Origin of the sequence: Peribacillus butanolivorans (assembly GCF_001273755.1) — a bacterium.
Classification (GTDB): Bacteria; Bacillota; Bacilli; order Bacillales; family DSM-1321; genus Peribacillus; species Peribacillus butanolivorans.
Map to the genome: position 1 here is coordinate 2,097,761 of NZ_LGYA01000001.1, position 57,671 is coordinate 2,155,431.

General features: G+C 38.5%; 51 protein-coding genes (1 of these 51 cut by a window edge). 41 read left to right on the forward strand and 10 right to left on the reverse strand.

Going from position 1 to position 57,671, the window contains the following annotated elements; genetic code table 11:
• Positions 1-480 precede the first annotated feature (480 nt).
• Genes AKG34_RS09815 through AKG34_RS09840 form a run of 6 tightly spaced genes read left to right on the forward strand, consistent with a single transcriptional unit; the run spans position 481 to position 6,550 of the window.
• Positions 481-1,584 (forward strand): amidohydrolase/deacetylase family metallohydrolase, encoded by a 1,104-nt coding sequence (locus AKG34_RS09815; protein WP_053345914.1) that lies wholly within the window; start codon positions 481-483, stop codon positions 1,582-1,584.
• On the forward strand, positions 1,562-2,671 hold the full coding sequence (locus tag AKG34_RS09820) for a DgaE family pyridoxal phosphate-dependent ammonia lyase (RefSeq protein ID WP_053345915.1): 1,110 nt from the start codon (positions 1,562-1,564) through the stop codon (positions 2,669-2,671). Before AKG34_RS09815 ends, AKG34_RS09820 begins: the two co-directional genes overlap by 23 nt.
• Positions 2,668-3,423: a 2-dehydro-3-deoxy-phosphogluconate aldolase gene (gene dagF / locus AKG34_RS09825; RefSeq protein WP_053345916.1), complete on the forward strand. Its 756-nt coding sequence runs from the start codon at positions 2,668-2,670 to the stop codon at positions 3,421-3,423. The genes AKG34_RS09820 and dagF overlap by 4 nt, the downstream gene beginning before the upstream one ends.
• The gene (locus tag AKG34_RS09830) at positions 3,416-4,429 is read left to right on the forward strand and encodes a sugar kinase (protein ID WP_053345917.1); all 1,014 of its coding nucleotides are present in this window, start codon (positions 3,416-3,418) and stop codon (positions 4,427-4,429) included. The genes dagF and AKG34_RS09830 overlap by 8 nt, the downstream gene beginning before the upstream one ends.
• A gap of 16 nt (positions 4,430-4,445) precedes the next feature.
• The gene (locus AKG34_RS09835; protein ID WP_053345918.1) at positions 4,446-5,168 is read left to right on the forward strand and encodes a GntR family transcriptional regulator; all 723 of its coding nucleotides are present in this window, start codon (positions 4,446-4,448) and stop codon (positions 5,166-5,168) included.
• A gap of 56 nt (positions 5,169-5,224) precedes the next feature.
• Positions 5,225-6,550, forward strand: coding sequence for a GntT/GntP/DsdX family permease (locus AKG34_RS09840; protein WP_053345919.1), 1,326 nt, complete (start codon positions 5,225-5,227; stop codon positions 6,548-6,550).
• 221 nt (positions 6,551-6,771) lie between these two features.
• Here AKG34_RS09840 and yppF read toward each other — a convergent pair whose 3' ends face one another.
• Together yppF and AKG34_RS09845 are read right to left on the reverse strand one after the other, a co-directional pair.
• The gene (yppF, locus tag AKG34_RS26790) at positions 6,772-6,954 is read right to left on the reverse strand and encodes a YppF family protein (protein WP_083450737.1); all 183 of its coding nucleotides are present in this window, start codon (positions 6,952-6,954) and stop codon (positions 6,772-6,774) included.
• Between the two features lie 586 nt (positions 6,955-7,540).
• Positions 7,541-8,830 (reverse strand): MFS transporter, encoded by a 1,290-nt coding sequence (locus AKG34_RS09845; protein WP_053345920.1) that lies wholly within the window; start codon positions 8,828-8,830, stop codon positions 7,541-7,543.
• A gap of 1,093 nt (positions 8,831-9,923) precedes the next feature.
• Here AKG34_RS09845 and AKG34_RS09850 point away from each other — a divergent pair.
• From AKG34_RS09850 to AKG34_RS09915, 15 genes are all read left to right on the forward strand, one after another.
• Positions 9,924-10,730, forward strand: a complete 807-nt coding sequence (locus AKG34_RS09850; RefSeq protein WP_053345921.1) for an alpha/beta fold hydrolase — start codon at positions 9,924-9,926, stop codon at positions 10,728-10,730.
• 313 nt (positions 10,731-11,043) lie between these two features.
• Positions 11,044-11,853 carry an IclR family transcriptional regulator gene (locus tag AKG34_RS09855; protein WP_053345922.1) on the forward strand — a complete coding sequence of 270 codons (810 nt, stop codon included), beginning with the start codon at positions 11,044-11,046 and terminating at the stop codon, positions 11,851-11,853.
• Positions 11,854-12,167: 314 nt separating this feature from the next.
• On the forward strand, positions 12,168-12,701 hold the full coding sequence (locus AKG34_RS09860) for a cupin domain-containing protein (protein ID WP_053345923.1): 534 nt from the start codon (positions 12,168-12,170) through the stop codon (positions 12,699-12,701).
• Between the two features lie 29 nt (positions 12,702-12,730).
• Positions 12,731-13,765, forward strand: a complete 1,035-nt coding sequence (locus AKG34_RS09865) for a VOC family protein (protein ID WP_236694908.1) — start codon at positions 12,731-12,733, stop codon at positions 13,763-13,765.
• Positions 13,766-13,920: 155 nt separating this feature from the next.
• Positions 13,921-14,712: an SDR family oxidoreductase gene (locus AKG34_RS09870; RefSeq protein WP_053345925.1), complete on the forward strand. Its 792-nt coding sequence runs from the start codon at positions 13,921-13,923 to the stop codon at positions 14,710-14,712.
• Between the two features lie 31 nt (positions 14,713-14,743).
• Positions 14,744-16,432, forward strand: coding sequence for a thiamine pyrophosphate-binding protein (locus AKG34_RS09875; RefSeq protein ID WP_053345926.1), 1,689 nt, complete (start codon positions 14,744-14,746; stop codon positions 16,430-16,432).
• A gap of 13 nt (positions 16,433-16,445) precedes the next feature.
• The gene (locus AKG34_RS09880; RefSeq protein ID WP_053345927.1) at positions 16,446-17,891 is read left to right on the forward strand and encodes an aldehyde dehydrogenase family protein; all 1,446 of its coding nucleotides are present in this window, start codon (positions 16,446-16,448) and stop codon (positions 17,889-17,891) included.
• Positions 17,892-17,907: 16 nt separating this feature from the next.
• Positions 17,908-18,693, forward strand: coding sequence for an aspartate dehydrogenase (gene nadX, locus AKG34_RS09885; protein ID WP_053345928.1), 786 nt, complete (start codon positions 17,908-17,910; stop codon positions 18,691-18,693).
• A gap of 46 nt (positions 18,694-18,739) precedes the next feature.
• Positions 18,740-20,041, forward strand: coding sequence for an aromatic ring-hydroxylating oxygenase subunit alpha (locus AKG34_RS09890; RefSeq protein WP_053345929.1), 1,302 nt, complete (start codon positions 18,740-18,742; stop codon positions 20,039-20,041).
• Positions 20,042-20,062: 21 nt separating this feature from the next.
• Positions 20,063-20,572: an aromatic-ring-hydroxylating dioxygenase subunit beta gene (locus AKG34_RS09895; protein WP_053345930.1), complete on the forward strand. Its 510-nt coding sequence runs from the start codon at positions 20,063-20,065 to the stop codon at positions 20,570-20,572.
• A gap of 41 nt (positions 20,573-20,613) precedes the next feature.
• Entirely contained in the window at positions 20,614-21,402 is a 789-nt protein-coding gene (locus tag AKG34_RS09900) for an SDR family NAD(P)-dependent oxidoreductase (protein WP_236694909.1), read from the forward strand.
• Between the two features lie 15 nt (positions 21,403-21,417).
• Positions 21,418-22,050, forward strand: coding sequence for a VOC family protein (locus tag AKG34_RS09905; RefSeq protein ID WP_236694910.1), 633 nt, complete (start codon positions 21,418-21,420; stop codon positions 22,048-22,050).
• Positions 22,051-22,101: 51 nt separating this feature from the next.
• Positions 22,102-22,377 (forward strand): VOC family protein, encoded by a 276-nt coding sequence (locus tag AKG34_RS28730; protein WP_236694911.1) that lies wholly within the window; start codon positions 22,102-22,104, stop codon positions 22,375-22,377.
• Positions 22,378-22,614: 237 nt separating this feature from the next.
• Positions 22,615-22,884: a ferredoxin gene (locus AKG34_RS09910; protein WP_053345931.1), complete on the forward strand. Its 270-nt coding sequence runs from the start codon at positions 22,615-22,617 to the stop codon at positions 22,882-22,884.
• A gap of 269 nt (positions 22,885-23,153) precedes the next feature.
• The gene (locus AKG34_RS09915) at positions 23,154-24,146 is read left to right on the forward strand and encodes an NAD(P)/FAD-dependent oxidoreductase (protein WP_053345932.1); all 993 of its coding nucleotides are present in this window, start codon (positions 23,154-23,156) and stop codon (positions 24,144-24,146) included.
• A 41-nt stretch (positions 24,147-24,187) separates the two neighbouring features.
• Here the strand turns inward: AKG34_RS09915 and AKG34_RS09920 are convergent, their stop codons facing one another.
• Together AKG34_RS09920 and AKG34_RS09925 are read right to left on the reverse strand one after the other, a co-directional pair.
• A complete protein-coding gene (locus tag AKG34_RS09920) occupies positions 24,188-24,607 on the reverse strand; it encodes a GntR family transcriptional regulator (protein WP_053345933.1) in 420 nt (139 codons plus the stop codon).
• Positions 24,608-25,180: 573 nt separating this feature from the next.
• Positions 25,181-25,957, reverse strand: coding sequence for a 3-hydroxybutyrate dehydrogenase (locus AKG34_RS09925; RefSeq protein WP_053345934.1), 777 nt, complete (start codon positions 25,955-25,957; stop codon positions 25,181-25,183).
• A gap of 263 nt (positions 25,958-26,220) precedes the next feature.
• Here AKG34_RS09925 and AKG34_RS09930 point away from each other — a divergent pair, with 263 nt between their 5' ends.
• The 6 genes from AKG34_RS09930 to AKG34_RS09955 all read left to right on the forward strand — a co-directional run bounded on the left by AKG34_RS09930 (position 26,221) and on the right by AKG34_RS09955 (position 33,464).
• The gene (locus AKG34_RS09930; protein ID WP_053345935.1) at positions 26,221-27,168 is read left to right on the forward strand and encodes a 3-hydroxyacyl-CoA dehydrogenase family protein; all 948 of its coding nucleotides are present in this window, start codon (positions 26,221-26,223) and stop codon (positions 27,166-27,168) included.
• Complete coding sequence (locus AKG34_RS09935) at positions 27,165-28,340, forward strand: acetyl-CoA C-acetyltransferase (protein WP_053345936.1); 1,176 nt, start codon at positions 27,165-27,167, stop codon at positions 28,338-28,340. Before AKG34_RS09930 ends, AKG34_RS09935 begins: the two co-directional genes overlap by 4 nt.
• Positions 28,341-28,406: 66 nt before the next feature.
• A complete protein-coding gene (locus AKG34_RS09940) occupies positions 28,407-30,077 on the forward strand; it encodes a sigma-54 interaction domain-containing protein (protein WP_053345937.1) in 1,671 nt (556 codons plus the stop codon).
• Positions 30,078-30,686: 609 nt separating this feature from the next.
• Positions 30,687-32,072 (forward strand): GntP family permease, encoded by a 1,386-nt coding sequence (locus AKG34_RS09945; protein ID WP_053345938.1) that lies wholly within the window; start codon positions 30,687-30,689, stop codon positions 32,070-32,072.
• 31 nt (positions 32,073-32,103) lie between these two features.
• Positions 32,104-32,799 carry a CoA transferase subunit A gene (locus AKG34_RS09950; protein ID WP_053345939.1) on the forward strand — a complete coding sequence of 232 codons (696 nt, stop codon included), beginning with the start codon at positions 32,104-32,106 and terminating at the stop codon, positions 32,797-32,799.
• A 17-nt stretch (positions 32,800-32,816) separates the two neighbouring features.
• Complete coding sequence (locus AKG34_RS09955) at positions 32,817-33,464, forward strand: 3-oxoacid CoA-transferase subunit B (RefSeq protein ID WP_053345940.1); 648 nt, start codon at positions 32,817-32,819, stop codon at positions 33,462-33,464.
• A gap of 317 nt (positions 33,465-33,781) precedes the next feature.
• Here AKG34_RS09955 and AKG34_RS09960 read toward each other — a convergent pair whose 3' ends face one another.
• From AKG34_RS09960 to AKG34_RS09975, 4 genes are all read right to left on the reverse strand, one after another.
• On the reverse strand, positions 33,782-34,867 hold the full coding sequence (locus AKG34_RS09960; RefSeq protein WP_053345941.1) for a Ger(x)C family spore germination protein: 1,086 nt from the start codon (positions 34,865-34,867) through the stop codon (positions 33,782-33,784).
• Positions 34,864-35,955, reverse strand: coding sequence for a GerAB/ArcD/ProY family transporter (locus tag AKG34_RS09965; protein ID WP_053345942.1), 1,092 nt, complete (start codon positions 35,953-35,955; stop codon positions 34,864-34,866). Before AKG34_RS09965 ends, AKG34_RS09960 begins: the two co-directional genes overlap by 4 nt.
• Before the next feature lie 19 nt (positions 35,956-35,974).
• Positions 35,975-37,495 carry a spore germination protein gene (locus AKG34_RS09970; RefSeq protein ID WP_053345943.1) on the reverse strand — a complete coding sequence of 507 codons (1,521 nt, stop codon included), beginning with the start codon at positions 37,493-37,495 and terminating at the stop codon, positions 35,975-35,977.
• A gap of 738 nt (positions 37,496-38,233) precedes the next feature.
• Positions 38,234-39,844: an alkaline phosphatase family protein gene (locus tag AKG34_RS09975; RefSeq protein WP_236694914.1), complete on the reverse strand. Its 1,611-nt coding sequence runs from the start codon at positions 39,842-39,844 to the stop codon at positions 38,234-38,236.
• Positions 39,845-40,258: 414 nt separating this feature from the next.
• Between AKG34_RS09975 and AKG34_RS09980 the strand changes: the two genes are divergently transcribed.
• From AKG34_RS09980 to AKG34_RS09990, 3 genes are read left to right on the forward strand one after another with little or no spacing between them, the layout of a single operon-like run.
• Entirely contained in the window at positions 40,259-41,689 is a 1,431-nt protein-coding gene (locus AKG34_RS09980) for a spore germination protein (protein ID WP_053345944.1), read from the forward strand.
• Complete coding sequence (locus AKG34_RS09985) at positions 41,686-42,780, forward strand: GerAB/ArcD/ProY family transporter (protein WP_053345945.1); 1,095 nt, start codon at positions 41,686-41,688, stop codon at positions 42,778-42,780. The genes AKG34_RS09980 and AKG34_RS09985 overlap by 4 nt, the downstream gene beginning before the upstream one ends.
• Positions 42,777-43,889 carry a Ger(x)C family spore germination protein gene (locus AKG34_RS09990; RefSeq protein ID WP_053345946.1) on the forward strand — a complete coding sequence of 371 codons (1,113 nt, stop codon included), beginning with the start codon at positions 42,777-42,779 and terminating at the stop codon, positions 43,887-43,889. The genes AKG34_RS09985 and AKG34_RS09990 overlap by 4 nt, the downstream gene beginning before the upstream one ends.
• A gap of 316 nt (positions 43,890-44,205) precedes the next feature.
• Here the strand turns inward: AKG34_RS09990 and AKG34_RS28735 are convergent, their stop codons facing one another.
• Positions 44,206-44,379, reverse strand: a complete 174-nt coding sequence (locus tag AKG34_RS28735; RefSeq protein WP_236694917.1) for an FAD-dependent oxidoreductase — start codon at positions 44,377-44,379, stop codon at positions 44,206-44,208.
• 718 nt (positions 44,380-45,097) lie between these two features.
• On the opposite strand from AKG34_RS28735, the gene AKG34_RS09995 reads away from it, so the two are divergent.
• From AKG34_RS09995 to AKG34_RS10010, 4 genes are all read left to right on the forward strand, one after another.
• Positions 45,098-45,604 (forward strand): acyl-CoA thioesterase, encoded by a 507-nt coding sequence (locus tag AKG34_RS09995; RefSeq protein ID WP_053345947.1) that lies wholly within the window; start codon positions 45,098-45,100, stop codon positions 45,602-45,604.
• A 549-nt stretch (positions 45,605-46,153) separates the two neighbouring features.
• Complete coding sequence (locus tag AKG34_RS10000) at positions 46,154-47,515, forward strand: cytochrome ubiquinol oxidase subunit I (protein WP_053345948.1); 1,362 nt, start codon at positions 46,154-46,156, stop codon at positions 47,513-47,515.
• 15 nt (positions 47,516-47,530) lie between these two features.
• A complete protein-coding gene (locus tag AKG34_RS10005; RefSeq protein ID WP_053345949.1) occupies positions 47,531-48,577 on the forward strand; it encodes a cytochrome d ubiquinol oxidase subunit II in 1,047 nt (348 codons plus the stop codon).
• Positions 48,578-48,605: 28 nt separating this feature from the next.
• Positions 48,606-49,367, forward strand: coding sequence for a YybI family spore inner coat protein (locus AKG34_RS10010; protein ID WP_053345950.1), 762 nt, complete (start codon positions 48,606-48,608; stop codon positions 49,365-49,367).
• A gap of 265 nt (positions 49,368-49,632) precedes the next feature.
• Here the strand turns inward: AKG34_RS10010 and AKG34_RS10015 are convergent, their stop codons facing one another.
• Positions 49,633-50,991 carry an IS1182 family transposase gene (locus AKG34_RS10015; RefSeq protein ID WP_053345951.1) on the reverse strand — a complete coding sequence of 453 codons (1,359 nt, stop codon included), beginning with the start codon at positions 50,989-50,991 and terminating at the stop codon, positions 49,633-49,635.
• 457 nt (positions 50,992-51,448) lie between these two features.
• On the opposite strand from AKG34_RS10015, the gene AKG34_RS10020 reads away from it, so the two are divergent.
• The 7 genes from AKG34_RS10020 to AKG34_RS10050 form a co-directional block, all read left to right on the forward strand.
• Positions 51,449-52,060: a TetR/AcrR family transcriptional regulator gene (locus tag AKG34_RS10020; protein WP_053345952.1), complete on the forward strand. Its 612-nt coding sequence runs from the start codon at positions 51,449-51,451 to the stop codon at positions 52,058-52,060.
• A gap of 63 nt (positions 52,061-52,123) precedes the next feature.
• Complete coding sequence (locus AKG34_RS10025) at positions 52,124-53,266, forward strand: acyl-CoA dehydrogenase family protein (RefSeq protein WP_053345953.1); 1,143 nt, start codon at positions 52,124-52,126, stop codon at positions 53,264-53,266.
• Between the two features lie 113 nt (positions 53,267-53,379).
• Entirely contained in the window at positions 53,380-55,026 is a 1,647-nt protein-coding gene (locus AKG34_RS10030) for an AMP-binding protein (protein WP_236694918.1), read from the forward strand.
• A 12-nt stretch (positions 55,027-55,038) separates the two neighbouring features.
• Positions 55,039-56,388 (forward strand): acetyl-CoA carboxylase biotin carboxylase subunit, encoded by a 1,350-nt coding sequence (locus AKG34_RS10035; protein WP_053345954.1) that lies wholly within the window; start codon positions 55,039-55,041, stop codon positions 56,386-56,388.
• A 71-nt stretch (positions 56,389-56,459) separates the two neighbouring features.
• Positions 56,460-56,672, forward strand: a complete 213-nt coding sequence (locus AKG34_RS10040; RefSeq protein ID WP_053345955.1) for an acetyl-CoA carboxylase biotin carboxyl carrier protein subunit — start codon at positions 56,460-56,462, stop codon at positions 56,670-56,672.
• A 17-nt stretch (positions 56,673-56,689) separates the two neighbouring features.
• Complete coding sequence (locus tag AKG34_RS10045; RefSeq protein ID WP_053345956.1) at positions 56,690-57,589, forward strand: hydroxymethylglutaryl-CoA lyase; 900 nt, start codon at positions 56,690-56,692, stop codon at positions 57,587-57,589.
• Positions 57,590-57,608: 19 nt separating this feature from the next.
• Positions 57,609-57,671 carry the 5' portion of an enoyl-CoA hydratase gene (locus tag AKG34_RS10050; protein ID WP_053345957.1) on the forward strand. It continues 720 nt past the right edge of the window, so 63 of the gene's 783 nt are visible here — the first part of the coding sequence; it begins with the start codon at positions 57,609-57,611; its stop codon lies off the right edge, out of view.

Genomic DNA, 57,671 nt, shown 5'->3' on the forward strand with positions numbered 1-57,671 from the left:
TTATTGGCGCATAGCGCATAGTCCTATTCTAGACAAAACCCTTAATAATGTTTATTGGCTCCATCATGGGTTAGTAAATCTATATGAACGATATACAAAACTACGTCAGACTTAAACTGAACCGCCGTATACCGAACGGTATGTACGGTGGTGTGAGAGATCGGAGGCTAGGCGCCTCCTCCTACTCGATTTCCTTAATAGCTAATTATTATTAATAATGTCCCCTTATAGCTAGGGACCTATGTTTAAGAGAAAAAATTTTTTTTAAGTATTATCAGGCAGCAACTTACGCATAATTAGAACTTGAAAATGACTCCAAAAAAATATAAATCTAAACATTATAACGTTATATTGATTAATCCAAAAAAATGTGATAATCTATTTTTGTTAAGTGAAATAAATAACTGCTTATAAGAGTTGTAAACGTATACAAAATCGCTATTTAACAATCTATAGGGCGTACCGAAAAGGATGAGTGAAATGACAGGTAGGTTCGTACTACAAAATGTAAAAATGGTAGAGGGAAATGCTGCAGATATCATATTGGAAAATAGAAAAATTGTAGAAATTGTTCCGCCCGGAACTGGAATCGGCGAAAAAGTAATGGACTACAAACACAAAGTATTTGTTTCCAGCGGCTGGATTGATATGCATGTACATGCCTTTCCCGAATTCGATCCGTATGGAGACGATGTTGACGAGATTGGTTATAAAACAGGTGTAACAACGATTATAGATGCTGGCAGTACTGGAGCAGACCGCTTACCAGACTTGGTTAGTAGTTGTAAAAATTCCAAAACGAATGTATTCGCCTTCCTAAATATTTCACGAATCGGATTGAAGCGAATCGATGAGTTATCAGATATATCTTGGCTAAACGAAGAAGAATTAAAAAAGGCCATTGCTGAAAATAGAGACTTTATCATAGGTCTTAAAGCAAGAATTAGTAAAAGTGTAGTTGGTACAAATGGTGTTGAACCATTAAAAATTGCTAGAAAATTTTCTGCAGATACTGATTTACCTCTTATGGTCCATATCGGTTCAGGACCACCTAATATAAACGAGGTCCTTGATTTACTTGAGGAAAAAGACATTATTACACATTACTTAAATGGGAAAGCCAATAATTTATTTGATGATAAAGGAAAGCCTCTACCTGAGTTCAGTCAGGCTATTGAACGGGGTGTTCATTTGGATGTTGGTCACGGAACTGCAAGTTTTTCTTTCCCAACAGCAGAAACTGCGAAAAAGTGTGGTGTCCACTTCAATACAATTAGTACGGATATATACCGGAGAAATCGATTGAATGGCCCTGTTTTTAGTATGGCAAATGTTCTTTCTAAATTTTTGTATTTGGGATATCCGCTAAAAGAGGTAATTGATGCGGTTACTATTAATGCAGCAGAGTGGTTAAAGAAACCAGAGCTGGGAAGGATTTCTGAGGGAGATATCGCGAACCTCACATTATTCTCAATTGAGAATGAATCGACCCCTTTACTGGATTCCGAGGGCGAAAAGCGAGTGGCAGAACAAAGAGTTGATGTAAAAGGAGTGGTTATAAATGGAGAATTCATTGAATGCTAAATATGGTTTGAAAAGAGTTATTAATGCAAGTGGAAGAATGAGCATATTAGGTGTTTCTGCACCTACAGATACCGTAATGGATGCCATGAAAACTGGTGGTCAAAATTACGTTGAAATCTCAGATTTGGTTGATAAGGCAGGACAACATATTGCGCAATTGCTTCAATCTGAAGCAGCGGTTGTCGTAAACTCAGCATCAAGCGGAATGGCCCTTTCAGTAGCCGCTATCGTAACGGAAGGAAACAGAAGGAAAAGCGAAAGACTTCATCAAGAACCTATTCAAAAGAATGAAGTCATAATGCTGAAAGGCCATAACGTTCAGTATGGGGCGCCGGTAGAAACCATGATTTACCTGGGTGGAGGAAAATTGGTTGAAGTAGGGTATGCAAATGAAGGGAAGGCAGAGCATATTGCGGATGCCATTAATGAAAATACAGCGGCCATTTTATTCGTAAAATCACATCATGCTGTTCAAAAAAATATGATTTCAGTTGAAGAAGCCTGGAAAGTGGCCAAAGCGAATAACGTACCACTAATCGTTGATGCTGCGGCGGAAGAAGATTTGAAAAAATATGTAAAGGTTTCGGATTTAGCCATTTATAGCGGATCTAAAGCGATTGAGGGTCCGACATCAGGTATCGTTGCTGGGAAGAAAAAATATATCGAATGGTTAAAGGTTCAATTACACTGTATCGGACGGAGTATGAAGGTCGGTAAGGAAACAACATTTGGATTGCTTCAGGCATTGGATGAGTATTTTATCAAAACAGACAATAGTGAAAAAGAAAAAGCTAGTTTACAAGTTCTCACATCACTTGAATCAATTGACGGTGTAAAAGTAGTGATTGTACAGGATGAAGCTGGACGAGCAATCTATAGAGCACGCATTCATATTAATCCTGTGATTACGGATACAACAGCGAAGGAAGTTAATGATAAGCTGAGAAATGGAGTTATTGCTATTTATACCCGTGATTACGGAGTTCGCCAGGGCTTTTTCGATATTGATCCACGACCATTGCAAGGTGATGATATATTCGTCATTGAAGCTCAATTAAAAGCCATCTTAGGAGGAAACAAAGAATGACTAACATAAACAAACGTTTTCTAAATAATCGTGTAGCTTTAAATGTTCTCGCTAATAGTGTAGAAAATGCAGTAGAAGTTTTTGAAGCTGCCGAAGGGCATGTATTAGTTGGGGTACTTTCGAAAGATTATCCTACTGTAGAGGCTAGTGTTACAGCTATGAAGGAATACGGGGTTGCTATTGATGAAGCTGTTTCGATTGGATTAGGTGCTGGAGATAATAAGCAGGCAGCCGTTGTTGCTGAAATTGCTAAATACTACCCTGGTAGTCATATTAATCAAGTCTTCCCTGCTGTAGCTGCGACAAGGGCCAATTTAGGAGAGAAAGATAGTTGGATAAATTCCCTGGTTTCCCCAACAGGTAAAGTAGGTTACGTTAATATCTCTACAGGCCCTGTAAGTGCTGAAGCTAGTGATCTTGCGATTGTACCTATCAAAGCTGCGATTGCTTTAGTCCGTGATATGGGAGGAAATGCATTGAAATACTTCCCGATGAAAGGGCTAAAGCATGAGGAAGAGTATCGTGCGGTTGCAAAAGCTTGTGGTGAAGAAGGGTTTGCTTTAGAACCAACTGGTGGTATTGATTTAAATAATTTTGAGACTATATTAGAAATCGCATTAGAAGCAAAAGTGTCTAAAGTTATTCCTCATATCTATTCTTCTATTATTAATAAAGAGACTGGAAAAACAAATGAGGAGGATGTACGGAAATTATTAGCCATAACAAAAAAATTGGTTGATAGACATGCGTAAGCAGATTGTAGCTTTCGGTGAAGTAATGATGCGTTTGCAGGTGCCAGGATATGAATTACTGACACAGGCTAACACCTTACAATACTCTTTTTCAGGCACAGGAGTTAACGTTGCTTCTGCGATGACAAAGCTTGGGCATGATGGATACCTTGTTACAAAACTACCTGATAATCCTCTAGGAGATGCAGCGATTTCTTCCTTGCAACGCTTAGGAATTAGCCGGAATTTCATTACTAGAGGCGGCAAATACTTGGGAATGTACTTTTTGGAAAATGGCTTTGGACAACGAACGAGCCGTGTCACCTACTCCAATCGTCTGGAAAGCAGCTTTAATACAGCGTCATTGTCTGATTATGATATTGAAGTGATTGCAGAAAATACAGATATCATCCACTTTTGTGGGATTACCCTTGCAATGGCGGATAATGTGCGTGAAAGTATGAAAGTGCTTGCTAGAAAAGTAAAAGAAAAAGGCGGAATAGTTTGTTTCGATTGTAATTACCGCCCCTCCTTATGGGAGGGTGGTTACAATAAAGCAAAATCTCATTATGAAGAAATGCTTGCGTTGTCTGATATTGTCATGATGAATGAAAAAGATGCCATATATATTTTAGGGATGGAGGCAGCGAGTACCTCAAGAGAAGAACAGCTTAGAGAGCTAATTCCTAAAGTTGCTAAAACCTTCAATATTCACTCGATAGCTGGCACTCATCGTTCGATTAATAGTGACAATACCCATTCTTTACGCGGGTACATGTATAAAGATCAAACGTTTTACTTTTCTGAAAACAACTCTTTTTCAGTATATGATAGAATTGGTGCAGGTGATGCTTATACCAGCGGGATCTTACATGGGGAATTGGCAGGCTTTTCACCTGAGAAAACAGTCCGGTTTGCAGCAGCAGCGGGAATGTTGGCATGCACGATTGTCGGGGATACCCCAATGTCAACGGAAAATGAGATACTGTCAGCTATGGCAGGGGAAATGGAAGATATAAAAAGATAAGGGTAGGAGATAAGGAATGAATGTGAATAGAAAAAAAGGACCATTGTATTTACAAATAAAAGAAATATTGAAGGATCGTATTTTACATGGTGTTTATGCTATCAACACAAACATTCCCTCCGAGCCTCAATTAGAAGAAGAATTTAATGTGAGTAAAATTACTATACGCAACGCAATTAAAGAACTTGTTCAAGAAGGTTATGTTGAAAAGAAAAGCGGTAAAGGAACAAAGGTAATCGCGAATGCTTCGATTGTGAGGCTTTCCAAAGGAAAACGCTTCACAGAGTTATTAGTTGAGGAAGGTCACTACATTATAAAAAAAGTGCTAAGCGTAAGGAAGATTGAATTATCTTCAGAGTCAGGCCTCTATCCTTTATTTGGAGAAAATTGCATTCAGATTGAGCGAATATACTTATTGGACAATGAACCGTATATTTACTTTACACATTATATTTTATTGGACATAAACGAAGAAGATTTAAAAGAAATTCAGATAAATTCATTGTATGGTTTTTTGGAAGATCAAAACATTAAACTTGAAACATTTAGAGACGAGTTTGCCGTTGCTATTCCTCCTAATCACATTTGTGAAACACTGAAAATGGAAAAAGATAGAGCAGTACTAAAGAGGATCCGGATTTCTAGTGATGGAGACGGTAATGTAATGGAATATAGTGAAGGGTATTACAATACGGCTAAACAGAACTATATTGTGACCTATAACGAGCCGATACAATAATTCTGTTTATTGTATGGGTTTGATTGTAAGCGATTTCTTAGGGATGGGGAGAATATATGGATCTATATTTATTAGGAATCACGCTGATAGCAATCGTAATTGTTATTTTGGGAGTATCATGGTGGAAATGGCATGCATTCATAAGCTTAACTGTAGCCAGTTTATTTTTAGCAGTTTTTTCAGGGTTGCCTATGGACAAGATTGTAGGTGCTTATGAAACGGGTGTCGGTGCTGTCCTCGGTCATCTTATTGGTATCTTGGCATTGGGTACAATCTTAGGAAAGATGATGTCGGACTCAGGAGCTGGTATGCAGGTAGCAGACTTCTTCATTAATAAATTCGGTGTGAAGAATCTACCATGGGCTATGCTTCTCTCTGGGTTCATTATCGGTATTCCGGTATTTTTTGAAGTTGGTTTAGTAATATTGCTACCTTTAGTCATTTCCATTCGTAAATCAACCAAAGTGAACATCTTATTAATTGGTATTCCAGTATTAGCTGGTTTATCGATTGTCCATGGTTTGGTACCCCCGCATCCGGGAGCCATGACGGCTATAGGCATTTATAATGCAAACATGGGACACGTATTACTTTATTCATTAATCATAGCATTCCCAACAGCTATAATTGCTGGTCCTTTATTCGCAAAATGGATTCATAAACGGGTTATTCCTGTGGGAGAACCGGAATTAATCCGAGTAGAAACAAAGTCAAGTGGTTTACCTGGGACTGGAGTTTCGTTCTTTATCATCCTTTTACCTGTATTATTAATGGTATTAACAGTAGTGGCACCGTATTTACCACTACCGGGTTATATTGAAAAATTCTTATTGTTTATCGGGAGCCCGGTCATAGCCTTATTAATTTCTTGTTTTGCAGCCTACTATTTCTTAGGATACCGACAAGGGATGGACAAATCGTTAATTAAAAAACTAACAGAAGAATGTTTATTGCCATTAGCTTCCATAATACTTATTATCGGTGCAGGTGGCGGATTCAAACAAATTTTAATTGATAGTGGAGTAGGGACTGCAATTGCTTCCATGTCTGAAGTAATATCATTATCACCAATTGTCTTAGCGTTCTTGGTGGCGGGATTAATTCGGATTGCCACTGGATCTGCAACAGTCGCTTTGACAACTGCAGCCGGAATTGTTTCTCCAGTTGTTGCCAATATGACGGGTGTTAACTTAGAATTACTTGTTATTGCCACAGGGGCTGGATCACTTATGTTTTCTCATGTTAATGACGCAGGTTTCTGGTTAGTAAAAGAATATCTTGGATTAACCGTAAAAGAAACGTTCAAAACATGGACAGTAATGGAAACCATTCTTTCTTTTGTAGCATTTGGTCTGGTTTTAATATTAGATATATTTATTTAAAGCCTATTAAAACTTAACCTCCGTGAAACGTCTAGTACAAGGACATATCACGGAGGTTTTTTGATGAAAATTTCGGATCTTTTATTGCTACTTTGCGAATTCGATTAATCCATGTTATAAGCTAAGGGCATTATAAATAACTGAAAACGTTTCTCGACTGGAAGTCTTAGCATTAGAAGTGGAAGTTACCTTTAGTTCAATTATTGATTTAGTGGAAAGGTTCATACAGAGTTAGTTTGTTTTGCCCCCCGAAAGTATAAATCCTGACAGAGACTTCTATATTGAAAAATTGACAACTTACCGCTCACATATTCATGCTGAATATAATCTAATAATTCATTTGCATGGCTAGGTTTTTGACGTTTTTCCTGAATATAATGGAGTATTAAAACTTCAATTGTCACACACTCACCTTACATTTCTTGATTAGTATTTTTTCATTAACAATATAACATGGGTAATTAAGGAATTATCATTTTTTGAATATTTTAACTATCGACATTTTTATACAAAAATATTCCCCATAAAATTATGGATTAAGAAGATATAGAGTTACTCTAAGTAGGGTAAGCAGTCTTTATTAAAAGATGATGATTTCGATTACTTTTTTCTTTTTGGAAGTGAAGTAGAGAAAGCAAACGGCTTATATTAACGAATTTTTTTTCCTTTACTTGGGCCATATTAACATCTTCCAACAGCAGCCTGGCAAGCGGTTTAGATGCAATGTCGGTTCAAACTCTGAGATTGTACTTTGAAGAGAAGTGCAAAAATTTGATTTGCTTTTCTAAAGCGTACTATCAACCTAACAATGAAAGCTGCCAAGGTACAAGAGTATGAAAACTCAAAGTACTAGGGCAGCTTCATGAAATAACAGAATAGGGATATTGGCGCAATTGCACATATTCCTGCTCAAGATAATAATATCCTTGATATATCAGGGTTTAGAAAATCTATGAAAGAGGTCGGAGACTAGGAGCCTCCGACCTCTTTTTATACCTGAATTTTTTGTGCAGACAAGGGTGTTAAATGAAGTTCAGCTGCTTCCTTCTTGATTGAGAATATATAAGCACCTAAACCTAAAATAGCTGCAAAAATCAGCATCGCAATTGATGTACTGAAGTCCCCGCCTGATAAGTCACGAAGCCAACCCATGATATAGCTTGAAAAGCCACCCATAATATTTGTAAATCCTAGCAGACCAGCTGCCCGGCCTGCTGTTTCGGGTGTTGAGTATTTTACCATGAGCATATTACTTAGATGGAACACACCGCCTTGGCATCCCATTGCCAGTCCCATACAAATCCCCGCTATAATTGGATTTGGGATGAAAACTGCTACTGTCAAAAAGACAGCAGTCATTGAAAATAAAATCGAGGCCATTAAACTTGGACGCCTCGTCTTGTCGGCCAGAAAACCGCAGGCTAGGACAAATCCTAAAGCAAATAACCAGGAGAGGGAAGTAATGCTTGACATCCCTTCTTTTTCGAATCCTTTAGCTTCGATAAGATAGGTAGGGAGCCAAATACTAATTCCGAAGAAAAGAAAAGAACATACAAGCATGCCAAACCAGACAATCCAGAAACGATAATCCTGAGTGAAACTCTTATTCAAAGAGGAGTCTCCTTCCTTTTCTTCATCATCGGATTGACGGATGAAAGCCAGTTCTTCTTTACTAATTCGCGGGTGCTCTTCTGGTGTATTTCTTGTCATAAATATAAACATTGGGATATTAATAAATAAGTTGAAGGCCGCAAGCATAAAGAAAGCAGCTTGCCAGTGGAGATAGGAAATAACAAGCACCAATACAATGGCTCCAATCGCCGGTCCTAAATAGTTTCCAGTAAGCCATGATGCCTGTGCACGTCCTAATTCGCGTTTGTTAAACCAGCTAGAAATGAATTTACCTGATACAGGAATCATCATCCCTTCGCCAAAACCAAGAATAACGCGGCTTACTAAAAACATTTCATATGAATTAGCGAGGCCTGACACAATCATGGTAAGTGTCCATACGAATAAACCGGCGATGGCTGTTTTTCGGGCACCTAATTTGTCAATGATGAAGCCCCAAAAAAGATTTGAAACTCCATAAGCAATGGTGAATACAAAAGAAAGAAGACCGATCTTTGCATTTTTGTCATCGCCTGTCATACCGAGTGCATTCAAGAATTCTGGATCTGTTTGAATGATGGAAATGCCAACCTTATCAATTTGTCCGAAAAACCAAAAGAAAAAAATTGGAACGGCAATATATAACCATCTTTTTTGCCCATTTAACATAATACCATCTCCTTGTCGATTTTTAAGCATGCTTAAAACACTTACCATCGAGTATAAGTGAATTACGGTTGCCCTAATCAAAGTAATTTTGTATATGTACTAGTTTTGATTTGCTCTTTAATGAGCTGTATCCCGCCTTTCTTCACAATACTGACTGATCGATATGCACTGGTGATGTTTTGCTAGGAAAACAAAGTTTTACTTTCTTAACGATAAAATAAATAGAATTGATTGTCAATTTAATATTTTAATAATTTTATATTTTTTGAATAAATAAACTTTTGTGATTTTAACATTTTTATAAAGATGCTTTTTTTATTTGAAAAAGTAAAAAGTCACGTGATTTGTAAACGGTTTATTTCCATGGGCACAATAAGTCTTTCTAATTTGTACTTGAAAGGATTGCAATTCTTGGACCGTGAGAATATAGGTAAGAAAACATCTATTGATGTAGGGGAAGAGTGCTTTCTTAGTCAACATGCAGAGGGAAACCTTCTGTTAAGGAAGAAGGTTGAAATCTTAAAAAGACCATAACAATTTAAGGGAAATCACTGAGGAAGATTTTAAGGGATTTATCGAAGTACATAAGAATTAACATCCTGAATGGAAGAAGTTACTTGCCCTGATATTAAGACTGCCAAACAAAAAAACTAGTATTGTCCATTTTTTTGGGTGATACAACAGAGACTAATTAGAAATGTGTACATGACTTTTTTGCGTCCAAAAAGGTTACTTAAACTTAAATCGAAAAATTCTGATTTATTCATATTGAATTTAAATTAAGAAAAATCTATAATTCATATATTAATAATGTTTTGTATATGAAATATTTATTGCTGGAAATGATTAGTTAAATAGTAGAAAATGTTACTAGATAATACTAAATCAACATTTTACCTTCAGTGTATTAAATTTATATTTTTAGTAAAGTTTGTATAGTTGACTGTAACTATGGGAATAAGATGTTCTTCCCTCATTTACGACAATAAAACTGGGCCCCCCCAATTAGTTTTATATACGGAAATATGTTTTAATTAAAAATATACATTTAAATCTATTTATAGTGAAAGTGAAAAGATTGTGAGGTTAAAGGATGCCAATTAGTCAATTAGAAGAATACTCGATTCATTATCGGGAATCTGGAGAAGGAAAAGCGCTTGTTATTCTACATGGGTTGGGAAATAACTCTCAATCTTGGGGACATCAACTCAGTCAGATGAAGGAAGAATTTAGAGTAATTGCTTGGGACGCACCTGGGTATGGTGAAAGTTCCGATCCAAAAGAAGAATTTCAAGAATTTTCCCAGTTTGCAGATGTATTGAAAGAATTCCTGGAGAGTCTAGGGCTACACTCAGTTTACCTACTCGGGCATTCAATGGGATCGGCAATTGCAATCGATTTTACGAACCGTTTTCCAGAAATGGTAGAGGCGCTGATTATATCAGATGCTACACGTGGAGCAGCCGGAGTAAGTCCGGAAGAAAATAAAAGAAAGCTTCAGAGTAGATTACACTCTATAAATACGTTAAAGCCTTGTGAGCTTGCGAAAAAAAGGGTGAAAGCGTTAGTGTCGCCAAATGCACCAGTTGAGGTAGTGAAAGAAGCAGAACGAATTATGTCGCAAGTGCGACCGCCTGGATACCGGTCTGTTTCCTACTCTTTATCTAATTTAAACCAAATGGAGATACTTTCTTCTATATCTGTTCCGACACTTGTTATGTGTGGAGAGCTGGATCAGGTCACACCGGTAAGTGAATCAAAGATTTTTCATGAATTGATTCCGAAATCCGAGTTTGCCATCGTTCCGAATACAGGTCATTTATGCTATCAAGAAGATCCAGAAGTGTTCAATAATTATGTCACTGAGTTTTTACAGAAACAACCGGTAGGTCAGAAATAGATGCTTACAAAAACAAAAAAGGAATTAAATAAAACAAGAAAATTTTCTAGGAAAACTGCAGAGAACGGTGGACATTTTACTGCATGTTCTTTCTAAGTTTCAGGTGATCTGTGATAAAGCTATGTTGAAGTCGGGAATTACATTTTTCTACTTTTTCTTAATCGATGAATGGTTGCATGAAGATAGATTTCTAGTTTGTCTCTATCTTTTTTTATTTCAGTGTAGAAAAGATTAAAATAGTTGAAGGTATCTCCTCTGCATAGTTTTTTGCGACACCGAAATGTATTGAATTTACAACGGGAGGAATACTTGAATGGCAAGCGAAGAGAAAGAGAAGTATAGTGCTAATTCATTAGTAAGAGGATTGGAAATCATTAAGCTTTTTAATGAATCACAGCCGAGTTTATCGCTTTCAGAAATAGCGAAACAACTGGGAGTAAGCAGAACGGTTCCATATCGTTTATTATTTACACTACAAAATATTGGGTACCTGTCTCAGGATGAACATACAAAACGTTATAGTTTAACGCCAAAAGTGCTTGAATTGGGTTTTAGTTATTTAAACAGCTTGAAATTCCAGGAAATTGTCCAACCCTATATGGAGACGCTGCGTGATGAAATCGGAGCATCTTGTCATTTGTCCATCTTGGATGGTCAGGAAGTGGTATATGTAGGTAGTGCCCCAATCAGAGGTGTATCAGCTGTCAATGTGAACATTGGTTTGCGACTACCAGCACACGCATTAGCCAATGGGAAATTACTGCTGGCTTATCAGCCAAAAGAAATTTTGATGCAAATGTTCCAAATCACTAACCTCACTCCTTATACAGACAAAACCCTTACAGCGCCGGGGGAATTCCAGAAGCAGTTGGAAACTATTCGGCAAAAAGGATATTCGATGACAAGCGGGGAGTTTCACCCTGGTATCCGTTCTGTAGCGGCGCCGATATTTGACCGGACTGGAAAAGTATTGGCTGCTTTGAATGTCGTGGCAACAGAATCTGCTTATCAGGAAGATTTTATCGATAAAATTGCCTTGCCGAAATTACTGGAAGTTTCTCAACAGCTATCCGTTTATATGGGATACAGTGGAGGAAATATGTTTCATCAAAAGGACGTCTAAAAAGCTGGATTTTTAATCTGAAAAATGAATAACCTTTTTCAAAAGTGTGGGTACTCAGTCTTTATGGGTATTCGCACTTTTTTGTCGTTTTAAAAAAGATATGAATTTTAGAGATCCAGCCTCCTGTTGAATAAGGCGCTTGAACATTTGTTCAACAAAGAGTTGTTTTGATTATAAGTAAAGTTTTAAATATTCTAAAAACTCATCTTGACAATGAAGGGTTTTCATTTTAGAATTAATTCATAGATAAAACAATGTTTTGCTTATGAAACAATATGAGATTTAGAAACAACAAATAAGGGAGGATTTTTAAAATGACAAATGAAACTTTTTCGGTGAAAGAATTTGAAAAAAAATATGTTGCACGCTTGGAAGACCGTACACTCGATTGGAACGTCTTAAAGTTCCAAGAGGAAATTGATCCAGCTTATAGACGTGCTCAAATGAGATATATTGGACGAGGTGCCACAGCGAATAATGATACAAATGTAATTGCAGGGGAACATTTTACACTAAGTACAATGGTGCTTCCACCGGGATGTGTCGGGCCGTTACATCTCCACGATGATGTTGAAGAAGTATTTTTCATTCTTGAGGGAGAAGTTACAGCCTTGATTCAAGAAGACAGCTACAGCGAAGTACATGAGATTAAATTGAGTGCAAGAGACTGCATAAGCAGCCCTCCGGGAGTGTATCGGGGAATTAGAAATGATGGGAAAGAAGAGGCGCGCATGCTGGTTATGCTTGGAGCGGTGAAGCCTAATTTGCCAACATATCCAGAAGGTAGCGAGCTTGAAGAATTACGAAAACAACGGTCAAAAGAAAGAGAAGCCATTATTAAAGACTGATCAACTAAAAGAAGAGGGGCACCTACATTATGAATAATAATGAGGCGCCCCTTTCGATTAGATTGTTAAAGGTGCGCAAGACAATCTATCAAAAAAGCAATCTATTTAATGGGAGGCATAAAAAGATGCTTGGAATTACTCATTTACGGCATATTAGTTTGATTACTCCGAACTTTGAAGAACAGGCTAAGTTTTATGAGAAGGTTTGGGGCTTGGATAGAGTGGATGTTCCAGAAGAAGAGAATACAGTATATTTTCGCGGGGCTGGGCCAGAACATCATATTTTAAGCCTTTACAAAGGAGCAAAGCGTGGTTTGCACCACATCTCATTTGGAATGGTCGATAAAAACGCAGTGGATCGTGCAGCTGAAATATTACAATCAAAAGGCGTGCGTATCATCGAGAAACCTGGGTATTTGGATGAAGCAGGTGCTGGTTATGGACTTCGGTTTATTGATCCTGAAAACCGTGTTATTGAGCTTTCAGCATGGGTGGAAGTTCAAACGTCAATTTGGAACAAGAAAAATGTAGATCCTGTGAAATTGAATCATGTTGTCATGAATACAAAAAACTTAGATATGATTGTAGAGTTTTATACAAATGTACTTGGTTTTAAAGTTACTGATTGGAGCGAGCACCAAATGTCTTTCTTAAGGTGCAACCGGAAACACCACTCCATAGCATTCAACCAAGATGAACATGCTTCAGTCAATCATATTGCTTATGAGGTTGATTCTGTCGATGAACTAATGCGTGGTATAAGTAACGTTCGAAAAGCAGGACTGTCAGAACTTTGGGGACCTGGACGTCATGGGCCAGGAGACAATATTTTCTGTTATTTCCAGGACCCAGGCGGTTTTGTTATGGAGTATACATGCTATCTCGAAACGATTGAAGATGAATCTGAGTGGAGAGCACGTGTATGGAAACGAGTACCTCACTTAATGGATCAATGGGGTATTGCAGGACCCCCGAAGCCTGAAGCCCGCAAAGCAATGGGGGGGGAACCGGATCTAGGCTGGGTGGATTCTAAAGTTGATGTTTCGTTAATGGGGGGGATTTGAGATCAAAGATAGAGTGGAAAAAGATATAATTCGCGGAATTCTTTACCTCCCATTGTCATCGGGCAAGACGTTATAGTTTCACTTGAGATGTAACATCTTGTTCTTTTTTAGCCCTATATCGTGTAAGAAAAACCTGTTATAAAAGGAGTGACGAGATGGATTTAGGCTTGAAAGGGAAAGTTGCTGTTATTATGGGAGGAACGTCTGGTGTTGGATTAAAAACAGCAGAAATGTTTCTAGGTGAAGGTGCAAAAGTAGCTATCTGCGGAAGAAGCAAAGATCGTATGGAAAATGCCCAAAGTCACTTGCTGTCATTTGGGGACAAAGAAGATATTTTTGCATCAACTTGTGATGTTACCTCTAAATCGGATGTGGATTCATTTATTAATGGCACTGCAGAAAAGTTTGGCGGGATCGATATATTGGTGAATGCAGCTGGACAAAGCGTGATGGGTTACTTTTTTGATATTACAGATGAACAGTGGCATGAACAAATTCAATTAAAGTTTTTTGCTATCATATATGCCGTTCGTGCTGCGCATCCACATCTAGTTAAAAGGGGTGGCGGGCGGATTATCAATATTAATGCAACGCTTGCAAAAGAACCTGAGCGTCACATGGTAGCGACGGCAGCAGCACGGGCGGGTCTTTTAAATTTAAGCAAGACGCTATCTCAGGAACTAGCCTTTGACAATATTTTGGTGAACTCAGTTAGTCTCGGATTGATACGGACTGATCAATGGGAGCGCAGAAGATTGAAAAACGCACCTGATATGGATCCGGAGGAATATTATGGCGATCTTGCGAAAAAACGGAATATTCCACTTGGCCGTGTAGGTGAGGCGGAAGAAGTCGCTAGTGTTATTGTATTTCTTGCTTCAGATAAAGCTAGTTATGTAGCTGGATCGACGATTGAAACTGCTGGAGCAATCGGTAAAGCGCTTTAATAATATTACTTAAAAAAGGTAGGATAACAATATGAAAAAACAAGAAGAAATAGAGTTTACGACCGCTGATTCCATCGTAAAAGAGCTAGTGCAAGCTGGCGTAGAAGCTGCTTTCGGGATTGTCAGTATTCATAATATGCCTATCTATGATGCGATTCTTAGAGAAGGAAGCATTAAACTCATCTGTTCACGTGGAGAGAGCGGTGCAGTCAATATGGCCGATGGTTATGCACGTGCGACTGGAAAACTAGGTGTAGTAATTACTAGTACAGGTACAGGAGCAGGAAATGCAGCAGGTTCATTAGTAGAAGCTTGGGCTGCAGGTGTTCCCCTTCTTCATCTTACCGGCGAAGTCGCTTCAACATATCTTGGTACAGGTAGAGGATACATACATGAATGTAAAGACCAGCTCTCGATGATGAGCGGTGCTTGTAAAAATGCTGTAAGGCTTAGAAATCCGGCACAATCGGCTGCAGTGGTAAGAAAGGCGATTCAAGAAGCGTTAACTGCGCCAACTGGACCAATTACATTGGAAATTCCAATTGACTATCAATCGGCAATTATTGAGGATATTTCTCTCGATGGAATACAAGTTGCAACATCTGAAAAACAATCAACGGCATTTATTCCTGAACAAGCCGTGGAAAAAATGGTTGAAGCGCGCCGTCCAGTGATTTGGGCCGGTGGTGGTGTCATAAGTGCTAATGCTTCGCAAGAGCTGCAAAAATTGGCGGAAATTCTTGGTGCGGCAGTTATAACAAGCCAATCAGGAAAAGGTTCGATTCCCGAAAACCACGAACAATGCATAGGACATTTCGCGGCTTATGAGTCCACAAAAGAGTTTTTGCAAAATGCGGATTTGTTAATCAGCGTAGGTGTTCGTTTTAGAGGGAATGAAACGTCCAACTGGAAAGTACCAGTACCTGAAGAGCATATTGCAATCGATGCAGATTTGCAGGCAATTAACCGTAACTATAAGTCGACAATAGGTTTGGTTGGCGATGCGAAAGATATGTTAGCAGCCCTCATTCAAAAGCTTGAAGAAAAATCAGTTTATGCAGATCCTTCTTATGTAAGTGAAGTCCGTTCACTTAGAAATGAAGTGCGCGCACAACTGCGTGCAACGCTTGGGCCGTATGAGCAATTTGTAGATGGCATGAGAGAAATTTTGCCGAATGATACCATTATTGTTCGAGATGTTACTGTTCAGGCAAACGTATGGGGCAGCCGTTTATTTGAAATTTATGAACCGAGAACCTCTATTCATGCATCTGGTGGCGGAATTGGTCAAGGCCTTCCAACAGCTATTGGCGCACAAATGGGCTGCCAAGATAAAACAGTTGTGCTGATGGCTGGAGACGGCGGTTTTATGGTTAATGTCGGGGAAATGGTTACTGCAGCTGAAGAAAATTTACCTGTTATCATAGTATTATTTGATGACTCAGGCTACGGTGTTCTCCGCAATATTCAAGAAGCTGCCTATGGGCGCCAGGTAGCAGTTGATTTATTGAGTCCAGATTTTGTGAAACTTGCTGAGTCCATGCACTTCGATGCTGTACGGATTGGTTCTGGAGATGAATTTGTAAGCGAACTGAAAAAAGCAAAAGAAAGACGTAAGCCTTCAATGATCGTTGTTGATATGGAAGCTGTGGGACCAATGGCAAAGCCGTTTGGTGGACCTCCAGGAGCAGCAGAAGCATTTAAACCCAAAAAACTTTAATGGAGGATTGAGAATGATTTCGACATATCCGGTTGTTTCAGGTAAATACCTTATTAATGGAGAATGGAAAGAAATACCAGAAACAGTTGATGTAATCAATCCCGCAAACACGTCAGAAGTAGTCGGCCAAGTGGCAATTTGTTCTGAGGAAATCGTAAATGAAACGATAGAAGTGGCAGTGAAAGCTTATGAAACCTGGTCTCGCTCTGATGTAAAGGACCGGGCTGCCCGGATGAATACAGCGGCAGAGGAACTGGCTAAAATAATTGAGGAAAATGTCACAGTTTTTGTTCGAGAAAATGGAAAAACGCTTGTTGAAGCTAAAAAGGATTTACTACGTTGTGTTGAGGTCATGAAGGGCTGTGCAACAGAGGTACTTAACTGGTGGCAACCAGAAGTGCTCCCAGGAAATCAAAATGTACAAGTCAGAAGAAGAGCGAGAGGTGTCACGGCAATTATCACACCGTGGAACTCTCCGATGATTTTGACATTTAAACGAGTAATACCAGCAATTTTAGCAGGCAATACTGTTGTTGTGAAACCTGCTACAAATTGTCCGTTAACGATAATGACTTGTTTAAAAGTGGTAGCTGAACATTTTCCGCCAGGAGTCATTAATATTGTGTCTGGTTCAGGAAAAGCAATCGGAGACACACTTTGCTCTGATTCTCGTGTGCGTACCGTTGCTTTTGTCGGCAGTACAGAAACTGGAAAAGAAATTATGAAGAAATCAGCAGGAAATCTACAAAAAGTTTATATGGAACTTGGAGGTAATGATCCTGCTATTATTTTGGAAGATGCCAACATGGATGAAGCAGCAATCAAACGTTTGAGAATGGGTATTTTACGAGCTGCAGGCCAAGTATGCTCTGCTGTTAAACGAGTGTATGTCCATGAATCACGCTTTGACGAAGTTGTGAAAAAATTAACCAAAGAGTTTGGCCGAGTCGTGGTTGGTGATGGCATTCAGCCGGATGTAACAATGGGGCCATTGAATAATAAAACACAGTTTGACTATGTGAATGAGTTGATCGAACGTACGGCTAAGTCTGGTGGAAAAGTAGTCACTACTGGGATTCAACTTAATCCAGAAACATGGGATCAAGGTTATTATATGCTTCCTTCTATTATTACAGGAGTCGATCAGCAAAGCGAAGTGGTCCGGGTCGAGCAATTTGGACCAGTCATCCCTATTTTGCCTTTCTCTAATGTTGATGAAGCGGTAAGGTTAGCGAATGATAGTGAATTTGGTTTGCGTGCGTCTGTTTGGACTGTGAATGAACAATTAGCTATAGAGATGGCCGATCGTCTCGAAGCAGGAGCGGTTTTCCATAATAACCATACCGTTTTCAGCGAATTGGCCCTCGATTTTCCTGGTTTAAAAGAAAGTGGTGTTTCCCGCGAAACGAGACATTGTGGACTTGAATTCTTTGCAGACTCTTATGGGTTTGCTGATTGAGGAAGGATGAAATTATATGAAACTAGGGCTAATTGGATGCGGTAATATCGGGAAATTTCTGCTTCAGGCAATAAATAAAGACGGACTTCTTCCAGGAGGGAAAATCGTTTCGATTTATGCACGCCGTGAAGAAATAGCAACTCAACTAGTTGAAGAATTTGGGACACAGTCGTATAGTGATGTTGACTCTCTCCTTAATTCAGATGTGGATTTAGTCATAGAAGCAGCGACAATTGAAGCTGCTGAAGAGTACGCATTGAAAGTGATAAAAAGCGGAAAAAATCTATTATTAAGCAGCATAGGTGTAATGGCCGATGCTGCTTATGAAGACAATATTAAACGCCTCTGTCGAAAAAATAACGTTAATATTTTCCTCCCGTCCGGTGCAATCGGAGGTCTCGATGTACTTAAATCGGCAAAAGCAGTTAATGGACTTGAATCCGTATGTATTACCACGAGAAAACCGCCTAGCGCGTTGCCTGCAGGTTCTTCATTAGAAGAAGAAACAGTATTATTCGAAGGTTCTGCTGCGGAAGCAATTAAGCAGTTTCCGAGAAATATTAATGTTGCTATTGTATTGTCTTTGGCTGGTCTCGGGTCTGAAAAGACGAGAGTGAAAATCATTGCCGATCCATATGTATTGAAAAATATTCACCTTATTGAAGCGTCAGGTTCATTCGGAAAACTTAAACTTGAAATAGAAAATGATCCAATGCCAAACAATCCGAAAACGAGTTACTTAGCTGCGTTAAGTGTATTGGCTACTCTGCAAAACAAAGAAAAGAGTGTTCAAATTGGGTAATAATTGATTTAAGTCATGTCATGTTCATAGAGGGGAGACTACAAGTATGCTTAAAACTGATAAATCCATAGAAGAAATGTCGAAACAGCAAGTTGTTAGCTATTTGAACGAAACGGTCAAACCAGAGGAAGGAGTAATACCTGCTTACCTCCTAGGCAATCAAACGGTTTACGATATAGAACATGAAAAAGTATTTTTGAAAACATGGGTCTTTGTCGGTCATGAATCTGAAGTCCCGAACAAAGGAGACTACATGACACGTGACCTCGCCGGATATTCGCTCATTATTACACGTGATAATGAAGGGGGAATTCGTGCTTTTTATAATATGTGTACCCATCGTGGAATGAAACTTTGTCGGGCTGACAAAGGTAACAAGACTTTATTTACGTGTCCATATCATGGATTTAACTTTAAAAACACAGGAGAGCTTGTGGGTGTGCCACTTCAAAAAGATATTTATGGCGGGACGCTTGATCGTTCACAAATGGGGCTTCACCAAGTGAAGCTTGAATCCTATAAAGGTCTTTTATTTGGAACATGGAATGAAGATGTAGAGCCGCTTGAAGAGTTTCTAGGTGATATAAAATGGTATTTAGATATCCTTGTAGGACGGGCAGAAATGGAAGTAATCGGGGTCCCTCAACGATTTGTTGTTAGTTCTAACTGGAAAGTAGGTTCTGATAACTTTGTTGGTGATTCCTATCATACGATGGTCACACATGGTTCAATTGCAAAACTAGGCATGGTACCCAATGCAACGTATTCAAAGCGTGGTTTTCAAATTCATACGGAAAACGGACATGGACTAAACTTAGGAACACCTAACCCTGATTTTGCTTTCCCGGAAGAATTGAAAAATGAATTTAAAAGTAATTTGTCAGAAGAACAATATGAAGTGTTATCAAACTTAAAAAATATGATTGGAAACGTTTTCCCGAACTTATCATTTTTAATTTCTCATACAAAAATTAAAGACCAGTTTATCTCTAACACTTCAATTAGAATGTGGCGGCCAATTGGTCACAATAAGATGGAAGTAATCGCTTGGATGCTCGTTGAAAAAAACGCCTCTCAAGATTGGAAAGATCGTTCAAGAGATTCGTTTATCTTGACGTTTAGCCCATCTGGCATTTTTGAGCAAGATGACACGGAAGTATTTACGGACATTACTGAAGCCGCCCAGGGTCCGATGCCTTTTCTAAAGAATTTAACTTACAATTATACAATGGGTCTTCATCGCGAACCTGTTGATTTTATCGGACCAGGTGTTGCTTACGATGATAAATTTACAGAAGCAAGTCAACGGAATTTTTATAAATACTGGTTGGAATTAATGACGAAATGATAAGCGGGAGGGGGAAGAAAAATGAAAGTGGAAGAAATGCTTGTTAAATGTGAATTTGAACAGTGGTTGTATGATGAAGCACAATTACTTGATGATATTGAATTTGATGAATGGTTCGATCTAATGCATTCGAGTTTGTGTTATCAAATGCCTGTACGTGTCAATAAGGATGGAGTTGAACGTCCGGATTATTCAACTAAAATGTTTACATTTAATGATGATATTGAATTACTTAAGCTCCGCGTAGATCGTTTGAAAACGGATTATGCATGGGCGGAAATTCCTCCTTCCAGAACGCGGCGTTTTGTCAGCAACGTGCGTGTTAAAGACTTTGTTGAAGGTGAAAAGGCAGTCGTTAAGAGCTATCTACTTATCTATCGAAGCCGTAGCACGGATATTCAACACGATTTGATTTCGGGGGAACGAAATGATGAATTCATATTCGAAGATGGTAAATGGAAACTTTCCAAACGGATATTCATTGTTGATCAAACAACAATAAATACAAGGAACCTCGCTATCTTCGTATAACAGTAAGTATCGTAAAAAAGATAACAAGGAGGTTGGTTACAATGGCTATGGCCTTAAAAGATAAAGTAGTGTTGATTACTGGTGGTAATTCGGGTATAGGAGAAGCTGTCACTCGACGTTTTATACAAGAAGGGGCAAAAGTCAGCATTATCGGCCGCTCTGTAGAAACGCTAAAGAAAATGAAAGAGGAATTTGGTGAAGAAATTCTCATTAACCAAGGAGATGTAAGTAAATACGAAGACAATGAGAAGGCTGTACAGGCCACTGTTAAGCAATTTGGGAAGTTAGATGTTCTCGTCGCTAATGCAGGAGTCTTCGATGGATTTGCTAAATTTGCCGACGTAACTCCTGATGCACTTTCCGAAGCATATGATTTCCTGCTCAATATTAACGTTAAAGGCTCTTTCTTCGGTGCGAAAGCAGCACTTGAAGAACTGCAGAAATCTAATGGCAATATTATTTTTACTGTATCTGGTGCAAGTTTCTATCCTGATGGCGGTGGCGTTTGGTACACAGCAAGCAAGCACGCTCAAATCGGATTAATGCGCCAACTTGCATTCGAACTCGCTCCAAATATTCGGGTAAATGCTGTAGCGCCTGGTGGCACACTGACAGCATTATCGGTCATTCCACCTCTGCGCCCATTTGTTAAAGTCGTGGATAATGATACGAAAGCAAGTAGCATTAAAAAAAGAAACCCACTTCAACTTGCCCAGTTGCCAGAAGATCACGTTGCTGCGTATGTACTGTTAGCTTCTGACGAAGCGCGCGCGATTACCGGTGAAGTCATTTCTAGTGATGGTGGATTGTCAGTGCGGGGACTTGGCTGAATGAGGTTTATAAACATGACTGAATCACTATTAGGCAATAGAAATATTAATCAGCTTGCATTTGTTGTAAAAGATATTGAATCTGCTAATGTAGCTTTTACAAAATTGTTAGGCATTAAGAAGGTTGAACCATTTCTAACTGGTGACAGTACTGTTTCGAAAGTGATTTTTAAAGGTGAACCTACAGATTTAAAATCTAAACTGGCTTTTCTTAATACACCAACCGTCCAATTCGAACTCATAGAACCGGATAAAAATCCAGGAACAATGCGTGAGTTTTTGGATACAGTAGGTGAAGGAATTCATCATATTGCTTTTGATGTTGACTCTATCCAAAAGAGGCTTCCTGTGATGGAGAAAAGTGGATACCCAGTATTGCAAACAGGTGAATTTACCTCGAGTGACGGCCGGTACGTGTATGTAGATACACTAGATGATCATAAAACGTTAGTTGAACTGCTTGAGAGTGCAGAACCGAGGCAAACAGTGTGGGAAAAACCTGAAGATGACAGTGTTCAGCCGCTTTTAGGGACTAACAAAGTAGAACAGCTTGCAATTGTTGTTAAAGACCTTGATGCGGCTGCGGATGCCTACTGTAGATTGCTAGATATGGAAAAACCGTCGATCATTCACTCTGGTTCCCCTTAGGTAACAAATGTAATTTACAAAGGGAAGCCTACTGAAGGTAAATCGAGATATATGTTTTTCAATACGCCATTAATTCAAATAGAATTGATTGAGCCGGGAGATTCTCCGAGTACTTGGAAGCATCATCTTGAAACGTATGGGGAAGGAGTTCAGCATATCTCGTTTGTCGTTAAAGATATGGATGAGAAAATGAAGATGTTGGAAAAAATGGGTTATTCGGTCATTCAAACAGGTAACTTTTATAACGGAAAAGGACGATATGTATATATGGACACGACATCGACATATAAAGTGATTATTGAATTGCTAGAACGTTTTGATACGTAAACGAATGTCATTCAATTACCAGCTAAAATATGTGTTCATATTAAAGTGTCTGAACACTTAGGACTTACATAATGAGTAATTATCAATACTCAGTGAAGCATTAATTTGGAAACATAGAAAATCTGAACAAGAATGAGTAAATAGAAAAAGCATAGGAAATAGCCAGATTTCTACAACCAGATTTGTATGAGCCCTGGGTAGAAACTGGACCTTAGAAAGGAGAGAAAACGAGGGGAAATGGCTAATTATACGATTGTTGATAAAGAAACTTGTATTGCTTGTGGAGCATGTGGAGCTACAGCTCCTGAAATTTATGATTACGATGAAGAAGGTATTGCGTTTGTTACATTAGATAATAATGAAGGAACAGTCGTCATACCTGATGAATTAGAGGAGGATGTGCTTGATGCTTTAGAAGGATGTCCAACCGAATCTATAAAAATAGCCCAAGCTTCTTTTGATGGTAATCCTTTTAAACTAGAGATATCTAAGAATGGTCTCAACTAGTACCAGGTTTTATATGATTCCTTAGAATCATGTTATTTTTTAGTAAGGAAAGTAAAGTCGCTAGTTTGACATCATTTATTATTGCTACATTGAAAAGCATAAGCCGGATATTTAACATTTTTGACTCCTTGTATTTTGTTATCACTTGTCAGGTAAATGAGGAAATATCTCTAGAAACACATGGCAAGTCCGCCCTTCAAGATCTATAGATACATGACCAAAATGGAAGAACGATTAATTCTAATAGGGTAAATTCGAGGTGATTACTGATGATAGAAGAAAAGAAGATTGATGATATTACAATTATTGGTGGCGGTCCAGTTGGTTTATTTACAGCATTCTATGGTGGAATGAGGCAAGCAAAGGTGAAAATCATAGAGAGTCTTCCTCAATTGGGAGGTCAACTCACCGCTCTTTATCCTGAGAAATTCATTTATGATATAGCTGGATTTCCAAAAGTACGGGCACAAGAATTGGTAGAGAATTTAAAAGAACAAATGAAGGTATTCGAACCGACGATTTGTCTTGACGAAGCGGTTAAACTGATTGAAAAGCTAGAAGATGGGACATTTAAAATCACTACAAACCTAGATACTCATTTTTCTAAATCAGTTATTATTACTGCAGGGAATGGAGCTTTTCAGCCTCGAAAATTAGAACTAGAAGATGCGGCACAGTTTGAAAACAAGAATTTACATTATTTTGTGAATGACATGACTCGATTCAAAGGAAGAAAAGTAGCGATTCTAGGCGGTGGAGATTCGGCTCTTGATTGGGCACTTATGCTTGAGCCTATTGCTGAAAAAGTAACATTGATACATCGAAGAGATAAATTTCGTGCTCATGAACATAGTGTAAACCAATTGATGAATTCGTCTGTTGAAGTCAAAACACCTTATGTTCCTTCAGAGCTGGTAGGAGCAGATCAAATCACTAAAATTGTCTTAGAACAGGCTAAGACTCAACAAAAAGAACTAGTTGACATAGATGACCTAATTGTTAACTATGGTTTTATTTCCTCTCTTGGCCCAATTAAAGAGTGGGGTCTAAAACTTGAGAAAAATTCAATTATAGTTAATTCCAAGAAAGAAACAAATATTTCAGGCATATACGCTGCCGGGGATATTTGTACGTATGAAGGAAAGGTTAAATTAATTACAACAGGATTTGGTGAAGGTCCTACTTCAGTCAATAATGCTAAAGCCTATATTGATCCTAAAGCCAAAGTTCAGCCAATGCATAGTACTTCCTTATTCGCATGATTTGCTAGTAGTGCATTAAATTGTAGTCTTAAAAGTGATTTTCAAGGGTAATGGTAAGGTAGTATTTTTTGACCATACCCTTGAATGTTTTCCTGTTCCAATTTTCTCAATGCTTCACGAACCGGTGTACGGCTACAGTTAAATTGTTGGGCGATATCATCTTTCGTTAAACGATCCCCAGGTAAAAATACCCCTTCTATAATTGCATTCTTAACAACGTAAAATATTGCTTCCCTTAAGGGTTTAGATGAATAATATTCAATTTGCTCTTTAATATACTGATAATGATTTGCTTCTATGGTGCTCCCTTCGAATATACAATTAATATACATGTAGCTTCTGGTATAAGTTACTATAATCAAATGCCGATACGTATATTTGGGCACCCAGAGCCTTCTTGTTTCTAGGAATCGCATCATAATGTTGTTTTTTTGTCTCTGAATTCTTTTCTTCTTTTTCATTATGGAGGTCCTTCAGGAAAAAATGGTATTTTTCCTTTAATTATTCACAAAATATAATAGCTACACAAAATAATGTAAAAAAAGACAATATGAACATGGAGAGTGATTAGTAATGGAAGAAATATGCGAAGAAAGATTTTGTGAAACTTGTAAAAAAGAGACAGTTCATACAGTAAGAGAAGATGCATTAGAAATAGAATATATCTGCAATGAATGTAGTCAGCACCAAGAGATTTTTAAGACGTTTTTTTAGAAATTATTCCAATTTAAATTTGAAAAGAATTTGAGAATTTCTTAAATTTTTAGGCACTCTCAATCATAACTTTAAGATTAAATAGTATGAATTTGTTTTGTACCTATGAAATTGAAATCTGAGTGAGTGGTTAATGGCTACTAACTCTTTTTTTCTTTCTTTTTTTGTTTGGATATGACCTACCATTTTTAATGTCAATAAAAAATAACACCTTATTTATTATTTGTTTCCTTCGTAGGATAAAGAAAACCCAGGTAAAGGGCGCTTTATTACGTGTCCTTTATCCGGGTTATAGTCCTCTGGTAGGAGCTCTTTTCTTTTTATTGAGCTGTATAACCACCATCCAACACAACAGCCTGGCCGGTGATGCCTCGGGCTTTGTCACTTGCGAGGAAAATGGCATAGTCGGCGATTTCGCTTACGTCGAGTAAGCGGTTTTGTGGGACGAGCGGATAGATAACTTCTTCCAAAACGCTTTCTAGTGGCACTTGTCTTGTTCTTGCTAGATCTTCCAGTTGGCCGCGTACGAGAGGTGTGTCCACGTATCCTGGGCAAAGGGCGTTTACTGTAATTCCCGAAGATGCGCTTTCAAGGGCGGCGACTTTCGTCAATCCAATTACACCGTGTTTTGCACTATTGTACGCTGCTTTATTAGCAAATCCAATCAGTCCATTAATGGAAGAGATATTAATGATTCTGCCGAATCCTTGTTCTTTCATAATAGGCAAAACGTTTTTAATTGCTATAAATGGAGCGGTTAGCATAATTTTGATCATCTGTTCGAATTTTTCAGTTGGGAACTCTTCAATCGGAGCAACATGCTGAAGGCCAGCGTTATTAATGAAAATATCAATTCGGCCATATTTCCTTTTGGTCTGTTTGATTAGTTGAATAATATCTTCTTCTTTTGTTACGTCTGCTTTAAAGCCGGTGACTTCCAAGCCTTTGTTTCTTAAATCTAGAGCTGCATCTTCAACTGTAATTTGATTAAGGTCTGAAAGAACGACCTTTGCTCCATTTTCAGCAAAGATCTTTCCAATTTCAAAACCGATTCCTCTAGCAGACCCCGTAATGATCGCCACTTTATCTTTAACCATATTACATTCCTCCAAAAAAAATGTAACGGTCAAAATCTGTCAAAAAGTTTAGTTTGATATATAGGGAATATTCATATGAAAGCAAATTTAAAATATCAAGGGAAGGTAATAAAAATATGGGGGGATGGTTATTGATTTAGAGTCTATCATAATTTTTAAAATAACAAAAGATTTTTATTTACTCTTAGGGTTGGCATGGATATTGCATGTATATAAGTTGAGTAAAATGTAGGAAATATCATGGATAAGAAAGGAGAAACGAAATGATCAAAAATATAGCAATTATCGGTTCAGGTGTAATGGGGAGTGGAATCGCTCAGTCATTCGCAGTTAGCGGGTATTTCGTCACTATCAACGATATTAAAGAAGAGTTTCTATCGAAAGCCCTAGATCGAATATCTGAGAATCTATCCCTGCTCATTGAAGAAGGTGCTATGACTGAACAGGAAATGCAGGGTGCTTTATCTAATATTACATATAAGGTTGACTTGAAGGAGGCCGTTAGGGATGCTGACTTTATAATTGAGGCTATTCCGGAAGTCATTGAATTGAAGTTGGACCTGTATCAACAATTGGAGCAAATAGTGAAAGAGGATGCGATTATTGCTTCAAATACATCGACCTTCCCGATTTCTCGATTGATGGAGACTGCTTCGTTTGCAGACCGGATGATAATCGCGCATTTTTTTAATCCTGGGCATCTGGTTCCTTTAGTTGAAATTGTTCAGCATAATGAAACAAAGCCGGAAGTCGTCGAGGCTACACTTGATTTAATTCGAAAAATAGACAAGTCTCCGATTCTTTTAAAAAAAGAAATAGCAGGATTCATTGCCAATCGTCTGCAAACTGCCTTGATGCGGGAAGCCTTTTATCTCTTAAAAGAGGGCGTAGCCACTGCTGAGGATATTGATACAGCCATTACAGCGGGACCTGGATTTCGCTGGGCGTTTACTGGGCCAATCGAGATTGCTGATTTTGGGGGACTTGATACATGGCAGCGCGTTTTTGATAATGTTGCACCAGAGTTGGACCAAAGTAAGCAAGCCCCGATCATTATTCGTGATTTAGTGGAAAAGGGGAAGCTTGGGGCGAAGTCAGGTGAAGGGATTTTCACTTATGAGGAATCTACCGTTTCTCAGAAAATCAATGAGAGGGACCGTAATTTTATTAAACTAGGAAAATTAAAAATGGAGAAGGAGGAAGTATTATGAGAGAAGTAGTGATTGTAGGAGCAGCAAGAACACCAGTTGGTACGCTTGGAGGTAGTCTTGCCAATGTTTCAGCGGTTGAATTGGGAGTGGTAGCAGCTAAAGAAGCAATTAAGCGGGCAAATATTTCGGCTGACATGATCGATGAGGTATTGGTTGGGAATATTCTATCGGCCGGGTTAGGGCAAAATGTGGCACGTCAGGTTGCGATTCATGCAGGGGTCCCGGAAACAACACCAGCTATGGCCATCAATAAGCTTTGCGGGTCGGGGCTCCGTACGGTAATTATGGGGGCCCAATTCATAGCCCTTGGTGATGCCGATGTGATTCTTGCTGGGGGTATTGAAAGCATGAGCAATGCCCCGTATTTACTTCCGAATTACCGTTTTGGACAGAAGATGGGGAATGCCGAAGTTGTGGATTCAATGACTTATGATGCCTTAACGGATGTTTTTAATCAGTATCATATGGGTGTAACGGCCGAGAATATTGCGGCACAGTGGGAAATTAGTCGTGTAAAGCAGGATGAATTTGCTTTACATAGTCAGTTGAAAGCTGAAAAGGCCCAAATTGAAGGTCGATTTGTAGATGAAATCGTCCCTGTTGAATATAAACGCAGAGGAAAAACGATCTTAGTTGACCAAGATGAACATCCACGCCATGGGCTAACGATAGACCAGCTAACGAAACTTCGACCTGCTTTTAAGGAAAATGGAACGGTTACGGCCGGAAATGCGTCTGGAATCAATGATGGTGGTGCGATGCTGGTACTGATGTCTAAAGAAAAAGCTGACGAGCTGGGACTGGAAATTTTAGCAACTATCAAGTCATATGCTAACGCTGCGCTTGATCCAAAAATCATGGGATACGGTCCAGTACCTGCGACAAAAAAAGCTTTAGCAAAAGCGGGATTGAAAATTGATGAAATTGATTTAATGGAAGTGAATGAAGCCTTTGCGGCACAGTCACTCGCTGTGCTGAAGGACCTTGAACTGGATCCAGAAAAAGTGAATGTTAATGGCGGTGCGATAGCACTGGGCCATCCTGTAGGTGCTTCTGGTGCACGGATTTTAGTTACATTATTGTATGAAATGAAGCGAAGAGGTGCAAAAACGGGCCTTGCCACTTTATGTATTGGTGGCGGGCAGGGTACAGCGCTGATTGTTGAACGGTAAAGGTGATTTGGCCTTATTTTCCTATGATATAATGGGTAAACATCAGAAGGATTAAGGAGAATAGGTATGGCCAATGATAATAAAACGGTTCAATTAGAATTAGTAAAAGCGATATTGGAAGAATTACCTTTTGGGATTTTGGTAACGAAAAACGAAAAAGAAATCGTCCTATACAATCGCATATTATCTGAGGGGTTTTCAGAGGATCAATTTGATCAGCAAACAACGTTGATTATTAAAAAAAATCTATTGTCAGCTGTAAATACGCCTATTTATATGAACGGTAATAATGTGATTGTTAGAAAAGAGATTGTTCAAGTGGCTGATGAGGAGTATCAATTTTATTTCCTGTTATTTACGAACAATAAAAATGATTTTCTTAATATTGATAATCATGAAGAAATCCTTTTTAAAGATATTATAGAATTTGCCTATGATGGTTTGGTTATGGTTGATACGGAAGGGTATGTACAAATGTTGAGCCATGCATATGCTGATTTTCTTGGGGTAGATCAGGAAAGCTCAATTGGGAAGCATGTAACGGAAATCATCGAAAATACCCGTATGCATTTAGTAGCCAAAACTGGCAAACAGGAAGTCGCTGAATTACAAAAAATTAAAGATAATTACATTATTGCGACCCGTTCCCCGATTCTGAAACAAGGTAAAATCGTAGGGGCGGTCGGGAAAATATTATTTAAAAATGTCGGGCAATTTACGGCTCTTTCCAAACGGGTAAACTTATTGGAAATAGAGCTAAAAAAGTATAAAGGTGATTTTCGCGAGAGAAATAAAGCATCCTATACGTTTGATCATATTATGGGGAAAAGTCCTGCTCTTATGGAAGTAAAAGTACAAGCCAGAATTGCAGCTAAAAGTGACTCAAATGTGTTGATACTGGGTGAAAGCGGAACAGGTAAGGAACTGTTTGCCCATTCCATTCATAATGAAAGCAGACGAGCCATGGGTGTATTCGTTAAAGTGAACTGTGCAGCTATCCCAGCAGAATTGCTAGAGTCAGAGCTCTTTGGCTATGAAGAGGGTTCTTTCACCGGTGCAAAAAAAGGCGGGAAGGCAGGTAAGTTCGAAGCAGCTGATGGCGGGACAATTTTTCTTGATGAAATCGGTGAGCTACCACTGCATATGCAGGTGACATTACTTCGTGTTTTACAAGAAAAAGAAATTGAACGGGTCGGTTCTACGGGCAGTGTTCAGATTGATGTACGGGTAATCGCGGCAACGAACCGCAATCTAGAAGAAATGGTTTCAAAAGGTGAGTTCAGGCTTGATTTGTATTATCGGTTAAAGGTCATGCAAATTCACGTTCCGTCCTTAAGGAAGCGATTAGAGGACGTTGAAATTCTAGTGAATTATTTTGTTGAAAAATACCAAAACCTTATGAAAAAGCGTGTACAGGGTATGAGTGATCAAGCTTTACGGCTACTTCGTCTCTATAAGTGGCCGGGTAATATTCGTGAGCTGGAAAATATCATTGAACGCGCGTTGAATATTGTTGAAGAAGAGGAAATGATAGATTCCAAGCATCTTCCTGAAGAAATAACGGGTCATAAAGAACTAGTCCCAATCCGCACTTTAGCCGAAGTAATGGAAGAAACCGAACGTGCTACAATATTTTCTTGTCTGGAAATGACTTCAGGTAATAAATCCGAAACGGCAAAGCGACTCGGAGTGAGTCGGACGACACTTTATGAGAAGATGAATAAGTATGGTTTATGAATAATGATTGTAGAAAAGTACCCTGTGCATTTGCAACGGGTACTTTTTTATACTTTTGAACAACCTCTTTTAGAGGATTAATCTAGAGGTTTCGTAGTGGTCTTTATTAGGAAACTACGACACTTGTGTAAGTCGACGAGTTTTCTTTGTTTGGAAATTTTTATGAATGTGTTAAGAAATCCGTTCATTAAAAGAGAGGTAATTTGAATAGTGTATGAAAAGGCTTACACTTTTTTGGAGGTTATAAATAGAGTGTAAAGAAACCTGAACAGTTTTAAAGGATTCTAGCTTCTACAGTTAGTAAAAAGGGGAGGGAAAATGATTTGAAATGCTTTAATAGATGAGTAATTTTAAATTTTAATTATGTTGGCACGATTATTGCATATGTATTTTACTGAATGGTCCATCTGTCATTTTACAAAGGGCTACAATTGGGAAAATGGATAGGGAGTAATTTTAAAGTTTCATAGTTTGTTGAAAGCATTATCAATTGGGGGAAGTAGTAGAATAATCATTCAGCTTGACTTGGGGAAGGCAGGCTCGAATTGTAAAATCCGATTGAAAATGTGAATTTGGGGGCATAGGGAGAAGAGAAAAGGGGGAATTGTATTGGTGATTCAAATTTTAGCCATTGTTGTGGCTCTTGGACTTTTAATCTTTTTAGCTTATAGAGGTTATCCGGTCATTATTATAGCACCGCTTGTTACATTATTGGCGGTCATATTATCTGGTGGTCATTTGTTACCGAGCTATACAGAGACATATATGACATATGCAGCAAATTATGTAAAATCATTCTTCCCAATATTTCTATTAGGTGCTATATTTGGGAAAGTAATGGAGATGAGTGGTGCAGCAGCATCTATTGCAAAGACCATCGTTAAATCACTAGGTTCAAAGCGGGCCATTCTTGCTGTAGTCCTAGCCTGTTCAGCGCTTACATATGGTGGGGTTTCACTGTTTGTTGTAGCCTTTGCAGTTTATCCATTTGCTGCAGCGATTTATAAAGAGGCGGATATTCCAAAGCGGTTATTGCCAGGAACTATAGCACTGGGTGCTTTCACTTATACGATGGATGCGCTTCCTGGAACACCGCAGATTCAAAACATCATTCCAACGAATTATTTTGGAACAGATACGTATGCGGCACCATTAATCGGAATCATTGGCGCAATCATGGTATTCACAGGTGGAATGATCTGGTTAGAACATCGTCGTAAACAAGCGTTAGCAAAAGGTGAAGGTTACGGGGAAGGACATACTAATGAACCCGAAAGTGGCGAACAGCAAAATCTGCCTAACTTTTGGCTGTCCATCGTACCACTTGTGCTTGTAGTTGCGTTCAACTTCGCTTTCAGTCGCAGTGCTATTTCCGTAAAGAACTGGTATGATGGCACGATGTTAAAGGAAACCTTCAATATCGCTGATGTAAGCTCAGTAACTTCTTCTTGGTCTTTGATTGTTGCGCTGACAATCGGGATCCTAGCAGCGATGCTTCTGAATGTTGGGCGCATAAAGGTCAAACTGGCAAGTGGTTTAACAGCTGCCGCAATGGGATCTTTGCTAGCAATCTTCAATACCGCTTCTGAGGTTGGTTTTGGAAATGTTGTGAAAACGCTTCCGGGTTTCTCTGTGATTCAAAATTGGGTGTTCAACGCAAGCAGCAATCCACTCGTTTCGGAAGCAGTCGCTGTCAATGTGCTATCAGGAATTACCGGATCTGCTTCTGGTGGACTTTCCATTGCATTAGAGGTAATGGGAAGTCATTACTTGCAGGTGGCACAAACTGTTGGGTTCAGCCCGGAAATGCTTCATCGTATTGCTTCCATGGCATCCGGAGGGATGGATACGCTTCCACATAACGGTGCCGTTATTACCTTACTTGCGATTACAGGATTGACACATCGGCAATCGTATAAAGACATATTTATTATTACGATCTTGAAAACGGTTACAGTGTTCATCCTTGCTTTTTCAGCATCACTGTTTATTTAAAAGAATAAACTAGGAAATGGAGATGGAGAAAATGGGAAAATTATTGTCTTCTTTGGATAGTGCCATTCAACAAATTGAGGATGGAGCAACGATTGTTGTTGGCGGTTTTGGATTAAGTGGAATTCCAGAAAATCTAATTCATGCTTTGCGTGATAAAGGTGTAAAAGATTTGACTGTTATCAGCAATAATTGTGGAGTCGATGATGCAGGTCTCGGTCTATTGTTGGAGAATAGGCAAATCAAAAAAATGATAGCTTCTTATGTAGGTGAAAATAAATTGTTTGAGCAACAATTTTTAAATGGAGAACTGGAGGTTGAGCTAGTTCCTCAGGGGACGCTTGCTGAGCGTCTAAGAGCAGGTGGAGCAGGTATTCCTGCTTTTTATACAGCTACTGGAGTTGGGACAGAAGTGGCTGAAGGTAAAGAACATAAGGAATTTGATGGTCGCACTTACATTATGGAAAAAGGGCTAGTCGGGGACTTCGCCTTTATCAAAGCATGGAAGTCAGATCCGTTTGGTAATCTCATTTATAGAAAAACGGCAAGAAACTTTAACCCAGTTGTAGCCACCGCGGGGAAAATCACGATTGCCGAAGTGGAGGAGCTTGTCAATATTGGAGAGCTTGATCCAGATGAAATTCATACTCCTGGGGTTTATATACAAAAAATCTTTGTAGGAAACCATTATCAAAAACGAATTGAAAAACTTACAACCACTAACGCATAAAAAGGGGGAGTTTTCGAATGTCAAGACAACAAATATTAGAACGGGCCGTAAAAGAAATCCAAGATGGTATGTGTGTGAATTTAGGAATCGGCATGCCGACCTTGATTGCTAACATGATTCCTGGTGACCTCAATGTCATGCTTCAATCGGAAAATGGCTTACTTGGAATTGGACCTTATCCAAATAAAGATGAAGTGGATCCGGATCTGATTAATGCAGGAAAGGAAACAGTAACGGCAAAAGCCGGGGCTTCCTTTTTTGATAGTGCTGAGTCGTTCGCGATGATTCGCGGCGGACATATCGATCTTGCCATTTTAGGTGGAATGGAAGTTTCCGAAAAAGGGGATTTAGCTAACTGGATGATCCCTGGGAAGATGGTAAAAGGAATGGGTGGTGCGATGGACCTCGTCCAAGGGGCAAAACGAATCGTTGTCATTATGGATCATGTGAACAAGCATGGGGAATCCAAAGTGAAAAAGAGCTGTACACTGCCATTGACGGGAAAAAATGTCATCCATTGCCTGATTACTGACTTGGCTGTTTTTCAATTTTCAGAATCAGGTATGGAATTGATCGAATTGCAGAACGGGGTTACAATTGAACAAGTGAAAAGCAATACTGAGGCTGACTTTACTGTAAGCTCGTCTTTAGAAATAAAAGGGTAAGTAAAAAAAGTCAATGATTGAACTGCCCTAAGTTAATTTGAGGCACCTGTAAAATACCTATATAAACCTGCATTTCATCCGAAAGCGTGCATAATGAAGTTGAACTTATTTCATTTGCACGCTTTCTTTGTAATCATTTTTTTATGAATGGTTGTTTGTTTCGCAAATATCTCTCATTTCTAGATAAATTATAGTGGATTCCTCCATCTTTAGAACATAGTGAACTATACATTCTGTTCTATTTGACCTTTGCAGAGTGATACGTCATGATTTCTAGTTCTCGTTTTCAATCTTTTGCTTATGTGCTTGCAGTTATATTATTCCGAAACGCCAGTTTGAAGAATATGAACTTCAGTTTCTACTTTTATCGTCATATTAGGATAAATCTTTTTCCATTCTTCATATGTCATTCTTTTATTTTTGGCATGATATTTCTCCTTTAAGCCAATCGGATCAATGTTTTTTTTCTGAAAATCATTAATAAGTTTGTTTGCTTCCCTAGTTAAATCCTGTTTCATTGCCATTTCAATTTTTTTAATCATTTTTCTATTTGTTAGGTTTTCACTTCTCATGGATTCCTTTACTTGACCTTCAATTTTGATTTTAATCGTGATCGAGGGGTCACTCCCTGAGTTTGAAACATTATAACTTGAACCACTTCGGATACTCTCTACCACAATTTCGCTTTTTTTCTTATCTTTTAAACTGAATTTATAAATTCCTCGTTTATGGGATTGAACTAAAGTCTTAAATACAAACATATCTTGGGTTTTCACTTTACTCACTATTTTATTTTCGTGTATCAATGCTACTCCAGAAACCATAATATCGTTATTACGTTTTTTTAATAACGGAAGAAACGCATCTCCGCCATCTGCTAGAGCGTCCTTTAAAAAAATATGGAGATTAGTATCCGGTCCGTTACCAGATTCTTTTTGTTGAGTAATTAAATCGGCTAAAAAAATGCCAATATTCACATTACTATTAGGTGATTTTGTATAAATGACATCTTTAACCTTTCCTTCGACAATTGCCAAAATAACCCTGTTCCCAAGTTGGGGTTCACGGTAGATATAATCGGTTAGCTCTGTCATTCCAATTTGTTGAACGATTTTCTCACTAAAAAAAACGATTCTTGTCTGTCCAAGGAGCACCGGCTTATTTGCCTTTTTTGATACAATAGCTTGAACATCACTCGTTGTCGTTGATTTTCCACTTAAGATTTGATATTTCCCCATCTTTTCTTGTTGAAAGATGGGGATGACGAACATACCTTCGATCATATCATCCTCTGTTAAATCGTAGCCAATAGCCTGGGCCATATTCACTTCGTCGACTACTTTCTGTTGTGCACAGCTGCAAAGAAGTGAACAGATTAAGATAACAGGAAGTACTTTTCTCATAAACGTTTCCTCAATTTCTTTGTATAGATGATTAACAAAAGAAGAGGCAAGTATAAACAAATGAAGTACAGGCCATATGGATTGATAATTTTATTCAAAATATAAAGGGAATCCATATCAAAAACAAAAATATTGATAAGCAGAATAATAATACTCATACCCCATAATGGATACTTTTGCTGAACATTAAATAAGCGTTTAAATCCCCTGCTGGCAGCCCATAATGATATGGTCATATTGGGTATGATAACTAAGGCCCACCAAGAGATCTCAATATATTCGAAACGTTGAATAAAGGGCAACTCGACAACGCTAGTCATTGTCAGTGTCGGCCAAATAGTCAGGACTAACTGTTTTTGTGAATAAAAGACCAGTGAAACTAAATAAATGAACACGGTCAGTAACGTAGTTGTTAAGGCACCTCCATGGGCATATTTTTGTGAAGTTTTAGCATCTTTGATAAACGGATAAAACATCAGAATCAATTCAAATCCAATCATGGTTAATGAATTATCTTTTACTCCTTTAAGTATATCTAAAATGCTGTGGTCAAAAATAGGAAGCAAATTCGTAAATTCAGCATATTTCATTGCATAGATAAGGTCAAATAGAAGCCAGTATGTCAACAATACACTTAAAAAGGTAACGCCGGTAACAGTTCGGAACCCCCCAGAATTTATGTAATAAATCAGGATTAGAAACACTAGAGCAAATGCCCAGGAAGGTACTTCTTCAAACATCCAAACATGTACGACATTTATATAGCTAATTATTACTGTCATCCCAAGAATCAAAAAGTAAATGATAAATAACAGATTGAAAAAATTCCCCAGCCATTTCCCTAATGCCTGTGTATTGGCGGAAATGATATCCCCTGGTACAATACTGAATATTTTATAGATGATCCAAATCATAATATGAACAATTAGCCCTGCTAGAATTATGGAGATCCAGCCGTCCGTCCCCGCCGACTTCGCTAAAACTCTTTGGAAACTTAACACACCTATGCCTGTTTGCATGGAATGCACTAAAAAAAACACATAGAATGGTGATACTTTATATTTATCATTTACACCAGCTTGGTTCATACAGCACCCTCATTTTTTATCACTCATTAAAATCATTCTTTCTTTTTTTTGATGTTTTTTGCTTTTGTGGTTGTCTTGTCACATTCTCTGTTCGTAAATTTACAGGTCGTGACTTGAAAAAATTAAAAGGAAGTCGAACAAAGCTGTCTTTCCAATCTTTAATGCGAAACGGGTATATTGGTTCTAGGTAAGGATGTCCCATTGAAGTCAACTTAATAAGATGTGTCATTAAAAACACGGACGCAAGGGCTATCCCAAGCAAACCCCAGATTTGTGCCCCCAGTAGAAATGGGAATCTAAGTAATCGTATAGCATTTCCCATTTTATAAATTGGCGTTACAAATGATGCTAGTGCCGATAAGGCGACAATGATTAATAAAATATTACTGGTAAGTCCAGCCACAACAGCAGCCTGACCGATAACAATACCGCCTACGATACCTAATGTCTGACCTACCTTTGTTGGTAACCTGGCAGCGGCTTCCCTTAACAGTTCAATTGAAATCTCTAAGAATAAAGCTTCAATTAAAGGAGGGAAGGGTATCAAATTCCTTGAAGCAACAATCGTCTCCAAAAGGTCTTTAGGAATCAGTTCATAATGAAAGGTCAGCACGGCTACATAAAGAGGTGTAGCGAATATAGAAAAAATGACCGCGAATATTCTTAATAATCGGAAAGCTGAAGCTGGAACCCAGGGCATATTATAATCTTCCATGGTAATAAAATATTCCAATAAAATGGTTGGAGCAATTAGTGCAGAAGAAGACCTATCTATCACCATGGCTACCTTACCTTCAGACAAAGCACTTGCAATCCGATCGGGTCTTTCCGTATGTAAAAAAAGTGGGAATAGAGTATTTGATTCATCATAAAGCATTTGCGCTAGATTGGATCCATCCAAAATTTCATCGAACTCTATTTCATTGATTCGTTGTATAACGGTATCGACATTTTCCTGTTCAACAATTCCTTCTATATATATAACAGCTACTTTTGTTTTAGATAAGGATCCTACAGTTAATTCATTTACTTGTAACTCTGGGATAGGCAGTCTTTTTCTCACTAGATTCAGATTGATATCAATATCTTCGACAAAAGCTTCTTGAGGACTTATGATTCCAAATTCAAGCTCGGGTTTACCAATTTGTCTTCCTTGTTTGGAGGCAATATTTATCAACAAACACTCATCGAGGTTCGTATCTAAACGAATGGCAATTTCGCCTCTCATTATCCTTTCTTCAATTACCTTCCTAGTGCTAGTGATTAGAGTATTCTCTATGGGGATATTTTCTTTAATTTGTTCCAAACTAATCGTTTCTAAAGTTGGTATTACAGATAGTACGCTCTCATGTAGTTCTTGCCCGTCAATTAAAGAGCGATAAAAAGATACCCAATAGCCAATTCCTTTTAAGTTGCCTTGATGGTTAATAAAATCATTTGATGACGAAAGGGAATTAAATAGGCTTCGTATATCGGAAACCTTATTAAAATCGTCTTTTCGATTTAAGTTTTTTTGGGAATTTCTGCGGTTAAACAACATTTCCACCTCTAAACTTAAGCTTATTATCCTATTATTCCAACTTCATCCCATATTAACCTTATTAGAATATAATTGTAACTTGTTTCGTGAACGGTACATTACTTGGGTACAAAGCCGAATAGAGCCACTAGGCCCTATGCGTAAAGTGTGTCATTCGGAAATCATTTTATTTAAAGAAGGATTATTAATCGACGAAAGGATGGGGGGATGTTTTGAGGTGTAGTCAAGATTGATTTTCAGCATGATAGAAAACTGTGTAAGATATATCAATTCAAAATTAAGAGTTTTAATAGTTGCTGGTTGATTAGATAAAAGGCAGAGGCAGGCACAGTCAGGCACAGGCTAAAATAATTCTAATAGTATTTTATAAGATGGAAGGGAACTAAATAATCTGATTTAAAATCACAAGAAAGTCCCGAATTGGCCTACTTTAGTAGTATAGAAAGGGACTTAGTCGACTGGATCGGGCCTATGAAGTCCCTTGAAATGGGAAAAATCTGTAGCTCTTTAGCTCTTGTAATGAATTAGCCATTGGCTTTTCAAAAAGGTAGATGTGCAAAAAGTTGAAAATTCATTACAAAAAAAGTACTCTTTAATTGTTCAACAACTTGGCAGTTTAGTGAAATATGAAATATAACAAAAAGAGCATTGGAATTAGATTAGTTAGTTGTAAGTAACCAACCTGTTTTCTCGTAGTCAGATTTCTTTTTTAGCTGATTTAATAGGTTTTTTAATGAATTAATTACTTCGTATGATATCCCCTTCAAAGATATCTAATATCCAACTTTTTATATCAACAATTCGTAAATGATCAATGCTTTTATCGGTCCCTGTAACTATCATTGGTGTGAGTGAATCATCTTTGTGCATGGAACCGTGGGCACCTCCGCCAGCATGTTCTGGAGAACTTTCACCTATAAATTCGTAGCCGGGTTTAGCATCAACTATTAGAAAATCTCCTTTATGTGAATGTAATGCCCCATATAATCTTGATAATCCATCAGGGTAATTTCTGTAGGTAATATGATGATTACTCTTTATATCTAGATCTAAAATTGCACTATTTCCTTTTATATACCAAGTTTGATCATAAACATCTTTATAAGGTCCACCAGGTTTAAATTGAAAAACTTCCTTGGTAGCTCCCGAAATTACTTGGATCATTTCGTTTTCTTTCCATGCTATCCATGCTATCCGTGAATCTGCTTGCAACTTACTAGCTATATCCTTTATAGAGAAACCATTATTTATTTTATATACATATGCCATTCGTTCATTCGCTGTAATTACAACTTCATCGTTATTTCGAACAGGGTCTCCCAGCTTTAAAACATGATTATTCGATAGGGACTTTCTTAAGTCAATTAAAGCTTCCTTTTTGTTCTTTTTAATGGATGATTGCTTGCTGTCCCCAATAATGATCCAAATGATATTATCAAGAGCGTTTTCCCACTTTGGATAAACATTTAATATTTCTTGTAGATGTTTATCAAGTTTCTCGATCCCTTTCGTTGTCATAGGGCCCTTTATATGAACTGAATGATCGTTTTCTGGCATGTACATAATTGTAAATTCAGGAAGTATATCTTTCTTTAAAAGGTACTTAAATTCTTGAGCAGAAAATGCATCATTAAGCCCCAATCGATTCACCACATGCTTATTTTTGGGGTCCAGATTGATAAAATCTCCAAAAGACAATATCTTTGGTCCAGTGGTGTGATATTGATCAGGCAAAGGAGTCGTTTTTGCGATGATCTTCGGGGTTTTTAAGGTATGGTTATAATTCCCCCTGTAAATTAAAGCATTTATAGAAGCAGTTTGTACCCCGTTGTTGTCTAATTCTTCATGTATGGTTTTAACATTCGAATCGAGATCCACATTATTAAATTGATATAGGCTGTTTTGAGCAACCTGAGGAAATCCATATTTCAAGGTTTCAAAAAATCCGTTTCCGTAACTAATAATACGTTGTTCGTCTTGGTTAAACCAGACAAGACCAGGAATTTTGTGTTTGTCTGGATTAGTACCAGTTATTAAAGTACTGTCAATAGTAACTGACATTGTTGGATAGGAACTTACCAATCCTTTACTATATTGACCATGCTTTAGAAAAAATCCTAGGGCGGGGGCTTTATCCTCCTGGATGGCTTTTTGTAAAGGTTCGTCCATTAATGAATCAATAACAAGAAGGACAACTTTAGGCGAGGCGGAGTCCTTTGTTTGCATAATTATTGGAGAATTCCGCTCATTCTTTGAACCAAGATGAGAGCAACCAGTAATCACTATGATTGAAAGGAATACAAGAATTAGTAAGCGATATATCATTAGGACTCCACCTTCGTTTTGCAAGTTTTCTTCTTCAATTTTATTATTTGCATTTTCTTCACATTCATTAAAGAAAGTCAGAAATAAGTATTTACTTGTGGAAAATCAAAAACTGCTTCGAGCCGGCAGTTGACCTGAGAGAAAGGTAAAGAAATACTCTAACATCATGTACATGTCACTTCGACATATAATTCTTCAGTAAGAATGTGTCTTTATCGTTGTTCATTTTAAGAGATTTTTTCTTAAGAAAACAATAACTAAGATACAATGACATTTGGTATCATGGGCATCCTCCAAAGGAAGAAGGGGAATGTTGTCTAGAAAATTGATGTGATTATAAACGCCTTTAAACTAGGGTCTAATTGATTGCTCACTTTCGTATATAAAATTGGAAAAAGAGGAAACTAGTATTAACTCGATTAACCAAAGGAGTTCACCATGAGAAGCAAAACCTTGCATATTAAATTGGGTCAAAAGCTGGAAAATCTAAAATCTCTAATGGTTATGCAGGATGATGTAGTTTTTAAAGAGGTATTCATTCCAAGTTATGAATGCTCCGGTTTATTTGTTTATATAAATGGAACAATGGATTATCCATCATTTAATGAAATAGTCCGGGACTTATCAGTAGCCCAGGTTGTATCCAATCATCCGATCTCTATCGAGCAGTCGGTAATTTCTAAAATTTGTTCAGTCAAAGAACAGAAGGTTAGCACTTATGAAAAAGCCATGGAATTCATTTTTGATGGAAAAACGCTTTTATTTATAGAAGGTATAGAGGATGGTTATGTCTTAAATCTTGAAAAAGAAAAAATGCGTACCTTTGGTGAACCTTCGACAGAGAGGATAGTCCGTGGTCCAAAGATTGGGTTTATTGAAAGTCTTCAGGAAAATATCGGCTTAATTAGGCAGTATTCAAGCCATCCCAGCCTAATTGTGAAACAGCATAAGATAGGGACGCTGGAAAAGAGAACGATTGCATTGATATATTACCAGGGAAAAGCAAGTGATTCCTTGTTACAAGAAGTAAATCGGCGGATAAATAAAGTGAAAGCAACGGATCTTCAAGATTCAGGGATGTTGGAGGAATTAATTGAAGATACTTCATCTTCTCCATTCCCACAAATCCAGAACACAGAGCGTCCTGATAAAGTACTTGCTGCTCTGCAGCAGGGGAGAGTGGTTATCATGATTGACGGGTCACCATTTGCTTTGATAGCACCAACGACAATCACGATGCTGCTGCAGTCTCCAGATGATTATTATGAAAGGTGGGTGGCGGGTTCTTTTTTGCGTGGTATCCGTTACTTATCTTTATTTGTTACTGTCTTTCTTTCAGGAATATATATATCCTTAGTTTCGTTCAACCCAGGATTGCTGCCGACGGAACTTGCGATGAGCATCGCTGGTACAAGGGAAAATGTTCCGTTCCCGCCTTTTGTTGAAGCAATCATAATGGAAGTGACGATTGAACTGCTCCGTGAAGCAGGAATTCGGCTGCCAGCCCCTATTGGGCAAACTGTTGGATTAGTTGGGGGAGTCATTATCGGACAAGCAGCTGTTCAAGCAAATATTGTGAGTTCACTCATGGTTATTATCGTTTCGATCACCACGATTACCTCTTTTACGGTCCCACAATATGGATTTGGATTGGCCTTCAGAGCATTAAGATTTGGAGCAATGATATTTGCCGCGGTTTTAGGGTTATACGGAACTACTTTATTCTTTATTATTGTTATCAGTCATTTGTCTAAATTGACTAGCTTTCATGAGCCTTATTTTCACCCGCTTGATTTTATTGATAAAAAGACTTGGAAGGATGCACTTGTCAGGTTACCGAAGCGTAAAAATGGAGGCGAGCCTTCATGACCCAATCAGATGGAAAAATACTTAGCGTAGAATTGGCTTTTATTATTTCATGTGGCATGTTAGGAGTAGGAATGCTGACGCTTCCAAGGACGATAACGGATAATATTAATTCACCGGATGGGTGGATCATCTTAATTTTCAATGGTATTATTATTGGCCTATTTTTATGTTTATTGGTTTTTCTGCTTAAAAAACATCAAGTTTCCGATTATTACACTTATATGGAGGAGGCTTTTGGAAAATGGCTCTCTAAAATTTTGGGCTTTGTTATAGTAATTTACTTTATAGGTGTGGCTAGTTTTGAAGTGCTAGCCATGAGTGAAATGGTCCGTTTTTACTTGATGGAAAATACGCCTGTTGAAGTAGTGATACTTTCATTAATTTTAGCAAGTGTTCATCTTCTGACTGGAAAGATAAAGGCAATAGCCAAAGTTTGCGTCTTCTTTCTTCCATTGACGATTGTCATCGTCTTGCTTATTTACTTGTTGAGTCTAAGGGTGGTGGATTTAAAAAACTTACAACCTGTCCTTGGAAACGGAATTCTACCTGTCTTAAAAGGTATGGGGGAAGGTCATTTGTATTTTTTTGGAGTTGAACTATTTATCTTTTTGTTTGGTCTCGTTAAAAATCAAAACAAGGTAAAAAAGGGGATTCTGATCGGTTTTTCCATCCCGGTCATTTTATACGTAATTACATATGTGCTGGTAGTGGCAACGCTGACTGTTCCAGAAGTTAAAGCCGTTACATGGCCGACAATTTCGTTTATCCAGTCGTATGAAGTAAAAGGGATTTTTATCGAACGTTTAGAGCTTTTTCTCTTAATCACTTGGATTCTTCAGTTTTTTTGTACACATACAATTTACTTTTACTTTGCTGCAGAAGGATTAACGAAAATTTTCCGGAATTCCTATACGACAAACCTTATAGTACTTGTCCCGGTCATTTTTTTACTTGCCAAAATTCCTAAAAATACAGTTGAGATTTTTAAAATGAGTGATGTTCTGGGATATGTATTTCCCTTTATATTTTTTGCTTTGCCAATTCTTACATTTTTAATCGTTCAAGTGAAAAGGGGTAAAAGAAGCGGATGAAAAAATTATGGATGATCTTGCTTATTCCATTACTTTCAGGCTGTTGGGACAGTCATAATATTGAAGAATTATCCCTTGTGGTAGGAGAAGGTATCGATAAAAGTAAAAAGAACGATGAAATTAAGTTAACTCATCAAATTTTGGTACCTCCTGGAACAAGTGTGCAGGAAAATCAAGGTCAGCAAAAATATAAAAATATTACTGTCAGTGCAAAGACTCTGCATGAAGCAATAAGGGATTCCTTGCTCATAACGAATACTATATTAACCAATCATCAACGTATTTTAATCATAAATGAGGATGTATTAAAAGATATCCCAATGGAAGCCATCATTAACATGTTTATACGTGATAATAGTATAAGAAGAAGCTGCCTTGTTCTGTTGACGAAGAAACCGACAAAAGAAATCTTAGGGAATAGTGAAGCTGATGATATCCCATCTAATGTAATTTTCGAATTGAAAGATAATGAGAAGAGAACAAATAAAATTCTCCCACCGTTAACGCTAGGACAAGCTTCTGCAAGCTTGCAATCTGATGGGAGCTTTGCTATTCAGGCAGTCGATATTAAAGGTGGAAAATTAATCTTAGATGGTGCAGGGGTGATTAAAAATTCAAAATTAGTGGGTGTAATGAGTGCTGATGATATAGCTTCTCTAAATTGGTTGAACGGAACGGTTAAAGGCGGAATAATAGAAGCATCCCATCATGGTGATCCATTCAGCGTTGAAGTAATAAAAAGAACAAGGAGAAAAATTACAACAGAATTAAATGGGGAACATTTGACGATTAATATATCAATCGGCTACACAGGAAGGCTTTCGGAAGATTGGTATACTAAGGAAAATTCATTTAAAGAAAGCTACTTTAAAGATGCTGAGCGTGTTACAGAGGATAAAGTAGAGCAAGATGTTGAGAAAATCATAGGGAAATTACAACATGACTATAAGACAGGGGTAGCAGGATTGTATCGTTATGTGGAAAATCAGCATCCAAAGTTTTGGAAGAAGAACAAGAAGAAATGGGACGAAGTATTCAGTAAGGCCGATATTAATTATCATATAGATATAAGGATTATTGACTTTGGTTCGAAAGGCGGAACAAAGTAGGAATGGTGCTGACACAGCGACCTTTCTTTATGGCGCTTGGGTTAATGCTTTTACGATCGGTTACTTAAAACAATAAGAGCAACCTTATTGCAATGTAATTACTAGAGCAAATTCCACAGCTGAATATTGTAGCAAACGACGGACAAGCTTCTGAAGGAGGCAAATAAACAGCTCTTACCTGCATGCTCCAGATAGGGTTCGAACTTGCTCATATAGGAATCCCGGAAGTGCTCGTAGGAATAATTCCAGGCGGTGGTAGAACGATTAGCTTGCCTCTTCTCGTCGGACATGGTGTTGCGGCTGCAATTTCATATTTTTAAAAAAATGTTATTGGTAGGCTTGTTACTTCATCTGAAACTCTAATTCCAGATTGAACTGCTCCCTCAATCCAAGCAGGTAAAGTTGGTGTATGTTCGCCGGCAAAGTGGACTCTTCCTTTAGGAGTTGGAATGTATGGAAATAAGTCTGTTTCTTGACCAGGTTTAAACATTGAGAAAGCCCCAGAGGATTACTGATTAAGTGACCAGCTATAAGAAACATCTGTTAAAAACAGATTATATATTTGTTTACCATGTACTTTTGCCAAGTTATTTGAAAGCATTTCGAATACGATCTCCTTCAGGAAATTGTTCCCATAACATTGTATCATCTTCCTACGTGTAGCTGGCTAAAAGAATTTCAGACCCAGTTGAGCCTATTAAATGGCAGGGATAGTAGCCAATTTTCATGGGTAAATCATTTATCATTTTTCCTCCAAGAATCCCTTCCTTTTCCCAAAATCTCTATTTGAATTGAAGACCAATTTTTGTAGAAGCAACATATTGAAGTTCTCGAATGGCTTTCCACTTCTAATGTGAAAATGAAAACTACAAACTACACCCATTATTATTAACTCATCAATTTAGTAAAGAATCCTTAAAGAGAGAGTTATTTTATTTGAGAGTTCGAAACTGGGAAACTAAATAGATAGTCCCATCTACTCTTTCGCCGTTCACTCGAACAGGAGGAGCTTTTAATGCTGCGAAAAGAGCTTGAGCAACAGCAGATGGTGAATGATATTAAAACATAAGCTACGCATTCTCGGAACACTAGGCTACGTAGGCGGATAGTGTTTAAAGGATAAAAAGCTCAAAATTGTATCATAATATAACCATATACTAAAAGTTTACATAGGTGATTTTAGGTCCCATGTTTAGGAGGACGGGTTTATAGAAGCAAAATATTGCAGAGAATCAAGGGTGATAAGAACAAGTCGTATATTCCCAAATGATGTGAACAATCATAATACATTATTTGGCGGCCGGTTAATGAGTGACGTAGATCAAGTAGCATCGATTTCTGCAGCACGTCATAGCCGAAGTGAATGTGTAACTGCTTCAACAGATTCAGTTGACTTTTTACATCCCATTCGAACAACAGATTCAGTTTGTTTTATATCTTATGTGGCATGGACAGGCACATCTTCAATGGAGGTATTTGTGAAAATTATTGCTGAAGATTTAAAAAGCAGTGTACGTAGAATTGCAGCGACTGCTCTATTAACATTTGTTGCACTTGATGAACATAAACGTCCAACACGTGTTCCACAAGTTATTCCGGAAACAGAAGAAGAAAAAAAATTACATGAAACGGCATTAGATCGAGCAAGTATGCGGAAACAGAGAAAACAAAAAAGCAAAGATGTAGCTACGTTTTTAAATGTAGATTATCCTTAACTTTCATATAGAAGATAAAACTTATAACCTAAGAGGTGCAAAGATAATAAATCAAAATGTAAGGAATGAAAAAATGTTAATTCAGTTACAGGATGATTTATTATTCACAGGAAGTGATTGATAAGAAGGTTCAATGGGTATTTAGGATCCTGACATATATAGGCTAGTAACCGTGCTTTTAATCTGATGTTTGTGAAAATCCCTCCTAAAATTGGGCAAATGTCAATGCCGACCGCAAATACACACATAACTACTATATTGTAGGGTATGTGTGTATTTTTATGAGAAGGAAATATTTATTATTTGCACAGCTATAATAAAATTGCCGTTTGCACATGCAATCTAAGCTAGGTTAAGAAGCGATAAACTGGAAATAATATATCCCAAGAATAACCTCGACAGAATAAACGGAATTTAATACTCAAATAACGGTAAGCAACCTACAAAATTCCGACAAAAACTCAGAAAACATAGTATGTGGAATTTCATTAAATATTTTCCTTTTATGCGGAGATACTATCAGGAGACAAGGTTAGAAAGGAAGACAGTATGGATCATATACAAATGGCCCGTGCGATGTTCGGGACGAATATGGCTGTACATATCATATTTGCAACGATTGGCGTCGGGTTGCCGATGATGATGTTGGCGGCAGAATTGATGTATCAAAGGACAAAAGATTTACAGTATGTTGTCATGGCGAAACGATGGACTAAAACATTAGGGGTTTTGCTTGGGGTTGGGATTCCGACTGGTACGATTGCGGGTGTACAACTGTCTCTTTTATGGCCTGGATTCATGGAAGTGATTGGGCGAGTTATGGCGCTTCCGTTCCAGATTGAGATATATGCATTTATGATCGAAGCGTTGTTCATGTCCATCTACGTGTATGCTGCTGAAAAAATCAAGCCATGGGCTCGTGTCGTGAGTTTATTCTTTGTTGCTTTTGGAGCAATGGCATCAGCTGTCTTGATTTCTAATGTACATGCTTTTGAGGGGACACCGGCTGGGTTTCGGTTTGAAAATGGGGAAATTGTCGATGTTGATCCTTGGGCGGCTTTTTTTAACCCAAGTTTCTTAGTAACAGCAGGACATACTGCACTGACAGCTTATACGACAGGTGCTTTTGTCGTAGCAGCAGTTGCAGCCTATAAGATGTTGAGGAATAAATTTGGTACTACTGAATTTAATTTTCACCAAAAAGCATTAAAGCTCAGCATTGTATTAGGATTGGTCTTCTCTTTTTTGACGGCACTTAACGGTCACGCGACGACCCAGCATTTATATAGGGAGCAGCCGGAAAAATTGGCGGCCGCAGAAGGCTTGTTTGAAACAAAGGACCATGCAGGACTTACTTTATTCGGCTATACCGACAGGGAAGCTCAGGAAGTGAAGTATGGGATTGAATTTCCATGGGTATTAAGCTTCTTATCAGGCAATAGTTTTGATACAGTCGTTACCGGTTTGAACGATTTTCCAGAAGAGTATTGGCCACCGCTTTATGTCCATATTTTATTCAATGCTATGGTCATTATTGGTTCAGGCTTAATCGCTTTAGCCTTGTTCGCTTTAGTCTGGAATAAGTGGTTGAAGAAGGATACTTATCCCAGATGGGTTCTATGGCTGTTTGTTGCTGCAGGCCCGTTATCAGTGATTTCGATAGAATGCGGTTGGATTTTTGCTTGTACAGGCAGACAGCCGTGGACGATATACAGGATGCTTTCCACTGCGGATTCAGTAACTTCATATGAAAATCTAGGGTTTTTATTCACGATGTTCATTCTTGTATATATCATTTTATGCGTATCCGTCGTGTTTACACTTTTGTATTATTTCAAACGTCATTCTGTGATGGATGATATATATATAGCCGAACAGAAAGATGAGAGGCTGTTCGATTCTAATTCATAAAAGGGGGGAAAGCCAATGAGTGATGCACTTCTTGCAATAACGCTAGTGTGGGGTTTTATTTTTCTTTATGCAATTATGGCCTCGATGGATTTTGGAGCTGGTTTCTGGGCAATGACTTACATTAAAAAGGAAGAAACGAATGCTACAAAGATAGCAAACAGCTATTTATCACCTACATGGGAAGTTACTAATACCTTCGTAGTTGGTCTTGTCATTGCCATTTATAGTTTGTTTCCGGGGGCAGTTTTTACCATTGGGGTAGCATTAATTGTTCCCGCCAGTTTAATTTTAGTGCTTCTTTGTATTAGAAGTGCGTTCTTAGTTTTCTCACATAGTGTCGAAAAGTATGAAAAAGCATTAACGTATATATCGGGGTTAACGGGATTAATCATTCCCGGGCTATTAATCAGTGTTTTGCCGATTACCCATCTTGGGTTTGTTGAAGGAATGCGAGGAAATGAAGAACTTAATCTTTTCAAGCTTTTCACAAGTCCAAATGAATATGCCTTTATGGGGTTCGGAATTTTGAGCACGCTGTTTTTATCATCGTTACTTCTATCTGATTACTCAAAACAGGCTGATGAAATGAAAGCATATAAAATATACCGACGGGACGCGATGATAACGGGGCCGCTTATGTTAGTCATGGCTATGATGGTAATGATTACATTAAAAAGTGAAGCGAATTGGCTCTACGAGGGGATGATGAAAAACTCTGCATTATTACTCGTTTCGTTAGTCTTTTTTATTATTAGCGGAGTGGCTCTATATCTTCCTTATTTTTCTAAGCGAGAGGTTAAAGGAATGCCGCGAATCGCTGTCATAGCGATTATCATTCAGTATTTGGTCGGCAGCTATGTTTATGGGATTGCTCATTTGCCATATATCATTTATCCGAATGTAACAATCCTCTCAGGTTTTACCGACCCGACGTCATTCCGGGCAGTGTTTGCCACATATATTGTAGGCTTTGCGATTTTAGTTCCAGGTTTCTATTATTTCTGGTCCATCTTTATGAAAGATCAACGTCGAAAATTCAAACGGCGACAAATGACGAATTAGTATATCTTCTAAAAGCGAGGTTATCACTATGAAAAAGTTAGATTTGCTAAAATATGCGGTTTTAGTCATCTCACTCTTTTTAAGTTATCAAGCAGTTGAAGCACATGATAAAAATTTTCAAGTTGATGGGACCTATATTTCGACAAAAAGAGATGTCACAGGTGACCAAAAAATAGATATCATCCAGGTTCAAGGATTGCCGTATGAGAAAGGAAGCAAGTTTCTTAAAAAAATAGAGCTGAGTGTTGAAAGCAACCGCTGTACAATTAGCTTACCTCTAAAAGCAGGGTATAATCCCGACCTCATGCTTGCTGACTTGAATAAAGATGGGGTTCAGGATGTATTAGTCACGGTTTTGATGGAAGGTACGGATCGCTTACTAAATAGTTATGCCTTCACGTTCAAAGATGGAAAAGTTCAGGAATTAGAGGTTCCGCCATCTGTTCCTGTAATGGCTCAATTTCTTGACGGCTACAAAGCGGAAATCATTATTGAAGGGCAAAAGCCTGTTGTGATAGATGTCAGTTCAAGAAAACAAGATTATGAAGAATTAGGTATTTATCAAGATGGAAAGTTGAATGAACCGACCGAGCTTTTGGTTGATCCCTACTCGTCATTGAACCTCAAGACCGTTTTTGGAAAAGGAAAGGGCCTTGTGGGGGTTCAATATGTGAAAGGGGCCGACGAGCGTGATCCGTTGATGGAGATTAAATCAGTATGGACCTACAACGATGGGTGGGAACTTGTAAAGGCCCAGGTTAAACCAATCAAGGTAAAGAAGAAAGAGTAGTCAGTGCACAAGGCTTGAGGCGGAGTGGGATTTTGAAACATCAAAGGAGTTAATGCCACTCAACTTATCCAGAATTCAAACATCTTGTTTGCCTATGTATCACCAAGGCATTATTGGCTTGAATAAAATAGGAGACAGCTCTTAAGTATGAGAGCTCAGTTTGTAGACAAAAGGGGTCCAGAATGTTTTAATTCCGGACCCCTTTTGAAATTCCCTTTGAATTTTGCTCAAGATTAAGAGATTGGGCCTCTACGAGCCCACTTTATTAAGCCATTCTTGGACCTTGCCATGTCCAATTGGCTATCTTCTTTAAATTCATGGCAGCGAATGTAAGCATCGCCTGCATCGACAATTTTTTAAGTCCCCTTAAAGTAGTCCAACGCATACCATGCTTTTCTTTTGCATCTGCGAATACACGCTTTATTGTTTCTTTGCGTTTCGCATATATAGGTTTTACATCGTTGTGATGACGCAGATGATCTGCTTCTTCCATATAATTTTGCCAGATATGGCGTGTCACCACTTTTTGATGGTCTTTGCTTACTGTACACTGTGATAGAAATGAGCATGCCGCACAAGTGTGTTTGGGTGATTTGTACTCGCGATAGCCCTCTTTATTTGTTGTTGAGTACTTTAAAATCTCGCCCGATAGGCAGAGATAACAATTAAAATATTCATCGTAAACATAGTCATACTTGCGAAAGAACCCTTCTTTTGTTCGTGGACGTGTATAGGGTAAAGCTGGTGTGATTTCTTTCCCAAAAAGGTAGCTTGTAATGGCTGGTGTTTTGTATGCTGCATCTGCGGCAACAGCTTCAGGTTTTCCAACTTTCTCAATTACTTGTTCAACAAGAGGCTCTAAGATATGACTATCATGCGTATTTCCTGGTGTTACAATCGTCCCCAGCACAAAACCGTTGTGGTCTGCAGCCGCATGAAATGAATAGGCAAACTGTTTTGTTCGTTCATCTTTTACATAGTAGCCACTCTCAGGGTCAGTTGTACTTTCTTTAATTTCTTTGGTTTCTTCTTTATCAAATTTATCCGGTGGAAAAGGCTTCTTTCCATTGTTTTCACGATCTTGATTTATTTCTTCTTGAAGGCGTCCTTGATATGCTCGTGTTTCCTTACGAACGATTTTCTTTTCGAATTTTCGCTTATTCGCACTGGCTTTCACATGTGTTGAATCAACGAATACGTGCTCTGCACTTATTAACTTTCTTTCTGAAGCTGTCATTAAGATACGATAAAAAATCTGTTCAAACAGGTCTGTATCTTTAAAGCGACGCTCATAATTTTTCCCGAACGTTGAGAAGTGAGGTACTTTATCATGGAAACCGTAACCTAAAAACCAACGGTAAGCCATATTCGTTTCAACTTCTTCAATCGTTTTACGCATCGAACGAATACCGAAGGTATATTGAATGAATGTCAATTTAACTAAAATAACTGGCTCAATACTTGGGCGGACTATCTCTGAATACATCTCTTTCACCAAGTCATAAATGAAAGTGAAGTCAATGGCCCCCTCAATTTTACGAACCAAATGGTTCGCTGGCACCAGTTGATCCAAAGTAATCATTTCAAGTTGATCTCGCTGAATAGAATTATGTTTCGAAAGCATCGTCATCACCTCAAGTTTTAATACTCCTATATTAAAACAAAAAAGACTGTAGGCAAAAGTGTTTATTTCTAATTGTTAAAACAAAGTTGAGTGGAACGGAAGGTGCGAGACTCCTGCGGGAAAAGCGTGTCCAAGGGAGACCCCACAGGCGCAAAGGCGCCGAGGAGGCTCCCTGACCGCCCGCGGAAAGCGAGTGCCTGGAGTGGATATCAACGTTCGAATTTTTACAACCCCTTAAATGTAGACAAACTCGATTTTCATCGAGTTTGTCTACAGTCTGAGCTCTTAAGTATGAGAGCTGTTTTTAGTTCGTAATTAAAAATTGACAAATATTAAATATTTGGTAAAATCTAAATAAATCCAGTTTATGTATAATCACACCATTTCTCTTAATACGACTGGATAAAATGTAAGCGGATACAACAGGAGGTGCTGTCTTACGGAGCTAAAAGAAAAAATAATCGAAACATCGCTGACACTCTTTGAACAGCATGGTTTTCATGGCGTCTCCGTTAACGAAATTGTAAAGGAATGCGGAACAAGCAAAGGTGGTTTTTATCACCATTTTTCTTCTAAAGACGAACTCTTATTTGTCATTCATGATTACTTTATTTCATATGTTTTAACGAAAGCACAGGAAGCCATTTCAGAAAGTGCCCACCCAACAGAAAAAATGCAAAAGATTATTCAATCATTTGTTAAAGTTTTTGACCTCTATAAACCACACATCTCAGTTTTCTATCAAGAAAGCATATACTTAAAACCACCTTATGTAGAAGCAATCAAAAAAAAGCGTCAAATGTATAAAGAAATCATATTTTCCGTAATTCAAGAAGGAATTGACAAGGGTGAATTCCGAAGCGAACTGCCGGTTGAAATCACCGGAATGTCTATTTTAGGCATGGTGAACTGGTCCTATAAATGGTACAAAAGGGACGGGGGAAAAACAATCGAGGAAATTGGAGAAATTTACGTCGATTTAATATTACAGGCATTATTAACAGATAAACAAAAAAAAGACGCAATAACCCAGCCATATTTACTAAAAAATCAGATGGCTGTGGATTAACAATAAAATCGCTTGTATTTCACAGACCAACTAGTCGGTCTCATTAGAAAGGGGAATAAAGAAATGGATTTCTCACTTACAAAAGAACAGCAGATGATTAAGGATATGGTAAGAGATTTCGCTGAAAAAGAAATAAAACCAATTGCGATAGAACTGGATGCAAAGTCCATGTTTGCAGAGGATGTATTCAAAAAAATGGGGAAGCTGGGGCTACTGGGGATTCCATTCCCTGAAGAGTATGGTGGTTCAGGCGGAGACACGATTTCGTATGCTATTGCCGTTGAGGAGGTCGGCAAGGCCTGTGGAGGCACCGGTTTAAGCTATGCAGCAGCCGTTTCACTTGGAGCAAGCCCGATTTATTATTTCGGTACCGAGGAACAGAAACAAAAATATCTTATTCCAATCACGACCGGTGAAACATTGGCAGCTTTCGGGTTGACCGAGCCGAATGCGGGATCTGATGCGGGCGGTACGAGAACGACCGCAGTATTAGAAGATGATGAATATGTGATAAATGGCGAGAAAACATGGATAACTAATGCAAGCTATTCCAGAACTGTCACCGTAACGGCTGTATCTGGAAAAGACAGTCGAGGCAAGAACATCATCTCTGCATACATCGTCCCAACGGATACACCAGGACTAACAATTAATAGTAATTATGAAAAAATGGGAGTTCGAGCTTCTAATACATGTGAAATCATTCTTGATAATGTCCGGGTACCAAAGAAAAACTTATTGGGAGATCCAGAAAAAGGATTCAAACAGTTTTTATTCACTTTAGACGGTGGAAGGATTTCAATTGCCGCGTTGGCGGTCGGTATTGCGCAGGCAGCCTTTGATAAGGCTTTAGCTTTTTCGAAAGAGCGAGTTCAGTTCGGAAAATCTATTTCAAATTTTCAAGCAATCCAATTCAAACTTGCTGACATGGCGATGGAGATTGAATTAGCAAGAAATATGGTATATAAAGCTGCGTGGTTAAAAGACAATAAAAAACCTTTTGCGAAAGAAGCGGCGTTCGCTAAGCTTTTTGCAAGTGAGACTGCGTTCCGAACGAGCAATCAAGCCATTCAAATCCATGGCGGGTCTGGATATATGCGGGAATATGAGGTGGAACGCTATTTAAGAGATGCTAAATTACTAGAAATTGGGGAAGGGACATCAGAAATTCAAAGAATCGTAATCGCCAGACAATTGGGCTGTTAATCTTTTTCGAACGCAAATGAACCAAAATGCTTCTGTTCATTTTGGTGAAAGGCAGATTATTTCTATACAGCAAGAAGCGTTCATACTTACTTTTACTTATTGGGAGGAGTTTGATGTCTGATTTGCTAGATGTTACTATCGGAAAACTGCTTGAAAAGACAGCTGAAGAATACGGTAATAATGAAGCGGTAGTTTATCATGAACTAGGTCTTCGTTATACGTACAGTGAATTTGAAAAAGTTTGCCGGAAGGCGGCCCGTGGTTTCATGTCACTTGAGATTGAAAAAGGGGAACATATCGCCATATGGGCGTCTAATAAACCGGAATGGCTGATTTCCCAATTTTCAACTGCAAAAATGGGCGGTGTGCTGGTTACGGTCAATACAAATTACCGCACAAGTGAACTCGAATATCTGCTTCATCAATCGGATGCAACGACGATAATCCTGATGGAACAATTTAAAGATCATTCTTATATAGATACGCTTTATGAGATAGTTCCTGAATTGAAAACGGCTAAACCAGGAAAGTTACAATCTGAAAAACTGCCAAAATTAAAGAATATTATTATCTTAGGTGAAACGCGTTATCCTGGTACGTTTTCGTGGGATGACGTCATAAGCGGAAGCGAATCGGTTTCGGAGGAGATGCTGGACATCCGAATGAAGGACCTTGCTCCTGAGGATGTCATTAATATGCAATACACTTCAGGGACGACTGGATTTCCAAAAGGGGTCATGCTGACACATTCGAATTTAGTCAACAATGGGCTAAATATTGCAGCTTGTATGAAGCTTACAAAGAATGATCGGCTTTGTATCCCCGTCCCACTGTTTCATTGTTTCGGCTGTTCCCTTGGTACAATGGCCTCTGTTACTGTTGGAGCCACAATGGTGCCAATCGTAGAATTCAATCCACGTACTGTGCTTCAGACAGTGGAAGCTGAAAAATGTACGGGGCTTCACGGGGTGCCGACTATGTTCATTGCTGAATTGAATCTAGATGACTTCGATCAGTATGATTTACGTTCATTACGGACTGGAATAATGGCTGGCTCCACTTGTCCGATAGAAGTTATGAAAAACGTGGTGGATAAGATGGGAATCTCTGAAATCACGATTACCTATGGTCAAACGGAATCTTCCCCAGGAATTACGATGACCCGTACCGATGATCCAATTGAACTTCGTGTATCCTCAGTGGGAAAGGCTCTTCCGAATGTGGAAGTGAAGATCATAGATCCTAATAGCGGAGAAGAAGTCAAGCGGGGCAGACAAGGAGAACTCTGTTCAAGAGGATACCATGTCATGAAGGGATATTATAATAATCCGGAAGCTACGGAGCAAGCGATTGATTCGGAGGGTTGGCTCCACACAGGAGATTTAGCGGTGATGGACGAAAACGGTTATTGCAAGATTACTGGCCGACTGAAAGATATGATTATTCGCGGTGGGGAAAATATATACCCGCGCGAGATAGAAGAATTTCTCTATCAGCATCCTGCTATAGTCGATGTCCAAATCCTTGGTGTTCCCGATCAGAAGTATGGGGAAGAGGTAGCGGCATGGGTCATTTTGAAAGCAGGAGAAACCTTGACGGAGGAAGAATTGAGAGCGTATTGCAAAGGGAAAATATCTTTTCACAAAATTCCTCGATACATTCAATTTACTGATGGATATCCAATGACTGCATCTGGGAAAATTCAAAAGTATAAGCTTCGGGAGCAAACTCTTGAACTATTAACGGAACGTACCAAATAAGGGGGATATCGAATGATTCGAAAAATTCTTATCGCAAACAGAGGAGAAATTGCATCACGTGTAATCCGTACGTGCAAGAATTTGGGAATTAGTACCGTCGCTGTCTATTCCGAGGCAGATTCGGAAGCACCATTTGTAGGACATGCGGATGAGGCCTATTTATTGGGAGGGTCCAGAGTTCAGGAAAGCTATTTAAACGTCAAGAAGATTTTAGAAATAGCTAAAGAAACCGGTGTAGATGCCATCCATCCAGGATACGGATTTCTAAGTGAAAATGCAGATTTCGCTCGCTCATGTGAAGATGCTGGATTGATTTTCATTGGACCCAAACCTGAAGTTATCCAGCAGATGGGCAATAAAGTTGAAGCGCGAAAAAAGATGGAGCAAGCAGGACTTCCATTAGTGCCAGGTTTCTCACGGCCATTAATTGATAGCGCTGAAGCAGCGGCAGTTGCCGAAAAGATAGGGTATCCAGTTATGCTAAAAGCGTCAGCCGGCGGCGGTGGTATCGGTATGCAGGCAGTTGCAAATGCCGATGAACTGTTAAAAGCATTCGAAGGAAATCAAAAACGTGCTCAATTATTTTTCGGTAATGGAGACATGTTCATTGAAAAATTGATTGAAAAACCCCGTCATATCGAAATTCAAGTATTAGCAGATGGATTTGGAAATGCTGTTTACTTATGGGAACGAGAATGTTCCGTTCAAAGGCGCCACCAGAAGGTCGTAGAAGAAGCCCCTTCTTCTTTTCTTGATGAAGAAACAAGAAAGCAGATGGGGATAGCCGCTGTAAAAGCGGTGAAGGCTATCGGGTATTGTAATGCGGGTACCCTTGAATTCTTAGTTGATGCCGATAAAAACTTTTATTTTCTAGAAATGAATACACGCCTTCAGGTCGAGCATCCGGTCACTGAGGAAATCACAGGACTTGATCTTGTTGAACAGCAAATTAAAATTGCTTCAGGCAACAAACTCGACTTTACACAAGAAGAGGTGAAAAGGGAGGGGCACTCTATTGAAGTGCGCATATATGCGGAAGATCCCAAAACCTTTTATCCTGCACCGGGGAAAATTAGCGGTTTGAAACTTCCTGAAGGTGAAGGGATTCGTCATGAACTGGCCGTTCAGAACACATCGGTCGTTTCACATTTTTACGATCCTATGATCGCCAAATTGGTAGTAAGCGGTGGTTCGAGGAATGAAGCCATCGATAGATTAAGAGAAGCATTGAACACCTATAAAATAGATGGAATTAAAACGAATCTTCCTCTACTTAAGGAAATAATCGTCCATGAAGCTTTTTCTAAAGGCGATACAACAACGGACTTTATTGATAAATATATTAAAAAAATTACTGTATAAACTGTTTGTCGGGGACCGGGAGGGAAAACCGATTCGTTTCTAAAAACTAAAATTATTTGGAGGAATATGATATGGCAGAATTAAAAGCAAGTATGGCAGGAAGCGTATGGAAAATCGTAGCGGGTGAAGGTCAAAGTGTTACCGATGGACAGGATATCATAATCTTAGAATCCATGAAAATGGAAATCCCCATTGCTGCTGAGGAAGCGGGTACTGTTAAGGAACTTAAAGTAAATGAAGGGGATTTCGTAAATGAGGGCGACGTTTTGGCCGTCATTGAATAAAGAGACGGAGGGGTAAAATGAATTGGCCTGAAAAAGTAACCATTAAAGAAGTGGGTCCGCGTGATGGGCTTCAAAATGAAAAGGTCATTATACCGACGCAAAGAAAAATAGACTGGATCAATCAGCTTTCTGATACTGGTCTTTCCTATATTGAAGCCACTTCTTTTGTACATCCAAAATGGATTCCTCAATTGAGTGATGCTGTGGAGGTAGCCAAGGGTATCAAAAGGAATCCAGATATCACCTATGCGGCTCTTGTTCCGAATCAAAGAGGATTGGAGTCGGCCCTAGAAGCGGATATTGATGAAATTTCAGTTTTCATGTCATCAAGTGAGACCCATAATCTAAAGAATATAAATAAAACGATTTCAGATACATTTCCTGTATTAAAGGAAGTCATCGATTCAGCAGCAAGAAGCAGGAAATCAGTTCGAGGCTATGTTTCAACCGTATTCGGGTGTCCTTATGAAGGCGAGGTTTCAATCGAACAGGTTTTCAAGGTTTGTGATCAGCTATTTGAATACGGAATCAACGAGCTATCATTAGGAGATACCATCGGTGTCGCATCTCCTAGACAGGTAGCCTTATTCCTTGAACAGGCTGTAAAAAGATACGATATAGACCGAATTGCTCTCCATTTTCATGATACAAGAGGCATGGCTCTCGCTAATGTCCTCAAATCACTAGATTATGGAATTAAAACTTTCGACTCCGCGCTCGGTGGTTTAGGGGGATGCCCATATGCACCAGGTGCGAGCGGGAATGTAGCTACGGATGACCTGATTCATATGCTACATAATATGGGGATTCACACGGGAATCGATCAAGGAAAACTTATAGGTGCAGCGTCTATGATGCAAAGCTTCTTGGAAAAACCATTGCCTAGCCATCAGATGGCTGTCTATAACGCGCAATAAATAAACATGAGGTGAAACTATGACATCGATAGTAGAGATTAGTCATGAGGAACAGGGAATTGCCATTGTGACCTTAAATCGG

Bases quoted from the DNA above. Each gene is read 5' to 3' on its own strand.
- AKG34_RS09815 (WP_053345914.1), top strand. From the start codon at position 481: ATGACAGGTAGGTTCGTACTACAAAATGTAAAAATGGTAGAGGGAAAT.
- AKG34_RS09820 (WP_053345915.1), top strand. From the start codon at position 1,562: ATGGAGAATTCATTGAATGCTAAATATGGTTTGAAAAGAGTTATTAAT.
- dagF (WP_053345916.1), top strand. From the start codon at position 2,668: ATGACTAACATAAACAAACGTTTTCTAAATAATCGTGTAGCTTTAAAT.
- AKG34_RS09830 (WP_053345917.1), top strand. From the start codon at position 3,416: ATGCGTAAGCAGATTGTAGCTTTCGGTGAAGTAATGATGCGTTTGCAG.
- AKG34_RS09835 (WP_053345918.1), top strand. From the start codon at position 4,446: ATGAATGTGAATAGAAAAAAAGGACCATTGTATTTACAAATAAAAGAA.
- AKG34_RS09840 (WP_053345919.1), top strand. From the start codon at position 5,225: ATGGATCTATATTTATTAGGAATCACGCTGATAGCAATCGTAATTGTT.
- AKG34_RS09845 (WP_053345920.1), bottom strand. From the start codon at position 8,830: ATGTTAAATGGGCAAAAAAGATGGTTATATATTGCCGTTCCAATTTTT.
- AKG34_RS09850 (WP_053345921.1), top strand. From the start codon at position 9,924: ATGCCAATTAGTCAATTAGAAGAATACTCGATTCATTATCGGGAATCT.
- AKG34_RS09855 (WP_053345922.1), top strand. From the start codon at position 11,044: ATGGCAAGCGAAGAGAAAGAGAAGTATAGTGCTAATTCATTAGTAAGA.
- AKG34_RS09860 (WP_053345923.1), top strand. From the start codon at position 12,168: ATGACAAATGAAACTTTTTCGGTGAAAGAATTTGAAAAAAAATATGTT.
- AKG34_RS09865 (WP_236694908.1), top strand. From the start codon at position 12,731: ATGAATAATAATGAGGCGCCCCTTTCGATTAGATTGTTAAAGGTGCGC.
- AKG34_RS09870 (WP_053345925.1), top strand. From the start codon at position 13,921: ATGGATTTAGGCTTGAAAGGGAAAGTTGCTGTTATTATGGGAGGAACG.
- AKG34_RS09875 (WP_053345926.1), top strand. From the start codon at position 14,744: ATGAAAAAACAAGAAGAAATAGAGTTTACGACCGCTGATTCCATCGTA.
- AKG34_RS09880 (WP_053345927.1), top strand. From the start codon at position 16,446: ATGATTTCGACATATCCGGTTGTTTCAGGTAAATACCTTATTAATGGA.
- nadX (WP_053345928.1), top strand. From the start codon at position 17,908: ATGAAACTAGGGCTAATTGGATGCGGTAATATCGGGAAATTTCTGCTT.
- AKG34_RS09890 (WP_053345929.1), top strand. From the start codon at position 18,740: ATGCTTAAAACTGATAAATCCATAGAAGAAATGTCGAAACAGCAAGTT.
- AKG34_RS09895 (WP_053345930.1), top strand. From the start codon at position 20,063: ATGAAAGTGGAAGAAATGCTTGTTAAATGTGAATTTGAACAGTGGTTG.
- AKG34_RS09900 (WP_236694909.1), top strand. From the start codon at position 20,614: ATGGCTATGGCCTTAAAAGATAAAGTAGTGTTGATTACTGGTGGTAAT.
- AKG34_RS09905 (WP_236694910.1), top strand. From the start codon at position 21,418: ATGACTGAATCACTATTAGGCAATAGAAATATTAATCAGCTTGCATTT.
- AKG34_RS28730 (WP_236694911.1), top strand. From the start codon at position 22,102: ATGTTTTTCAATACGCCATTAATTCAAATAGAATTGATTGAGCCGGGA.
- AKG34_RS09910 (WP_053345931.1), top strand. From the start codon at position 22,615: ATGGCTAATTATACGATTGTTGATAAAGAAACTTGTATTGCTTGTGGA.
- AKG34_RS09915 (WP_053345932.1), top strand. From the start codon at position 23,154: ATGATAGAAGAAAAGAAGATTGATGATATTACAATTATTGGTGGCGGT.
- AKG34_RS09920 (WP_053345933.1), bottom strand. From the start codon at position 24,607: ATGAAAAAGAAGAAAAGAATTCAGAGACAAAAAAACAACATTATGATG.
- AKG34_RS09925 (WP_053345934.1), bottom strand. From the start codon at position 25,957: ATGGTTAAAGATAAAGTGGCGATCATTACGGGGTCTGCTAGAGGAATC.
- AKG34_RS09930 (WP_053345935.1), top strand. From the start codon at position 26,221: ATGATCAAAAATATAGCAATTATCGGTTCAGGTGTAATGGGGAGTGGA.
- AKG34_RS09935 (WP_053345936.1), top strand. From the start codon at position 27,165: ATGAGAGAAGTAGTGATTGTAGGAGCAGCAAGAACACCAGTTGGTACG.
- AKG34_RS09940 (WP_053345937.1), top strand. From the start codon at position 28,407: ATGGCCAATGATAATAAAACGGTTCAATTAGAATTAGTAAAAGCGATA.
- AKG34_RS09950 (WP_053345939.1), top strand. From the start codon at position 32,104: ATGGGAAAATTATTGTCTTCTTTGGATAGTGCCATTCAACAAATTGAG.
- AKG34_RS09955 (WP_053345940.1), top strand. From the start codon at position 32,817: ATGTCAAGACAACAAATATTAGAACGGGCCGTAAAAGAAATCCAAGAT.
- AKG34_RS09960 (WP_053345941.1), bottom strand. From the start codon at position 34,867: ATGAGAAAAGTACTTCCTGTTATCTTAATCTGTTCACTTCTTTGCAGC.
- AKG34_RS09965 (WP_053345942.1), bottom strand. From the start codon at position 35,955: ATGAACCAAGCTGGTGTAAATGATAAATATAAAGTATCACCATTCTAT.
- AKG34_RS09970 (WP_053345943.1), bottom strand. From the start codon at position 37,495: ATGTTGTTTAACCGCAGAAATTCCCAAAAAAACTTAAATCGAAAAGAC.
- AKG34_RS09980 (WP_053345944.1), top strand. From the start codon at position 40,259: ATGAGAAGCAAAACCTTGCATATTAAATTGGGTCAAAAGCTGGAAAAT.
- AKG34_RS09985 (WP_053345945.1), top strand. From the start codon at position 41,686: ATGACCCAATCAGATGGAAAAATACTTAGCGTAGAATTGGCTTTTATT.
- AKG34_RS09990 (WP_053345946.1), top strand. From the start codon at position 42,777: ATGAAAAAATTATGGATGATCTTGCTTATTCCATTACTTTCAGGCTGT.
- AKG34_RS28735 (WP_236694917.1), bottom strand. From the start codon at position 44,379: ATGTTTAAACCTGGTCAAGAAACAGACTTATTTCCATACATTCCAACT.
- AKG34_RS10000 (WP_053345948.1), top strand. From the start codon at position 46,154: ATGGATCATATACAAATGGCCCGTGCGATGTTCGGGACGAATATGGCT.
- AKG34_RS10005 (WP_053345949.1), top strand. From the start codon at position 47,531: ATGAGTGATGCACTTCTTGCAATAACGCTAGTGTGGGGTTTTATTTTT.
- AKG34_RS10010 (WP_053345950.1), top strand. From the start codon at position 48,606: ATGAAAAAGTTAGATTTGCTAAAATATGCGGTTTTAGTCATCTCACTC.
- AKG34_RS10015 (WP_053345951.1), bottom strand. From the start codon at position 50,991: ATGCTTTCGAAACATAATTCTATTCAGCGAGATCAACTTGAAATGATT.
- AKG34_RS10025 (WP_053345953.1), top strand. From the start codon at position 52,124: ATGGATTTCTCACTTACAAAAGAACAGCAGATGATTAAGGATATGGTA.
- AKG34_RS10030 (WP_236694918.1), top strand. From the start codon at position 53,380: ATGTCTGATTTGCTAGATGTTACTATCGGAAAACTGCTTGAAAAGACA.
- AKG34_RS10035 (WP_053345954.1), top strand. From the start codon at position 55,039: ATGATTCGAAAAATTCTTATCGCAAACAGAGGAGAAATTGCATCACGT.
- AKG34_RS10040 (WP_053345955.1), top strand. From the start codon at position 56,460: ATGGCAGAATTAAAAGCAAGTATGGCAGGAAGCGTATGGAAAATCGTA.
- AKG34_RS10045 (WP_053345956.1), top strand. From the start codon at position 56,690: ATGAATTGGCCTGAAAAAGTAACCATTAAAGAAGTGGGTCCGCGTGAT.